Here is a 57,671-nt window from a genome sequence, read left to right on the forward strand (position 1 = left end):
GGTGAGCCCGGCGCCGCGAAGCGCCCTGGCCCTCTCCACCATTCTCCTACTGTATGCCATGCGGACTCCGTTCCGGACCTCAACGGTCCAACTTTTTGTCCGCAGTCCCGCTTCCATTCTGGGATGTGACTTCCCGATGGGGGCCGATGCGGAAACTGCGTCCCGTTTCGGGTCTTTAAAGCGGGACGCGGCTTCCCCTAGGGAAGCATCTCGTTATTTGCCGTCGTCGTCCTGGGCTTCATCGCGCGCGTAGAGCTCCAGCATGCGGCGGCGGTATTCGCGCACGGCGAGCTTGGCGCGCTCCAGGCGGCGGCGCTCGCGTGGAGTCAGCTTGGACGGGTCGATCTCGTCGCCATAGGTCTTCTCAGCCAGCAAATGAGCGGCGTCCACGATACGGGCATCGATGTGGCCGCTTGCCGCCTCGGTCGAGAGGCGGTCAGCAATGGAATCAAGGGTAGGTATGCCGTCGAGCGAACGCCCATGGCCATGCGAGGTCAAAAGCTCATGCTCGCGCGCGAGCAGGCTCGCTAGGTCGTGGTGAGCGCGCAGGATATCGAGTGCGTCGGCAGGGTGCTCGGCGACCTCTGCCACGGCAGTGGCCGGCGCGGCATCGACCACGCGATAGAAGAGCTGCGCGAGCAGCGGCATCAAGAACACCGTGATGGCACCGGCGGCTACCATAACCGAGGCGACGTCTTGCGACAGCGCGCCTGCGTTGACGGCCACACTCGTCACGGCAACGATGATCGGCAGGGCCGTAGTGCAGTACAGGGCCACGGTAATGCGGCCATACGCCGAAACGTCACGTGTCGCGGGACAAATGCTCATAGAGACAAGGATCGGCACGGCGCGAATGATCAGCAACGCCGCGATAAAGCCCACGAGCAGACCCGGGCGCGACGCCACGGCCGTCAGGTCAATCTTTGCGCCTGACACGGTAAAGAACACCGGAATCAAAAAGCCATAGGCCAGGCCATCGAGCTTGGTCTCGAGCGTATGGTTGCCCTCGGGGATGATATAGCGCAGGACAAAGCCAGCGGCAAAAGAGCCCAACACGATGTCGAGGTCAAAGATGGCGGAAAATGCCACGAGTGTGACCAGGATGAGCACCGTCAGGCGCACGAACGTCTGCGACGTCGTGTCGGCCCGTTCCTCGACAAACGCAAAGAAGCGGCTGCCGACGCGCTTGGAGCGGCTCGGAACCACGGCCAACAGCACACAGACCAGTGCAAACAAGCCAAGGATCACGAGCGTCTGGATACCAGTACGAGCGGAGAGCAGCACCGACATGGCGAGCACGGGACCGAGCTCTCCCCACGTGCCATAGGCAAGGATGGAGTCACCCACACGCGTGCCGGTCAGCGAACGCTCACGCATGATGGGCACGAGCGTGCCGAGCGCCGTCGAAGTGAGCGCCAGCGTCACAGCGATACCGTCGAAATGGCTGACCGAGAACCACGGGGTAAAGCGCACGGCAAGCCAGGCGATGCCAAACGTGACGACCCACGTCGCCATACCGTAGCGTCCCTCGACGCCCGTGATGTTCTTGGGGTCGATCTCAAAGCCGGCAAGCAGGAACAAAAAGGCCAGACCGAGCTCGGACACAAGCGAGACCTCGGCATCTACATGGATGACGCCGAGCATGTGAGGTCCCAGCACCGCGCCGAACACGAGCAAAAAAACCGTCTCGGGAACGGGCTTTCCGGGAATCGCCGATGCGATAAAGGGGCTTGCGAAAGCCACAAGCGCGATGATGGCGAGCGAAACGAATGCCATGTGATGCCTTTCTCTTGTTTGCGCTTCACTGTAGCACCCTCGCCGTCCTCAATACGCCATGAGCTGTCGTATCATAGTGACGTTTACAAACATGTGGCTCAAGGCGACCGCGAGGCTTGTCCCGCAAACCGACCGCTGCCGCATACCGCACCGTACGCCCAACCGATCAGGAAGGCAGGAACCAATGGTCTCTCGTATTTACGTGGAGAAGAAACCCGGGTTCGACGTCGAGGCTCAGCAGCTCAAGGGCGAGCTGACCGAAATTCTCGGCATCAAGGGCATCGAGGCCCTGAGGATCATCAACCGCTACGACGTCGAGGGCATCGACGAGGAGCTTTTCCGCTCCTGCGTTCCGACCGTCTTTAGCGAGCCCCAGGTCGATGTGACCTACGACGAACTCCCCGCAAGCGATGGCGCCGTCTTTGCCGTCGAATTCCTGCCTGGCCAGTTTGACCAGCGCGCCGACTCCGCCAGCGAGTGCGTGCAGCTCATCAGCCAGGGCGAGCGCCCCGCCGTGCGCTCCGCCAAAGTCTATATGATCTCGGGCACTCTGGACGAAGCCGCCATCGAGGCCATCAAGCACTACGTGGTGAATCCCGTCGAGGCCCGCATCGCCTCGCTCGACCTACCCGAGACGCTGTACATGGAGACCCCCGAGCCCCAGCCCGTCGAGGTGCTCGACGGCTTCCGCGAACTCGACGAGGCCGGCCTTGCCGCCTTTATCTCCGAGCGCGGCCTTGCCATGGACGAGGCGGACATCGCCTTCTGCCAGCAGTACTTCCGCGATGAGGACCGCGACCCCACCATCACCGAGATCCGCGTGATCGACACCTATTGGTCCGACCACTGCCGCCACACCACCTTCGGTACCGTCCTGGACGACGTGACAATCGATGACGCCGTGGTACAGCAGGCCTTCGACCGCTATATGGAGATGCGCCACGAGCTCGGTCGCGACGCCAAGCCCGTCTGCCTTATGGACATGGGCACCATCGGTGCCAAGTACCTTAAGAAGACCGGCGTCATGACCGATGTCGACGAGTCCGAGGAGATCAACGCCTGCACCGTCAAGGTGAAGGTCGATGTCGACGGCGAGGACCAGGACTGGCTGTTCCTGTTTAAGAACGAGACCCACAACCACCCGACCGAGATCGAGCCCTTCGGCGGTGCCGCCACCTGCGTGGGCGGCGCCATCCGTGACCCGCTCTCTGGCCGCAGCTATGTGTACCAGGCCATGCGCGTCACCGGCGCCGGCGACCCCACCGTCCCGGTCTCCGAGACGCTCGAGGGCAAGCTGCCGCAGCGCAAGCTCGTGACCACCGCTGCCGCCGGCTACTCCAGCTACGGCAACCAGATCGGCCTTGCCACCGGTCAGGTCAACGAACTCTATCACCCCGGCTACGTGGCCAAGCGCATGGAGGTCGGCGCCGTCGTGGGCGCCACCCCGGCAAACCACGTGCGTCGCGAGTGCCCCGCCCCCACCGACAAGATCATCCTGCTGGGCGGCCGCACCGGCCGTGACGGCATCGGCGGCGCCACCGGCTCCTCCAAGACCCAGAACACCGATTCCATCGAAACCTCGGGTGCCGAGGTCCAGAAGGGCAACGCCCCGGTCGAGCGCAAGCTGCAGCGTCTGTTCCGCCGCGGCGACGCCTGCCGCCTGATCAAGCGCTGCAACGACTTTGGCGCCGGCGGCGTCTCGGTCGCCGTGGGCGAGCTTGCCGACGGCCTGTATGTCGACCTGGACACCGTGACCAAGAAGTACGACGGCCTGGACGGAACCGAGCTCGCTATCTCCGAGTCCCAGGAGCGCATGGCCTGCGCCGTCGCCGACGGTGACGTCGAGGAGTTCATGGGTTATGCCGCCGAGGAGAACCTGGAGGCGACCGTCATCGCCGAGGTTACCGCCGAGCCGCGCATGCGTATGGCCTGGAACGGCGTCGCCATCGTCGATCTGTCCCGCGAGTTCCTCAACTCCAACGGCGCACCCAAGCACCAGGTCGCCCACGTGTGTGCCCGCAGCGTGTGGCAACCCAGCTGGGCCGGCACCACGCTTGCCGAGCGCATGACCTCGCTTGTCACCGATCTCAACGTCGCCTCCAACAAGGGCCTTTCCGAGCGCTTCGACTCCACCATCGGTGCCGCTACCGTGCTCATGCCCTTTGGCGGCAAGACGCAGCTCACCCCGAGCTCTGCCATGGTCGCCAAGTTCCCCGTGGACGGCGAGACCACCACGGCGAGCGCTATGGCATGGGGCTTCAACCCCTACCTGATGGAGGCCGACCAGTTTGCAGGCGCCTACCTGTCCGTGGTCGAGTCCATCGCCAAGCTCGTTGCCGCCGGCTTTGAGCACAAGCGCGCCTACCTCTCCTTCCAGGAGTACTTTGAGCGCCTGCGCACCGAGCCCGAACGTTGGGGCAAGCCCATGGCAGCCGTCCTGGGCGCCCTTATGGCCCAGGTCGACCTGGGTGCCGGCGCCATCGGCGGCAAGGATTCCATGAGCGGCTCGTTTGAGGACGAGGCCGGCGAGCTCAACGTTCCGCCGACCCTGATCAGCTTCGCTGTCGCCGTGGGCCGTGCCGCCCGCGCCGTCTCCCCCGAGTTTAAGGGCCTCACGCACCGCGTCGTTCGCATCGCCCCCGCCACCTACGGCGAGGACTACCGCCCCGATGCCCAGCAGCTGCTCGCCGCGTTTGACGCCGTCGAGGCGCTCACCGCTACCGGCGACGCCCTGGCCGTCTCCACGCCCGGCTACGGCTGCGGCGCCGAGAGCCTCTTTAAGATGTGCGTCGGCAACCAGATCGGTATCGAGCTTGCCGAAGATGTGGACGTGGAGAGCCTCTTCACCCCGCTCTACGGCAGCTTTATCGTCGAGCTCGCCGAGGACGCCGAGCTGCCCGAGGTCGCCGACGGCGTTGTCGTCGAGCCCCTGGGTACCACCGTCGAGGGCTATGTCATCGACACCGGCTCCGAAGTCATCGAGCTCGCCGAGCTCCAGGAGGCCTGGGAGAGCGGTATCGAGGGCGTCTTCGCCTACCGCAGCGCCGGCGAGACCCCCGAGGTCGAGGCCATCGACTTCCGCGCCAAGGATATCCACGTGTACGGCGGCGCCAAGATCGCCCGCCCGCGCGTGATCATCCCTGTGTTCCCCGGCAACAACTGCGAGTACGATAGCGCCCGCGCCTTCCGCGCCGCCGGCGCCGAGGCCGACACCTTCGTGATCAACAACCTCACGCCCGAGGCCGTCGCCGAGAGCACCCACGAGCTCGCCCGCCGCATCCGTGCAAGCCAGATCGTCATGATTCCCGGCGGCTTCTCGGGCGGCGACGAGCCCGACGGCTCCGCCAAGTTCATCACGGCGTTCTTCCGCGCTCCCGAGGTCATCGAGGCAGTCCGCGACCTGCTCAAGGCCCGCGACGGCCTGATGCTGGGCATCTGCAACGGCTTCCAGGCCCTGATCAAGCTCGGCCTGGTGCCCTACGGCGACATCGTCGATGCCACGCCCGATGCGCCCACGCTGACGTTCAACACCATCGGTCGCCATCAGAGCCGTCTGGTGCGCACCCGCATCTCGTCCAACCTGTCCCCGTGGCTGTCGCAGTGCAGTCTGGACGACCCCTACACCGTCGCCATCAGCCACGGCGAGGGCCGCTTTGTCGCCAACGATGAAGTGCTCGCCCAGCTGATCGCCAACGGCCAGGTCGCCACGCAGTACGTGGGCGAGGATGGCAAGCCCAGCATGGATCTCTCCGTCAACCCCAACGGCTCCGCGCTCGCCATCGAGGGCATCACGAGCCCCGACGGCCGCGTCCTGGGCAAGATGGGCCATGCCGAGCGTCGCGGCGACAACCTGTACCGCAACGTGCCCGAGCATGTCCCCGGCGATAAGTTCATGCCGATCTTTGAGAGCGGCGTAGCCTACTTCGCTTAAATACGTTCCCATCGGGTACAATCCCCTCGGGTAACAACACCCGCCACCGGCACACCCGGTGGCGGGTTCTTTTTTTACTTCGCGCATACAGGAAGGACATCATGGAAAGCCGTAAGCCGTATCTCGCCACCCTGCCCGGACTCATCCTGGGCTGCCTCGTCTGCTGCGCACTCTGGGGGTCGGCTTTCCCCTGCATCAAGATCGGCTACGAGCTCTTTGGCATCCCCGCGCACGATAGCGCCTCGCAGCTGCTCTTTGCGGGCTTGCGCTTCACGCTTGCCGGCGCCCTGGTTATCGTTGGGATGAGTGCGGCCCAGCGCTGCCCACTCGTTCCACAGGCTCGCGACATTAAGCCCATCTGCATCCTGTCGCTCTTCCAGACTATCGGGCAGTACTTCTTTTTCTACCTGGGACTCTCGCGCGCCAGCGCCATGTCGAGTTCCATCATCGAGGCCAGCGCCAACTTCCTCGCCATCCTCTTTGCCGCTCTGGCGTTTCGCACCGAAAAGCTCGATGCGACCAAGGTGCTCGGCTGCGTACTGGGCTTTGCCGGCGTCGCATTCGTCAACCTTTCGAGTGCGGACGGCACCTTTGGCTTTACACTCGACGGCGAGGGATTTATCTTGGCTTCCACTATTGCGGGCGCCCTGTCGACCTGCCTCATTGGCATCTTCTCGCGCGAGCATGACGGCGTCTTGCTCGCCGGCTGGCAGTTTTTGGTCGGCGGTTTGGTCCTTACCGCCATCGGGTTTTTGATGGGCGGCGCGCTATTCCCCACCGAAATCGCCCCCGCCATCGCGCTCATCATTTATATGGCGCTCATTTCCGCCGTCGCGTACTCGCTGTGGTCCCGCCTACTCGCCGTCAACCCCGTTAGCCGCGTTTCGGTCTTTGGCTTTATGAACCCGGTCTTTGGCGTGCTGTTGAGCGCGTTGTTGCTCGGAGAGGGCGCTGGCACGAGCCCTGTTACCGTAATTGTGGCCCTGCTCTTGGTCTGCAGTGGCATCATCATTGTCAACAAACCTAAAAAGGCCTAACAAACCACCCCGTTTTGAAAAGGGCAGCTCTCACTTTAGCTTAATGGAGTACACTGTATCTCGTTGATTTCGTACCGAGTCGCGGCGGCAGACGCCGTCTTGCCGTAACGCGCCGGCGACATCGAGGGGATACAGATGCATAAGAAACTGGTTATGGGAAACCAGGCCTTTGCGTATGCCGCGCTTGCGGCGGGCGTTCGCGTGGTCGCCGGTTACCCGGGCACGCCGTCGACGGAACTTGTCGAGACAGTTGCCAAACTCAAGGCCTAAGGTAGTGCCGAGGGTGTCCACGTCGAGTGGTCGACCAACGAAAAAGCCGCGCTCGAGGTGCTGGCAGGTGCATCGTATGCAGGAGCGCGCTGCCTTTTTACCTGCAAACAAGTCGGACTAAACGTTGCCTCCGACCCGCTCATGAGCCTCAACTACGTGGGCATCAAGGGCGGTCTGGTGCTGTTTGTTGCCGATGATCCCGGCCCCATCTCCTCTCAAACCGAGCAGGATACGCGCCGCTTTGCCGCATTTGCGAAGATCCCCGTGCTCGATCCGCAAAATCTGGAGCAGGGTTACGCGATGATGCAAGAGGCATTTGAAATCTCGGAGCGCTACCATACGCCCGTTATCGTGCGCCCCACCACCCGCGTATGTCACGCCTCAACCTATTTGGAGGTACCCGAGCATACCGTCGCACATCCCGCTGGCACCTTTGAGAAGGATCCCAAATGGGTTATCTTCCCGCGCCGTTCGTTTGCCGCCCATGGCGAGGTTAACGAGCGCCTGCCGCAGATTGCAGACGCCTACTCCAGCGGCAAGACTGCAGACGCGTTTAACCCCATCGAAAACCATGGCAATGCCACGCCGCGCCTGGTGAGCTGCCGCGCTCCGAGAAAAAGACGAGGCGCATCTTCGACAGCCGATACTAGTCCCCGAAAGCGCAGAAGGGTCGCACGACCATCGCAACGGTCGTGCGCCCCCTTTTTTAGCGTATCTGGACGCCGACTTTCTTCTTCTCGCGCTTTACGCGGTAGAGCTCCGCGTCGGCAGCACGGAGCAAGTCTTGCCAGGTATCGACGCCATCACCAACCCGTGCGTAGCCGATGGACATCCGCAACAGATACGGAACCTCGGCGCGCGCGAGCTCGTCGTTGATTGCCGCGCACAGATGCAAGATATCCTGCTCCACCATCGCCTTTTGAAGCACCACGAACTCATCGCCGCCATAACGCGCGATAAAGCTACCAGACGCCGAGCAGACTTCTTTGAGCGCAGCAGATATGACCTGAAGAGCATGGTCGCCCTCCACATGTCCATAGCGGTCGTTAATCTGCTTAAAGCCGTCGGCATCCATCACAAGCAGATACACGTCTTCGGCCTGATCCACATTTGAGAAGAGCGACAGTATATAGGTCTCAAAACGGTTGCGATTGTTGAGGCCAGTCAACGGGTCGGTCGAGATGAGCTGCTCCTGGAAGACAATGTAGAGCAGCAATATGCTAATCATTATGCCGACACAAAGGCCGGGCAACGAGTATACAACCTGAAAGGTACCGCCCACCAGGGCCGGAATGGCGAAAAATGCCAAGGTTCGATAGATGGTCTTCGTCTGCAGGCTCTCGACCCTGCGAGATTGCACAAACGCATGTAGGGACGTATGTAGAACGTAACAGTAGCTGACAATGGGCTGGATCATATAAGCAGAGCCGCGACTATACACGCCCTGCGAATCGATATAGAACAGGGCGTGCGTCCAGTAACTGGTAAACGCCAGCACGACCACCAGAATCGTAGGCGACGCTACAAGCACCACCCTATAGCGCGAGGCCAAAAGGCGAGAACCCTGCACCGTCTCGGAATAGATAAACCAAGTGAGACACACGATGGCAAAGAGCGAAAACGAAACCGCGTTGGAAATCCAGTTGACAGCAATGCCCAACGTGCCGTCCACACCATCCAATAGCACCCAGATCATATCGAATAATATGTACGCGGCAGAGGTGTAGCCAAGCATGCTAAACAATAGCTGCTGGGTGCTCGAGAACAAGGAGCGACGACTCCGCACAGCAAGCCCGATAAGAACAATCATGCTTAGCAGGAATATCTCAATCTTGAGCGCCTTAACCACCAGGCCCATCTCCCCATCATCAAACCGACAGCGCTTCTCCGAGCCGCACGCATCACCATAACTCCCCCAATACAGAGGGGAATGAGGGAATAATACCAGAGCGCCCGGGCGCTCTCACGGCGCGAGTTGCACGCCAGCATCATTGATGGGCGCCGATGGCTACTCGCCATCGATGTCGGCCGCGACGGCTTCCTCGATGGCCTCGACACCGGCGGGCGACAGGTCTTCCTTGCCCTGGTAGAACTTCTTATCGACCCAACCGGTCAGAATCGGAGCCATGATTGCCGTGATGATGACGGCGGTGGCGATCTGAGCGTATGCGGCGGGCGCAAGCTCGGCATAGCGCGGCGCGACCTCGGCAAGAGCAACCGGCGTGGTCATAGCCGTGCCGGCGATGGTGGAACAAGCCACGGCGGCTTTGCCGTTACCGCCGCACAGGCGCTCGAACGCAAAGGTGATGGGGCCGACGACAAACAACGTGACAAGGCCCAGCAAGATGCCGGAAATGCCGCCGGTGATAAAGCTCGACAGGCTCATAGACGCACCGAGCTGAAATCCGATGACGGCGATCGCAGGATTGGTGCCGGGAACCAGCAGGTTCTTGATGAACGGGAAGAGGTTGCCCAAAACCATGCCAATCACGAGCGGCAGGATGGAACCGATGATGGTGCCAACGGGAATGTTGGCAAGACCAGAGACACCAAGAATGATCATGGTAACCGCAGGGCCCGCCGTGAAGAACAGGATGCCCACGGCGCCCTGCTCGGACTCGTCGCCAAACTCGCCCATGATGCCCGTGTAGAGCGCCATGTTGCAAAACGTAATGCCGCCGATGATGGAAACCGAGCTCAGGCCCAAAAAGTTGTCGTTAAAGAAATACGCAACGCTCAAGCCCAGCACGGCTGCCACCACAAGCTTAGGAATCAGTACGACGATGCCGGTCTTGATGGCACCCGGCGTGGACTTAAAGCTGATGCCGGCACCCACGAACAACAGGATCGCGGCGACGATGGTATTGGAACCGCCGCGGCAGGCGGCGGTAAAGAAGCCGCCGATCTCGAAGACCTGCGGGCAGAAGGTATTGAGCAAAAGGCCGACGATCATCGGGTAGATCATGATGTCACCCGGAATGCGCGGTACTTTGAATTTCTTTTGCTCGTTGGCGATCGCTTCCTGTGCCATGAAACCCCCATTTCCGCCGACGCAGAACAAAAGCCCACGTCATGCTTTGCTACAGTAAAGTTTGACCATGGTACCAGAAGAAGCAGACCGGCTCGGTGAGAAATCCGATTCGTGGGGCCCGGACGGTAAACGCACCCCACTCCTATACGAGGCTCAAAACGATATAGAGCCCGATACCCGAGACGTAGCACCACAACATCGACTTTGTCTTGATTGCCACCGCAACGACGCCGACAGCCGCTGCGAAAAGAGCAGGCAAATAAAGAGCGATGTGCAGACGAAACCCGCAATAGCGGTGGGAACATCGACAACGGCGCACCTATCGCAACATTGGTAAGCATCACCGGCCAGACGGTTTTAACGATTTTGAGCACCATAGCGTTCCTCGTCCCGACAAGCTTTCCGAGCCGCATTCGACGACATGGCAGAATCATCGCCCGGCGGCAACCGAGTTCACCTACAATTGCCACCGGATCGAAAGACACAGAAAGACACAGCTTTTTAGGAAGTCGTTATGACAGCTATCGATCGAACGGGGGCAATCGCGGCCTTCAGGACCTACACCGATGCCTACGATGCCGCCAATCCGCGTATCGCGCTCAAAATCGAGCATACGTACCACGTTGCCGAGGCATGCGATGCCGTGGCACGCAAGCAGGACTGGTCACCGCAGGACATTGACCTGGCGTGGCTTTGTGGGCTGTTGCACGATATGGGCCGCTTTGAGCAGCTGCGACGCTGGGACACGTTTAAGGATGCCGAGAGCATGAGCCATGCGAAGTTGGGCCTCGAGGTCCTTTTTGGCAAAAACCCTGCAGACGCGCCCGCGGCAACAAGTATCCGCGGCTTTATCGACAGCCCGGCAGAAGACGAGCTCATCCGCGCGAGCATCGCCTATCACAGTGACTTTCGCCTGCCGGCACAACTCGACGAGCGTACACGGTACTTCTGCGATATCGTGCGCGATGGCGACAAAATCGACATTATGCGCACCATCGCCGACAGCACCGTCGACACCATCCTCAAGGTGGATGAGGACGCATTTCTCGCCAGCCACTTCTCGGCGCCGACGTTGGCCGCCTTTGACGAGCACCGCTGCGTCGCACGTGATGAACGCGACGAGCCCGCGGACTACCTGGTAGGACTCATCTGCTTTATGTTTGAGCTCGTCTATCCGGCGAGCCGCGCGCTGGCGCGCGAGCAGGGCGATATCTACCGCCTGCTCGACGCGCCCTTTGGTATTACGCAGCCCTTTACCGACCCCGCCACACAGGCAACCTGGAGCCGTCTTAGGGAAGAGATGCGCGACTGGCTGGTGCGCGCCTAGCGCTCAAGCTGGGCTAGCAGCTCCTCGACGACCTCGACGGCATCACCGACAACCTTGTACTGGGCAGCACCAAAGATGGGGGCATCCGGGTCCTCGTTGATGGCGATAATGCATTCCGCCCCACCGATGCCGGCAAGATGCTGGATGGCGCCCGAAACACCGATACTCACAAGCATCTTGGGCGAAACCGATACGCCCGTCTGGCCAATCTGATGGCGATACTCCAACCAGCCGGCCTCCACGACGGGTCGCGTGCAGCCAAGCTCGGCTCCCAGAGTCTCGGCGAGCCTTCGCATCATCGGCAGGTTTTTCTTGGAACCAATGCCGCGACCCACCACGACCAGGCGCTCGGCATCGGCGATTGAAGCCTGCTGTCCCCACTCCTCGGCGGGAATCGAGATCTCGACACGAGCCTTAGCATCATCCGCAAGTGCTATCTGGGTGATCGTGCCGGAGCGGCCGTAGTCAAAGTCGGGCGCCTTAAAGATGCCGGGGCGCACCGTTGCCATCTGGGGACGATGATTGGGGCAGACGATGGTGGCCATCAGGTTGCCGCCAAACGCCGGACGCGTCTGTTGCAGCAGCCCCGTCTCCGTATCCATCGAAAGCACGGTGCAGTCAGCCGTAAGGCCCGTCTGCAAACGCACGGCAACGCCGGGTGCCAGTTCGCGGCCAAAGGCGGTCGCTCCGTACAGAATGGCCTCGGGCTTGCGCTCTACCACCAAATCGCAGATGAGGCGAGCGTAGACCTCCACATCGTTCTGGCGCAGACGCTCGTCGCGACAGATCAGGACCTCGTCCGCACCGGCGCAAACCAGATGCTCCAGGTCACCGAGAGAACCCTCGGGGCCCATGCCGACCAGCGCCACCAGGCGACAGCCGCGTGCATCGACAAGCTCGCGGCCCTTGCCCATGAGCTCGAAGGCAACGGGAGCCACCGTATCGTGCTCGTCGGTCTGCGCGAATACCCAAATGTCTCGATATGCATCGAGGTCAACCGCGCCGGCGGCCTCGTCGCGCTCGATCGAAATGGCATTGACGGGGCAAGCGTCGACGCACCCGCCGCATAGGATGCAGCCGTCGGTTACGCGGGCGCAACGGTTGGGCCGCTCGCCTTCCACTACGATGCCGCCCGAGGCACAGGCGCGAACGCAGCGACCACAGCCGATACAGGCTTCGCTATCGATAATCAGTCCGCTCATCTATGCCATCCCCTCGATAATCTTGGCAAGTTTCGCCGCCTGCTCGGACGCCGTTCCGTCAACGGCCTCGCACGTTTGGTCGCGGTCGGGCACAAACGATCGCACGACCTGTGTCGGCGAGCCGGCAAGACCGCAGCGCGCGGGGTCGGCGTTCACGTCGGCAGCGTTGACCACGCGCACGTCCGCCTCCTCGGCCGCACGAATACCGGCGATACTCGGCATACGCAGTTGGCCAATCTCCTTGGCAGTCGTCATCGCGCACGGCATCTCAAGATAGACCGTCTCCTCGCCGGCATCGCAGCCGTGAACAAGCGCCAGTGAACCACAGGTCGTAAAGCCCGCACTCTGCACGCAGCTCACGTCGGTCACGCAGGGAATCTCGAAGGCACCGGCAAGCTCGGGACCAATCTGGGCCGTATCGCCGTCCACCGCCATCTTGCCGCAGATGAGCAGGTCGAAGTCCTCGTCGAGTGCCTCGATGCCGCACTTGAGGGCATAGGTGGTTGCCAGGGTATCGGCACCTGCAAAGGCGCGATCGGTTAGCAGCAGTGCGTCATCGGCGCCTCGGGCGATGCAGTCGCGCAATAGCGATTCAGTCGCGGGGATGCCCATCGACACCACCGTTACGCGCACGTCCATGCCAAAGCCGATAAAGTCGTCCTTCAGCGCCAGCGCGCATTCCAAAGCGCTCGCGTCAAAGGGATTAATGACCGCCTGCTTGCCATCGCGCACGATGGTATTGGTCTTGGGGTCCATCTTGACCTCGGTGCTGCCCGGCACCGCCTTGACGCACACCACCATATGGAAATCGCTCATCTTCACGCGCCCCCTTTCTGGACGAGCTCATCCAAGAGCTTCTCCGAAAACAGGTTACCGCGGCCCAACTGCCCGGCAGGATCGAGCTGGAGCTTGAGCCGCGCCGACTCGACCATGGCCTCGTGACCGTACATCGTCTCCAAGAAGCCCGCCTTGATCTTGCCGACGCCGTGTTCGGCGGAGACGGCGCCGCCCATGGCCGTGACCTCGGAAGCCCACTGGGCAAAGAGCTCTCCGCCGCGGCGGTAATCCTGCGCATCGCGCGGCAGAATGTTCACATGCAGATGGTTGTTACCGATGTGCCCCCAGGCGGCAGATTCAAGCCCACTTTCGGCCAACGTGCGGCGATAAAGGGCGATGACATCGGCCAAACGTGCGTTGGGCACCGACATATCCGACCCCAGCTTGGTAATGGTGGGGTCCGTGCGGCGACGCTCGTCGATGAGCATGTTGACGCTCTCGGGCACCGCATGGCGGAAGAATCGCTGACACTCGCGATCGACCTCGGTGCGCGCGACCCATGTCGCATCGTCGCTGCCGCCCGCAAGCTCCAGTACCCACCCCAAGTGATACAGCTCCTCAGTCGCCTGGGCTTCGTCGTCGCAGTCGAGCTCCACGTAGACACAGACCTTGGCGTCTTTGTCGAGCGCCGGCAGCGAGGCGAACGCACTCGACTGCTCGCGCTGACGACGCAGGATATCCAGGGCGCCCGCATCGAAATATTCGATGGCAGCCGCGTGGGACAGGACGGGACGTACAGAATCGGTGAAGGACACGGCCTTGTCTTCGCTGTCAAAGAAGCAGCTCACGCCCCAAACGACCGTAGGCGCCGCCTGCAGGGCAATCTCGAGCTCGGTGATGACGCCGAGTGTTCCACACGCACCGATAAACAGATCGATGGCATCCATATCGTCAGCAACGAAATAGCCCGAAGCATTTTTGGTCTTGGGCATGGTGTAGTCGGGAAGGTCGAGCTCGAGCGTGCGGCCCTGCACCGTAACGAGCGAAAGGCGACGACCCTGTGCAAAAACCTCGCCACGGTGAAGCTCGAGCAGGTCGCCATCGGTCAGCACGACATGAAGGCCCGTGACGTGAGGGCGCATGGGGCCGTAAGCGTAGCTACGGGCGCCGGAAGCGTTGCATGCCGCCATACCGCCCAGGCAGGCAGATGCCTCGGTGGGATCGGTAGGAAAGAATTGCTCGGGAGCTTCCTGGAACTCCTCGTAGGCCTCAAGCGATGCCTGGTCCCAGCCGGCAGTCGGCAGCACTTTCTTGCCCAGTTGCTTGCGCAGCTCAGACAGCACGACGCCGGGCGCCACGCGCAAAAGAAAGCGGCCCTGCTCATCGCGGCGAATGCCTAGGTAGCGATTCATGCGGGAAGTATTGAGAATGTGACCGCCATGAGGCACGGCGCCGGCGGCAAGACCGGTCCGGGCGCCCTGAACCGTCACCGGGACACGCTCGGCATGGAGCTTTTCCATAATGGCGCGGACCTCGTCCTCCGTTGTCGGAAACGAGATGCTCGAGGCCTCGCCCGATGTGCGAGACTCATCGCGACCATACTCTTCGAACTCGTCGGTGAAGGGTTTGATGGTTGCAGACACGCGAACTCCCCCTTTAGCTAACTACAGTGTTTGCAGGGAAATGTTACCGCATCGTTTCACCGACATGTTCGAGACCGTCTCCATAATTGACGTTTTTAACGTTCGCGCAATTCGGCGAACGGCGGAATTTTCGAGACAAGCGATGCTTTTGCCACACGTTGCCGCGCAGCCACAACATGTGCATTTATCAGTCAAAAATAGTTGAGATTTTTTTCACATGCTTTTACCTGCGGGGATATCGGCTCGTCAAGCAATTGGTTAGTTATTGGGCAAGTTGCGGCTGATACGGTCGGCATCGACAGCCAAACCAATAGGAGTTTTGGCCCCAGAGCAGGGAGGTTTCCATGGCATATTACTGGCCCCAATACGGTTTCGCCATCGAAGTCGATGACGACCCCTATCTCTTGCCTTTCGACGAAGATGCATTTCCAGGTACGGAGGTCTACCACGTCACCACCGATGTGATCTGCGACCCCGAGTCGTTCTCGGCGCTCGCCCACCACATCGCGCGTATCCACAACATCGAGCTCCCTCACGACTTCGACGAGCTCATCTACTCGCGCCGCCTGATGCTTCACATGCTCTTTGGAGCGGACCCGTCCACGTTCGCACGTGTCTACACCACCAAGGACGCCGCATGAGTGCGAAGAAGCCGCCCCGCCTTGCAGGACTGGGGCGTCGCAAGAAACTCGTCGTTGTCTGCCTGGCTGTCGTCTGCGCCCTCATCGCCGTAGGGCTATACGCCTGGCAGTCGCAGCCCGTGCCCGAAGCGGGCGCCTCAGTCACGACGGCAGAAGGTAAATCGCGCCAAGAAATCCAGGATGAGCTCGACGCCATCGTCCGCGACAACATGATGACGATCTCGGTCGCGCCGGTCGCACAGTTGCAGGAAGGCGGCAAGTTGCGCGTCAACGTGCAAAACGTCCAAGACAACAAGTTTCCCCAGCGCTTCCGCGTGATTCAAAACGACGAGACCATCTATGAGTCCGGTGTGGTCGAAGCCGGCAAGACGGTTGAGACCTGCCCCGCCGGCGATATCCAAGAAGGCGAGGCATATATCGAGATTCAGGCACTCGATGCCAAGACCTACGACACCCACGGCAATCCGACGCGCGTCAAAGTGCGGGTGGCACAGGCAGAAGGCTAGTGGCCGACGCGCTCGCAGGGGCAGCACCCTGTCCCCATTCGTCCAACCATCACGGAAACAGTCCGTGACGAGCAGAAAGGATCGATTATGAACACACCCATGAACCTGAGCGGAGCCAGGGCACTCGCCGTGGGCGCAGGGCTTACGCTCGCACTTGCGATGGGCGCCGCGCCAACGGCGGCCATGGCAGAGGTGCGCGTTGGAACCACCGATGTGACGGTGAAGGCCGACATTAGCAATGTTTCGTTTAAGGCGCCAACGGTCATCCCCTTTGCCGCCAAAGCCGACGGAACGCTTGTAGGACCCTCCGACAATACGATTACCATCGACAACCTCTCGGCATATGGCATCCACGTCACCAACATGAAGGTCACGGCCAAGAACGACTGGACAATCGTTGCAGACGCAAAGACGGGCTCGGCCCAGAACTCCATCGATTTTAAGGTTGGCCCCGATACGGCAGAAAAGGATGCCAGCTCGGCGACTCAGACTACGGGCCTCGATCTTTCCCAAGACGCAAGCTTCGACATGAAGTACAAGGACATTGCCGACGGAACGGACAAAATTAGGCTCAATGTGAGTGGCCACGTCGCCCGCGTCACGCGTGACATCTACCACGCCACCGGTACGGGAGATCAAGTGGCAAGCATCACCTGGACGGTCGAGCCCGGTGCGCACGCCACGTCCTAAGGCGATTGCACTGGCCGCCATCGTCGGCATCTTGGCGTCCGCACCCGCAATGGCCTTTGCTCAACAAGAGCAAGCGCAAGCGGCCACAGAAGTGACCGTCGATCTTTCGGGCCTTAATCGCGGCAGCCGTCACGAGCCGCTCGTCCAGACGAGCGACACCCGGCAACTCATTGCGGTAGGCGTCGCCACGGTGGGAGCAGGACTGACGTGCCTTGGCCTGCACATCAAACGCAACCAATAGCCAAGCACGACCGGAGTACGCGGAATAGATAGGAGAACCATGGCACCCAAAAACCTTTTGCCCGTTGCCGCGCTCTGCAGCGCACTGGCGAGCGGTACGCCTCTCGCCGCTTGGGCGACGCCCGCCACGGCAAGCTCCTTACCGCAAGCTCTGAACCCCGCGTCGAATTCGTCGGGTATCATCGCCTGCCAACGTTTTTCGCTCGCACATGCCACGGTCCGAACCTCGGGATGCCTTCACCGCAATACGGTCGACTCGATAGTCGTGGATATCAATCGACCGGACAAGGAGAACGGCCCCCAGACAGGTTGCGCCATCTGCACATGGAAATCGGCTGCAGTCGACGCCGATGGCGACCCATGCGACTTAGAGCTGCGCATCGATATTGCCTCGGTCGATGACTCGGCGAACGGGGCAAAGGTCGTCTTCGACAGCGCGGCCCATGAAGAAGAAGGGGGTGTATGCCTGGGCTGCGTTCCCTCGAATGCCGATGGCGCGCAGCCCATCATCTCCTTTACGGCGTCGCTGCGACTGACCAAGGCGGACACCGAAGCCATCGCAACGGGAGATGCACCTTTGCTGTTCTACGCTGGCGACGCGGACGACCAAAAGGCTCAAAGCACCAGGCAGAAGGGCTCGCTTAACCTCGCGCGCGGATCAGAACCCGCCCCCATCAATATCGATGCCCAGGAGCCGGGCGTGCAGCGCATTCTCGCCGATCCGGCGCTGCTCCAAATGACATGGCACGGAGTGGGATCCGTCGAGATTGCCGCTCCTATGTCGAGCGATAATGACAAATCCCCCAAAGACGAGGTCGCAGACGTACCGGCACATGTTGACGATGCATCATCAGAAGACAACGCTGCGGTTCCTCTCGAGAAGCCAAGCGGCAGCGCCACCGAACTAGGCGATTCCCAACCGAAAGACGGCCTGGACTTTGCCGCTCCCCCAAGTGTCGACGAAGGCAACTGTTGCATGATGGTCGCGCTCGACCACACGGAAACCGTCGATGCTGCAAGCATTGAGCCAGTCGCTGCCAATGCGCCCCGCCGCAAAAATATCCTCATCGCATTCCCCAACACCGTCGAGCTCGTCTTTTTGCCTTCGGGCGAAGTCGTCGCGCCTACGGCACTTACAGCAGTGGGAGCAAAGAGCGCATCGAACGATATCCAAGCTATCTCGGCACTTGACGCCACAACGACCGCCAAGTTACACCTTTATTCCGTTGCAGCAGACGGAACGCGAACCGAAGAATTCGACGGAACCAAGCTTTTGGTTCCTCGTCGCATCGGTATCCAAGAAGACGTCCCCTATCAAATGGAACTTGAAGGGTTCGATCGCGCACGAGATGCCGACATCATTGCCGCAGCCATCGAATCCCCACAGCACCTCATGACGCTGCGCTTCGACTTTAGCCCCATCCTGTCCTAGACCGCTAACCGCCGCTTGGCTCGGATACTGAGCGCCCCCTCCCCGTTCTGCTACGATTGCCGCGTTGGCATCAATTACAGGAGGGTTCATGCCGGGTTTAGGAACGATCATCAACGTCGCGCTTTTGATCGCGGGCGGTCTGCTTGGCCTTATGGGTGGGCGCTTCATTACGCCTCGCATCCAAGACACGCTCATGAAGGCGTCGGGGTTGTGTGTTCTGTTTATCGGCCTGGGCGGCACCATGCAAAAGATGCTCGTTATCGATGGAGAGGCGTTGGCGACCACCGGCACCACCATGCTTATCGTCTCATTTGCCCTCGGTTCGCTCATCGGCGAGGCCATCAACCTGGAGGCCGCCATCGAGAACCTCGGCGAATGGCTCAAGCGCAAAACCGGCAGCGAAGGCGACAACGAGTTCACCAACGCCTTTGTCTCGGCATCGCTCACCGTGTGTATCGGTGCCATGGCCATCGTAGGATCGATTCAGGACGGTCTGCTCGGCGACTGGTCCACGCTTGCCCTGAAGGGCGCGCTGGACTGCATCATCGTCTGCACCATGACGGCCTCGCTTGGCCGCGGCTGCATCTTCTCGGCCCTGCCCGTTGCCGTATTCCAGGGCACGATCACGCTTTTTGCCGGCTCACTCTCCCCCATCATGACCACCGCAGCCCTCGACAGCCTTTCGCTTGTGGGCTCTATGCTCATCTTCTGTGTTGGGGTTAACCTTATTCGACCTCAGACCTTCCGCACGGCCAACATGCTCCCCTCCGTCGTCGTGGCGGTCATCTACGCCCTCTTGTTCTAAATCTATCTACGTAGCGGTTTCTCGAACACCTGTTTGATGCTGTGCTATGATATGAGGTCACCGAAGCTGCGTTAGGAGAGGAGAAGCGGTGGCCGACCAGGACGTCAAGATGCTCATCGAGCGCATTATGGCCGAGGCCCGGACCCATCAGTCCGCCCGCTTCTCAAACGAAATCTATGCTGACGAGCCGATTCTCAAGACCGGTCGACAGATGCAGAACTTCCTCCCCGACCAGTACCGCAAGATGCGCGAGATATCACGCTGGCAAGATGATCCCAAAGGCGGCGCGGGACGTTGGCTATCGGAGGCGGAGCTCTTTTACCGCCAAGGCCTGCTGATGGCCGACTTCGAGGACGATTGTCCCTACAACGGCACCTTTAAGTCGTACTTTCCCACCTACAATGCCATGAGCGATCGACAGTTGCGCGGCTACTTTACCTGGCGTGCCCAAGTGCGCCGCGGAACTGTCGAGGAAACGTCTACGTCCTTTGCCTTCCTGTATCTCTATGAGCTGATCTGCGGCATTGGCGTAGATGACCCACTCGATGGCTTTAGCAAGATCAAGGCCTTTTGGAACGCCTATCGTGCCTTCGAGCCCGGCATCGACCGGTTTGCACGCGTGTGGTTGCAAGATTACGCCGTTTTCCACGGGCTCGACCCCAAACTGCTTCGCGACTCTAAAACCGTCATGTTCGATAACGCCCTTATCGAGCTGCGGCGCGCGGCTCGAGACCTTGCACCTGCACCGACGCCGTCGGACCTGGCGCCTGCGCGTCGCAAGACCTCCGAGCCTACGCTCCCCCTCCCGCCCGACGAGGCGGGCGAGGAGCGACTCATGGCCGCTATCAACGCCCTCTCCACGTATAACCTCGATAACTCTAGACTCGATCGCAGCCACCATCGCGACCTACGCCACGTGGCATGTGCCGTGTACGTCCGCATGGCGCGCTACTATGACACGCACCGAAAGACCGGTATCGTGGCGAGCTTGTTTGGGGAGGAGACGGCCATGCCCTATACCATGTTTGCCTCGGCCGTGTTCTTTGCGCCCGAGCGCCACGAGGACTGCGAATACCGTCTTGACCCCATCCATATCTACCGCTGCCAAAACGGTTTTTGGGAATGCATGCGAATTCACGGCAGCAGGCAAAAGAGCAGCAAGCTTGGTGAGATGATGCGCGCCTGCGACCAACGTCTGCGCCTGGCCCTAGCCCCCGCCCACCCCCTGAAGGAGGAGAAGGTCCCCAAATATCTGGCCAAAATCATCGATGACGAGATCGTGGCATGGCTTTCGTGGGATGCCGCACACCAGCCCGTCAAGATCGATATCGATTTGAGCCAGCTGGGGCACATTCGGAGCGCCGCCGCGCAAACGCGTGAAGCGCTTTTGATTGATGAGGAGCGCGAGGACGGCACGCCCGTGGAAGCCGAGGCAACGCTTATCGAGCAGCCGGGCCGCGAGCCTGCGCCCGGCATGACTGCCGAACCTGGCGAGATGACCATTCAGCAAGACGAACCCGACGAGCCGACTGTCTCCGCCGAAGAGTTTGGCGTCATGGCACCGCTCCTCGTGTCTGCGCCCGCACCCGTAACGCCCGCGTCTGCCGAAGCTACGAACAAACTCGCGCCCGCCGAGGATGCCTTTCTTCGCGCGCTCCTCGAGCAAAACACAGCGCAAGCGACATCGGCAGTGGAGAGGTCGGGCCAGAGCGAGGATATGCTCGTCGACAGCATCAACGAGACGCTCTTTGACCTGGTGGGAGACACCGTTATCGAGTTCGGCGCGGCAGGACCGCAAATTATCGAGGATTACGAAGCAGACGTGAGAGGATACCTAGACCATGAGTGATACCGCATCCGCAGCACCCCGCGTGCCCAAGCGCGTCGCTGCCGTCATTCTCAACTCACTCAAGGGCGGTGTGGTCCCGCGCATCGGCCTTCCCTATATCACCGTAGGGCGCGAGGTCGAGATCCGCGCCCTGCTCACCGATTTGAGTCTCATCGCCGACGGTGGCGCGAGCTTCCGGTTTCTGGTCGGTCGCTACGGCGCAGGCAAGAGCTTTTTGCTCCAGACCATCCGCACGCACGCCATGGGCGAGGGGTTTGTCGTCGCCGATGCCGACCTGTCGCCCGAGCGCCGCCTGCAGGGCGGTCAGGGGCAGGGCCTTGCCACCTACCGTGAGCTCATCCGCAACATATCGACCAAGACGCGCCCCGAGGGCGGTGCACTCAACCTTATTCTGGATCGCTGGGTCGCCTCGTGTGCCGACGTCGACGAGTCGGTCGTCAATGCCCAACTGGCCCCGCTCGAGGAGATGGTCCACGGCTTCGACTTCGCCCGCATGCTCCGCCGCTACCGCACGGCCGTATCCGAGGGCGATGAAGAGGCCATGAGCCGCGTAACCAAATGGATCCGCGGCGAATACCGCACCAAGAGCGAGGCTCGCGCCGAACTGGGTTCCTCAACCATCATCAGCGATGACGACTGGTACGACTACGTTAAGCTCATTGCGCGCTTTTTGGTCTGCAGCGGCTACAAGGGCATGCTGGTGCTCATCGACGAACTCGTGAATCTGTATAAGATTCCCAACGCGATCACGCGCCAATACAACTACGAGAAGATCCTGACCATGTACAACGACACGCTCCAGGGCAAGGCGCAGTACCTGGGCATGATCATGGGCGGCACGCCAACCTCCATCGAAGACCGCCGCCGCGGCGTGTTCTCCTACGAGGCCCTGCGCAGCCGACTCGCTCAGGGCCGCTTTGCACGCGAGGACCTTAAGGACATGCTCGCGCCCATCATCCGTCTGCAGCCACTCACCTACGAAGAGTTGCTGGTGCTGATCGAAAAACTCATGCAAATTCACGCCGGCTACTTTGGCTGGACGCCCACGCTTACCGAGAGCGACCTGGTGGACTTCCTCAAGATTGAGTTCGGTCGCGTGGGAGCCGACACGCATCTGACGCCGCGCGAAGTCATTCGTGACTTTATCGAGCTGCTCGACATCCTATGCCAAAACCCCGACGCCAACGTGGCCGAGCTGCTGCAAAGCGTCGGCGGTGACGCGCCAGCAGCCGCAACAGACGACACCGGCACCGCAGGCGCCGACCGCAACTTCGCCGAATTCGCCATCTAACCTGCCAAAAAGGGACAGGTTTATTTTGGCAGGTTTTATCTGGGCAAACATTGAAGCAGTCATGCAGCACGCCATTGCCCGCCGCGTTGAGAGATTCGCTTTTGAAAGGAGGCCCCGTGAACGCCTTTGACCGCTACGCCCCGTTTATCCAAGACTTCATCTACTCCCACGATTGGGAGAGTCTCCGCTCCATTCAGGTTGCGGCGGCAGATGCCATCTTTAACACACAAGACAATGTGCTCCTGACGGCATCCACGGCTTCCGGCAAAACCGAGGCGGCCTTCTTTCCCATCCTGACCGAGTTTTGGGAGAGGCCGCCCGCGAGCGTGGGCGCCCTCTACATCGGCCCCCTCAAGGCGCTCATCAATGATCAGTTCGTCCGCCTTAACGACCTTTGCGAAGAGGCCGATATCCCTGTCTGGCACTGGCATGGCGATGTCTCGCAGTCGCACAAGGCCAAGCTCATCAAAAAGCCGAGCGGCATCTTGCAGATTACGCCCGAGTCACTCGAGGCGCTCCTGATCCATAAGCACATGGCGATCCCGCGCATGTTTTGCGACCTGCGCTATGTGGTCATCGACGAGGTCCACTCGCTCATGCGCGGCGACCGTGGCGGGCAGACGCTCTGCCTTATCGAGCGACTCTCGCGCATGGCCGGCGTGCAGCCTCGACGCATTGGCCTTTCGGCCACCATCGGCGACCCCGAGCGCACGGGCGCTTTTCTCTCACAGGGAACGGGACGTGACTGCGTTATCCCCCGTTTTGAGGAACCGCGCCGCGTGTGGCGCATCTCCATGGAGCACTTCTACAACTCGGGTCCCCAGGCACAGCAGCGGGGATTCGAGAGCATGGGTCCTCAAGAGGCCGAAGTGCTTGCCTCCGAGCGCATTGAGGCAGCGGCACCCACGGCGCTGCCGGCCGACACCCAAGGCACGAGCCACAGCGGACAGCCCACACAGGACAAGCGCCGTCAACGTCGCGAACGGGCACAGGGTAAGGCTAGCTCCGGGAACCGCTGCACTTCTTCGGCCCCCGAGGGCGAAGTCAACATCCCCCGGGCCGCCGAGCAAGCGCTCCTCAACCCCACCGACACCGCACCCGACAACGCCGATCCCGGCATGGGCTATATCTTCGAACACACCCGCGGGCGCAAGTGTCTGGTCTTTGCCAACTCGCGCGAGGAGGCAGAGGCCGTATGTTCCATGCTGCGCAGCTACTGCGAGAGCCGACACGAGCCTGACCGTTTCCTCATCCATCACGGCAATCTTTCGGCATCGTTGCGTGAGACGGCAGAAGAGCTCATGCGCGATGAGGAGCAGGCACAGACGACCGTCACCACCTCTACGCTTGAGCTTGGCATCGATATCGGCCGTCTGGAGCGTGCGTTTCAGATCGATGCGCCATTTACCGTCAGTTCCTTTTTGCAGCGAATGGGCCGCACGGGACGCCGCGACCTTCCGCCCGAGATGTGGTTTGTCATGCGCGAGGAAGAGCCCGAGCCGCGTACGATGATGCCCGAAACCATTCCGTGGAAGCTCCTGCAGGGCATCGCACTCGTACAACTCTATCGCGAGGAAAAGTGGGTCGAGCCGCCCGAGCTCGATCGACTCCCCTACAGTCTGCTCTATCACCAGACTATGTCGACGCTTGCCAGCACCGGAGAGCTCACGCCGGCAGAACTTGCCCAGCGCGTGCTCACGCTCAGTTATTTCCACCGCGTCTCAGCCGATGACTATCGCGTGCTCCTGCGTCACCTCATTAAGATCGACCATATCCAGGTCACCGAGGGCGGCGGACTCATCGTGGGCCTCGCGGGCGAGCGCATCATCAACAATTTTAAGTTCTACGCCGTGTTCCAGGAAAACGAGGAGTTCACCGTCCGCAGCGAGTCGGCCGAGCTGGGCACGATCGTCAATCCCCCACCGCCCGGTGAACGCATCGCCATCGCCGGGCACTGCTGGATTGTCGAGGAAGTGGACTGGAAGCGCCATACCGTCTTTGCCACGCAGGTCAAGGGCCGTGTACCGGCTTACTTTGGCGACTGCCCCGGCGACATCAACACGCATGTACTCGAGCGCATGCGTAAAGCGCTCAACGAACATGCCGCGTATCCGTACCTTATGGGCAACGCGCGAGCCCGTCTGGCGCAGGCTCGCCATACGGCCGAGATTTCGGGTGCGGACACTAGGCCACTCATTAACCTGGGCGGCGACACCTGGGTGCTCTTCCCCTGGCTGGGCAGCTATGCCTTTTTGGCGCTCGAGCGCATGCTCAAGATTAAATGTGCCGCGGAGCTGGGCCTTCGCGGACTCGACCCGTCGCGCCCGTACTTTATGCAGTTTAAGATGAAGGCCGACGAAGAGACGTTCTTTGAGGTACTCGCCGCCGAGGCCGAGAAGGACTTCGATCCCATCGAGCTCGTCTATCCCGGCGAGGTGCCTTACTTTGATCGTTACGATGAGTTCGTTCCCGAAGAGCTCGTGCGTAAGGGCTTTGCCGAAGGCGTGCTCGACATAGAGGGTATGAAGCAGCGTGTCCGCAGCTGGCGCGACCACGCATAAAACGGGGCTGACTATATGAGCAGTCAATTTGGGACGGGGCTATTTTAGCTGCCCTTGCAGGTAAGGCGAAAGGTTTGGCCGATTAGTGGCAGGGATAGCTAAAATAGCCCCGTCCCAAATTGACTGCTCCCGATGTGGAGCGAGCCGGCATCCGAACGCAGCTAAAAAGCCCCGTCCCAGAAAGACTGGTCGCAGAAAGACGCGCTAGTCGTGAAGGACGGCGCCGAGGAAGTCGGCGTCAAAGGGCACGGCTTCGGCAAAGGCATAGTTCCCGTCGCTGGCGATGAGCAGGTAGTTTTCCTCGCCGCCGAACTCTGTATCGCCACAGGGGACCACCCAGGCGTGGGCGAATACCTCGAGTGCCGTGGCAGCGCAGTCGCGCAGGAACGTTACATCGCTCCCCTCGTTTGCGCTCACGATATTGGCGACGTAGATACCCCCGGGGTTCAGGCTGCCCCGCACTAAGCGCAACGCCTCAACCGTCGCCAGCTCGCGTACGGGCTCGGCACCGCCAAAGCAATCGCTCACGACCACGTCGTAGCGACGATGGCCCACACTCGTCACACCCAGATACGAGCGAGCCTCAGCGGTTATCACCCGCAGGCGATCGCCCGCCGCGCGCTCTAGCTCGTCTAGGTAGAACCAGCGGCGCGCCAGGCGCGTAATCTCTCCGTCATACTCGATAACGTCCATGCGCAGGCCCTCGTGCGACATCAGCGCAAATTTGGGATAGGCAAACCCGCCGCCACCTAGCATAAGCATACGGCTGATACCGTGACCATAAACGTCACGCATCGCATCCTCGGCCTCAAACACGTCGTCAAACGCGCGATAATACGCAAAGACGGGCTCCGCCCAGCGCTCGCCGACGTAACTCGCGCTTTGGTAGACACCGCCTTGCACCAATACGCGGACTTCATCGCCGCCCTCATCGTGCACGCGTTTCACACGCGCCAATCCATTGCGGGTTCGCGCGACCTGCAGGCAGGCAGCGCGAACAGCGACGGCAGCCGCGCCCAGCGCCGCGGCTCCCAGAGCAACGCCGGCAACAACGCCGGCAGAAACACTCGGCTTGTTCATCTAGAGCTCCTTTTGCAGATAAAGGCCATGGTCATAAAATCCAAGATGGCGATAGTACTCGCGCGTGCCAATCGCGCTGATCACGTTGATGCGCGCATAACCCGCATCCCGGGCAATCTCGCACGCACGCTCTACGAGCAAACGCCCCAACCCGTGATGCTGCGCCGCCTGGCCCTGGTCGCCCACGCGCGCCGCCATGCCGTACACGTGCACCTCGCGAATCATCGCCTCGTCCGGCGTCGTCGGCAACTCGTCCGCATGCGCGGCAACAAACGAATGGTCGGGCAGCGACAGGCGCAAAAAGCCCGCAATCTTGCCCTGCGGCGTCACCCACTGCAAAAAGCGCTCGTGCGTCACCGGCGTCTCGTACGCCACATCCTCGTCAAGGGTCAGCTCATCCAAGTCGGCACCCGCCGTGCTGATCTCGCGATAGCGAATCTCACGCACCGTCGCACCGTCACCCCGAGCAGCCAGGCGGTTCTCGACGAGCTGACGCAGGTTGGGCTTCTTGTTGCCCACCATAATGTCGTCGGAGCTAAAATCGCGGATCATGCGGCTGATGCGGCAGAACGGCGGCGTCACCACGATATCGTCGGCCAGCACGTCGAGCAGCTCCTCCTCGGTATAGGGGCGCCACTCGCCGCGCTCGTAACAGCCCACCAGACGCGAGCCCTCGATGAGCGCGCACGGGTAGACCTTGACCTCGTCGGGCATAAAGGCCCCCTCGGTCATAAAGCGCTCGTAGTCGCGCTTGTCCCCCTCGGGTGTGGCACCCAGCAAGTTAAGCATAAAATGCGCGTGGATCTTAAAGCCAAACAGGCGCGCAAGCGAAAACGCCCGCTCGATTTGCCCCACCGAAATGCGACGCTCGTTGATATCGAGCAGGTACTGGTCGAGGCTCTGGATGCCCATCTGGATCTTGGTGCAGCCCAGGCGGCGGATGAGCGTAAGCGCCTGCGGCGTTACGGCATCGGGGCGCGTCTCGATAACGAGTCCCACCACGCGATGCTTCGCCGTCTCGTTGATGTGCTGCTGACGCTCGAGCTCCTCCATCGTTGCCGTCTGCCACTCGGTGACCTCGCCCCACGGCGTACCGGGGCCGTACAGACGACGCACCGCACGGTTATAGCCGCCCACGGCAGCATCCACACGCTCCTGCTCGTCGGCAACGCCGGCAGCGAGCTCGGCCTCGTCTGTCGCAATGCCGGCAGCCCGATAGCGCTCGCGGCGCTCCGCTACCACCGGCGGCAGCGCATCGGCGGGTGCACCGTCGAGCAGACGCCCCGCCTCAGCACGGCTGATGCCCGGACGCGCCAACATGGGGTTGGCCGCCACGCCGGCGACGGCATCGTCATTGAGCGCACGGAAAAGCTCCGACATAAACCATGTCTGATAGCCTTCCGGATAGTCGCTCCAGGTGCCACCGAGCACAATGAGCTCAATCTTATCGGTCGCATGCCCCATCTGCGAAAGCGCGGTCAGACGAGCGCTCACCTGCAGATACGGATCGAAGCAATTTTGCTCCGCACGGGCGCACGCGGGCTCGGCATGCAAATAGCTTTTGGGCATACGCAGGTCGTTGGGGCAAAACAGGCAATCGCCCGAGCACGGCCACGGCTTGGTGATGACGGTAATGGTCGCCACGCCCGAAGCCGTGCGGCGCGGCTTCATGCGTAGCACCTGCAGCAGTTGACGTTCCAGATCGGAATCGACATTCCACGCAGCCCAACGAGCCGGATCCTCACGTTTAACCCGCTGGTAGAACGGCAGCAGACGGCGCTTGGCCAGATCGCGCTTGTCGGCACCCTCACGGCGCGCCTCGGCATGTATCAGTTTGACGAGCGCCTTGTCGTCTACGGTCTCGCCGCGACGCAGGGTCTCAAGTATGTTCAAGATAATCTGTTCCATGCCCCCATTGTAAAGGCAAAGGCGCCGGAGCCCGTCACGGCCCCGGCGCCTCCATCAAAGAGCACGCCTATATGTACCGATCTCCGAAAACCGCATGTCACTCCGAATCAAACGACATGTCGCCCGAACCGACCTCAAAACGATACGTGGCAGACTTATCCCCGTTGTCGAATTCAAGATTCAAAATGGTCTCGCCGTCGTAGCCAAGCGGAAGGAAATCGCTCTCGAAGTCGCCGCTGCCCAAGGTGACGCTCGCCTTAAAGCCCGTCGAGTTCGGAACCGTCATCTCCACATCGCCCGAGCCCACACTCACGTCCATCGACTTCGCGGGGGCCTGGTAAAGCTCGAACGTCACATCGCCCGAACCGACCTCAGCGCTGAGCGCATCAGTCACGCTGCCCGAAAACTCTACATCTCCCGCACCCAGGAAAAGGTCGAAACCATCACAGGTGACACCGGCAATCTGCAGATCACCCGAGCCCACGTGCGCGTTGACTCCCTTCAGATGTTCGGCGACACGGCGTGGCAGCTCAACCGTAACTGAGCGATCGATTGCCTTACCGTCATCACTTCCAAACTGGGAAACCTTGAGCGTCGAGTCCTCGACGGATGCGATGTTTTGCGTCGCGGCCTTGGAGGCATCCATACCCTCGGCAACGCGCCCCCGCTCTAATAGGGATCGTAAAGAAGATGAGCGCGGCAAAGGGGCCGGCGCCAAACGGGAACATCAGCAAAAAGAACAGTAGCCAGCACACGGCCCAATACGGGAACGACTGGAACGGGCCCTTCACCGGAGTCGAGCCAACTGTGCCGCCACTCGTCGCCTGCGCCGTAGCAGCATTGGCGGCCTGCGCACTCCAGCTTGCCGCTTGTGCCGCCTTGGCCGCAGCATCACTCGCCTGCGTTGCCGCCTCGGTGGCGCGTGCCGCCGCCTCATGGGTGCGGGCGCGCTCCGCGGCCTCGGCCTCGCGCTGACGGGCGCGGTCCTCGTTCTCAAACTCGATATCGTCCTCGATCTCGTCGCTCGGATTGAGCAGCTCGTCCAGGCTCACGCCATAGAGTTTGGCGAGCGAGATCAGGTTCTCGGTATCGGGCGCGCTCTCCGCGCGCTCCCATTTACTGACCGCCTGGCGCGACAGTCCCAGCTTTCGCGCCAGCCCTTCTTGGCTAAAGCCTTTGCTGCGGCGAAGGTCGGCGAGCCGCTGCGCAGTTTCTACATTCATGGTTCCTCCTATGTGATGCCAGCCGTGCCGCCGGACCGTTTATGTTCTTAAGGCGCCTTGCACAGTTAAAAATCTATCCGCCACCGCCAAAAGCATGCCACCTATTCTAGTGAGATTTTTGACAACCGGCGGTTGCGGGTGCATATGAGCTGCGGAAATGTGTCCAAACAAAGCAATGACACGTAGCTTGGTTGTCCCCGTTGCGGCGTTAACGGTAGTATGGTCGTACTGTTAATTCCGCACCGCCAACGGAGGGAGTCCCGCGCCGTGAACCGCGATTTCGCCTCATCGCTCATCCAGCTCAACAACACGTTCTATCGCGAGCACTCCGCCTCCTTTTCCGATACGCGTCAGGCCCCGTGGCCCGGCTGGGTACGCACCATGGATATCGCGCTCGGGCAGCTCGACGTCGCCACAATCGAGCATCCCGTCCGCGTCTTCGATCTCGCCTGCGGCAATATGCGATTCGAGAACTTTGCCGCCGGCGGCGCACTTGCCGCCAAGGGCGTCGACGGCGCAAACTCCTCGGCAGACGCCAGCTGCCCGTTTGAGTTCTATGGCGTCGACTCGTGCCAAGACCTGGCTATCGATGCGCACGGTCACGCCCTGCGCATTCCCAACCTGCACTTCCAGGAACTCGACGTGCTCGACGCCCTCATGAAGCTCAACCCCGCCGAGACACCCGACGCGCTTTTCGACGCCCCGCTCGCCGACATCTCGGTCTGTTTTGGCTTTATGCACCACGTGCCGTCGTGCGAATACCGCGTGCGCGTGCTCGACGCCCTGGTGCGGCAGACGCGCCCGGGCGGCATCATCGCCATTAGCTTTTGGGAGTTTATGAACGACGAGCGCATGGCGCGCAAGGCCGTTCGTGCCGAGGCCCGCGCCGAGCTCACCCCGCCGTTTGAGGGTTACGATTCAGCGCAGTTTGAAGCCGGCGACCACCTCATTGGCTGGCAAAACGACCGCCACGCCTACCGCTATTGCCACCACTTTGACGATCAGCAGATCACCGACTTGGTGCGCGGCGTGCGCACGTTCTACAAGAGCGGCGAGGTCCCCGTACGCGAGCTTGAGCGCTTCCATGCCGACGGTCGCAGTGGCGAGCTCAACCGCTACGTGATTCTCAAGCGCCTGTAGGCACCGACGAGCCGCCGACGAGCCGCACCGCATCTTTCGGGCAAGCTATGCCTACCCTTTTTTCAACCCATTGACGGAACGCGCAGCTATGCGTTCCATACTTATGACCAAGGAGCCTCATGGGAGCCGTCCACGTTCGCACGCCTAAGAACTTTGTGCTCGAAGAGCGCCTGGAGCGCTACGCCGATGCGATTGAGACGAACCCTGAAATCTATGCCGGAGATTGGCGCGAGGCCTGTGCGCCCGCAGGCAGCAAGTCTTTCGAACACCTTCACCTGGATCTTGGCTGCGGCAAGGGAACGTACCTTGTAGAGCGCGCGGCCCACGAGCCAAACACGCTCTTTATCGGCATGGACCAGGAGCCCATCTGCATCGCCTATGCCGCACAGAAAATCTGCGAGCAGGAACTGACCAACGCACTCGTCCTGCCCCGAGGCGCCGCATCGTTGCCGCAGCTGTTTGCCACAGGCGAGCTCGATGCCATCACCATCAACTTTCCCACGCCGCAGCCTAAGGCCAAGTACGCCAAAAAACGACTCGTCCATGTCGACCATCTGATGCTCTACCGCCCGCTTTTTTCAGCCGGCGCCACCGTCACGCTGCGCACCGACAGCAAGCCATTGCGCGACTACGCCCTGGGGCAGTTTGCCGCGGCCGGCTACGACACACTATGGGTAAGTGACGACGTTCGCCGCGACCATCCCGAGCATCCCGAGACCGAATACGAGCGCCGCACGCGCGAGATGGGTGCCGCCGTCTATGGCATTTGCGCCACTCCCGACGCGCTGCCCAGCGATGAACAGCTCACGGCGGGGCGCGCGCAGGAGCAAAGCCTTGCGTGCTACCTGCCCGACAATCTCGATGAGCTCACCTACGTGCCCCTCGGCATGGAAGAGGCCGTCGAGAACTTTAAAAACCGCGCCCGCAAGGGCAAGAAGCGCTTACCGCAGGAGTCCCAGGGGCCCCTGATGGTCGCGGCTTCGGCAAACAAGCGCAAATAGGCGCCAGCAAACGACCCTCAAATCTAAGTGAGTAGACTTTTTTGCAATAGCCAAGCACAACCCGCGTAACCAATAGTAAAACCGCAGGTAGAGCCTTTGCGCAAAAGCCATGTGCTCGCGATATTGCAAAAAGTCTACTCACTTAGCTGGCAACTGCACCAAACAGCTGGGCAGAACGCCCATTTCCTGCATTTTCTTGCCTGCGAACGCATCGATGCGACGCTACGCCATAATAGTTGGCGGACAATCGCGAGAGAAAGCAAACACATGGCACAGACCACGACAGATACCGCCGCCAGCACCGTCTCCGGTGCCGGCGCCGCCAGCTCGTTCTCGGGCGGCACGGGAACCGAAGCCGAGTTTGGCTCGCTCGGCGCTCTCTCTCCCACCTGGTGGGAGCCCGAGGACGGCAGCGAGCCCGAACCATGGCTCACGCCCGATCAAGCCTTCGAACGCTTCTTTGAATGGACGAGCGACCGTGGCATTGAACTGTGGGATCACCAAGAAGAGGCCCTCATGGACCTGGCCGCCGGCGATCACGTCATTTTAGGCACACCGACCGGATCGGGTAAATCGCTCGTCGCGCTGGGCATGCTCTTTATGGGCATGGCTCAGGGCAAGCGCTGCTATTACACGGCCCCCATCAAAGCCCTGGTCAGCGAAAAGTTCTTCGACCTGGTACAGGTACTCGGCCGCGATAACGTCGGTATGATCACCGGCGATACGCATATCAATACCAAGGCGCCCGTCATCTGCTGCACGGCCGAAATCCTTGCCAACGATGCGCTGCGCGAGGGCGAGGGCGCCGACGTGGGCTGCGTGGCCATGGACGAGTTCCACTACTTTGCCGACCCCGATCGCGGTTGGGCCTGGCAGGTGCCGCTGCTCACCCTGCCTCACACGCAATTCATGCTCATGAGCGCCACGCTCGGCGATGTCACCGCGATCGCCGCCTCGCTCGAGGAGCACACCGGCGCTGCTTGCGACTTGGTTGACGATGCCCCGCGTCCTGTTCCGCTGAGCTACGACTATGTGACGACCTCCCTCGAGGGCACGGTCGAGCTCGCCATGCGCCGTGGCGAGGCCCCGCTCTATATCGTGCACTTTAGCCAGGATGCCGCCCTTGCGACGGCACAGTCGCTCGCCAATTTTGGCATCGCCAGCAAGGAGCAGCGCGAAGCCATCAAAGAAGCGGCAAAGGGAACGAGCTTCTCCACGGCCTTTGGCAAGATTCTCAAGCGCCTGCTTGGATGCGGCGTCGGCGTGCACCATGCTGGCATGTTGCCGCGCTATCGCCTGCTGGTCGAGCGCTTGGCGCAGCAGGGCCTGCTGCCCGTCATCTGCGGCACCGATACGCTCGGCGTCGGCATCAACGTACCCATCCATACCGTGGTGCTCACCGCGCTCACCAAGTTCGATGGTTACAAAATGCGTCGTCTGCGCGCCCGAGAGTTCCATCAAATTGCCGGTCGCGCCGGTCGCTCGGGCTTCGATACCGAGGGCGTGGTAATCGCCGAGGCACCCGAGCACGAGATCGAGAATGCCAAGCTTATGGCCAAGGCGGGCGACGACCCCAAAAAACTCCGTAAGATTAAAAAGAAAAAGGCCCCCGAGGGCTTTGTCTCATGGAACAAGCAAACTTTTGAGCACCTGATCGAGACGCAACCCGAAACACTCAAGCCACGCCTGCGCATCACGCACTCTATGGTGATTAGTGTGGTCGAGCAGGGCGGCAATGCCCGAGCCCGCGTACATGACCTCATCGAGACAAGCCTGCAGACCCCCGAAGAAAAGGCCAAGCTCGAGGTTCGCGCCGACGAGATCTTCGCCACGCTCATCGACTCCGGCGTCGTCGTGCGCACCGAGGTGCCGCCCGCACCCGACGCTCCGGCTGACGCCGCGCCGGACATCGACTACGCGCTGACGGTCGACCTGCCGGAGGACTTTGCGCTCGACCAGCCGCTCTCGCCGTTTTTACTTGCCGCGCTGGAGCTGCTCGACCCCGAAAGTGAGACCTATACCATGGACCTCATCTCGATGGTCGAGGCCACGCTCGAGGACCCCAAGCAGGTATTGCGTGCACAGGAGCGCGCCGCACGCGATCGCGCTATGGCCGAGATGAAGGCCGACGGCATCGAGTATGAGGAACGCTTGGAGCGCATTCAAGACGTCACGTACGAAAAGCCGCTCGAGGATTTGCTCGACGCCGCTTTTGACAAGTACTGCCAGGAAGTGCCCTGGGCAAACGACTACCAGCTCTCTCCCAAGAGTGTCCTGCGCGATATGCTGGAAAGCGCGAGCGATTTTAAGGGTTACATTCAAAAGCTCGGCATCGCCCGCTCCGAGGGCATTTTGCTTCGCTACCTGGCAGAGGCCTACCGTTCGCTCGACCGCACCGTACCCATCGAGAAGCGCGACGAGCGCCTGCGCGACATTATCTCGTGGCTGGGCTTTGTGGTGCGCTCGGTGGACTCGAGCCTGGTGGACGAGTGGGAGAACGCTGGCAACCCGGCAGCCCTCGATGCCGCGCCGCCACAGGGCATCGACGAGGTCGTGGCGGACCGCCGCGGCTGCACGCTGCTGGTGCGCAATGCGCTCTTCCGCCGCGTGACCCTTGCCGCCCGTGAGCACGTTCGCGACCTGGGCGAGCTCGACGACGACTGGGGCATGAGCGAGATCCGCTGGCAAAAGGCCCTCGATGCCTACCATGAGCAGCACGAGGAAATCCTCACCGACGGAGATGCCCGCAGCGCCGCGATGTTTTCCATCGATGAGTCCGACGAGAAGACCACGCACGTATGGCACGTGCACCAGATCTTTGCCGACGAGGACGGCGACCACGACTTTGGCATCATGGGCGATGTCGATCTGGACGCCACGCAAGACGGCGGTGAAGTCATCTTCAAAAACTACCGCGTCGGCTTTATCGAAGACCTGCTCGAGGACTAGTCGAACATACTGGAACGAAACGAAGCGGGGCCATTGGCAATATCGCCAGCGGCCCCGTTTTTGCACTATACGCTATGCATTACTCGGTATCCTCGACCTCATACGAATCCGCCTCGGCTGGCTCATCGTTTGTCTCTGGCGCAGCCCCGCGCGCCTCGTCAAACGCCGCCTTCATGGTCTTGTTGCCCCACGTGAGCTTGCGAATGGTAAGATCGTCGGCCTTCTTGTTGGCTAGGCGCAGATTGTTCTCGGAGGACAGCAATGCCTCCTTGGTTTTCTGCAGATGGCTAATCGTCTTGTCGATCTCATCGATTGCCGTTTGGAACTTGCGGCTCGCGATCTCGTAGTTGCGACCGAAATCATTCTTGAACTTCTCCATCTTGGCTTCGAAGTTCGTGACGTCGATATTCTGCTGTTTGTACTCCGCTAGCTCCTGCTTATAGCGCAGTGAGCCCATGGCGGCGTTGCGAAGGAGCGTGATCATGGGAATGAAAAACTGCGGGCGAATCACGTACATCTTCTCGTAGCGATAGCTCACGTCGACTATCCCTACGTTATAGAGCTCACTCTCGGGCTCGAGCAGCGTGCAGAGCACCGCGTACTCACAGCCTTTCTGGCGACGATCGTGATCGAGTTTCTTAAAGAAGTCCTCGTTTTTATGCTTGGTCGCGGTCTCGTCGTTTTCGTTTTTCATCTCGAACATAATCGAAATGACCTCGTTGCCGCTCGCGTCGCACTCGCGGAAGATAAAGTCGCCCTTGGTACCCTCGGACGCATCGTTATCCTTCTCGAAGTACGCGTTGGGAAATGCCGTCATGCGCAGACGGTTAAACTCGGTTTCGCAGTGCTGCTCGAGCGACTCGCCCACCATCTTGGTGGACAGACGGACCTTCATGTCCTTAAGGCGCTCGATCTCTTCATCCTTGTAGCGAATCAGGTCATCGCTCGCGCGCTTGGCCTGCGCAAGCTCGAGCTCGTGTGCCGCCTTGGCCTGTTCCTCGCGAGAATCGCGCACCGCCAGCTCGCTCGTCAGTTTGGCACGCGCCTCATCGCGCTCTCGCTCCGCCGCGGCGACCGCCTTCGACAGCTCCATTTTTGCAGAAAGTTCTTGCTCACGAAGCTGTGCACGAAGGCCCTCGGCCTCGCGCTCAGACTGAGCCTTTGCGGCGGAAAACTTCTCTTGTACCTTCGCGCGATAGTCAGCAAGCGCGCGCTCGGCCTCGCTGCGAGCGGCATCGAGCTCACGCTGCGACTCTGCCGCGGCAGCGGCAAGCGCCATCTCCTGGGCCTTGTCCGCCGCGGCAAGCCTGGCCTGCAGCTCGGCAATCTGAGCATCACGTGCAGCTAAATCGTTTTGAGCGGCATTGCGCGCCGCCGACTCGACGAGCTTGGCTTCGTCATCTTTGCGCTCCAGCTGCGCACGCAAATTGTCGATCTCGCGCTGGAGTTCGGCATTCTCCTTTTGAGCGTTGGCTCGTGCCTCTACCGCCGCGCGCTGGCTTGCACTCTCGCGCTCTGCGGCAGCGCCCTCGAGCTTGGCGCGCAGCTCGGCGAGCTCGGCATCGCGCTTGGCAACCTCTTGTGCCAGCTGTTGAGCTGCAGCGTTCTTCTGCTCGGTAAGCTGAGCGTTGCGCTGGGACTCTGCCTCTTGCAAGGCAGCCATCGAACGCGAGCGCTCAAGCTCCAGCGCTTGCTCGCCCTCGCGCTGGACCGCCTTCACACGCTCATCCAGGTCGCGCGAAAACTCGGCATCGCGCACTTGCTTGACGATATCCGCATAGCCGGACGCGTCGACCTTAAATACTTCGCCACAATGCGGGCACTTGATCTCGTTCATAGCAGCTCCTCGATAGACGCAAATTTCAACCGCCTACACTCTACCGCGCTGCGCGGACAAAAAAGGCGCCGCCGCCATAATGGCAACGGCGCCAGAACCGCCACAAAGGTGCCCGTCCCCTTTGTGGCGTTTTGTGTGACGGTTCGAGAATTACAATCCAAAGAAGCCTAGGATTTGGTCACGGCTTACGGGCTTGTACTCGTTGGCATCGAGGCCGACATCGTAGCGAAAGATAGGACGTTCGCGATCGCGGTTGCGCGTATTGGTGCGGTCTCCCCTGCTGTGGATATGCCCGTGCAGCATGATGGCGCCACGTGCCTTGCCATTCCAGCTGAGCATGGGGTAGTGGCTCATAACCAGACGATGACCCTTGGCATAGCCGGGGGCAATCTCCAGGTAATCACGCACGTCTTCCCAAATCTGCGGCACGTCGGGATCTTCCCAGTCGCCGTCATGGTTACCACGGATGAGCGTCACGTTCTGGCATTCGATGCGCTCGCGCAGGCGCACGGCATCCGCTAGGGGCAGACGATAGGTAAAGTCGCCCAGAATATAGAGGCGGTCGTCCGCAGCCACGCACTCATTGATGACATCGATGACCTTGCGGTTCATCTCCTCAACCGAGCCAAACGGTCGGTCCATGTCGTGCAAGATATTCGTGTCGCCCAGGTGCAGGTCGGCGGTAAACCACATCATCGTCTCAGTCCTCATTTCGCAACGCGTCCAACTCGTGCTAAGTATACAGACGCAGCGATGCGGCAGTTACCCAAAGAGCCCGCCAAACAGTCCGCGACGGCGCTTGTCTTTCTTTTTCGACGCATCACCCTGAGTTTTCTTGTCCTGTCGCATCTTACGGTCCTGCTCCAGCTCATCGTCGTCGAGTAGCATATCCCACTCAAACGAATCGTCCGTCAAATCGAACAGGTCATCGTCATCAAACATGGCAGCCTCCCTTACCGATTAGCGGGCATCCACCACATAGAGGCCAACGCGCACCTGGTGCCACGGGCTACGCTCGGGGGCAACCTGCTGCACGCGGGCCTCAAATACGTCCTCATGGCCGTAATACATCATCAAGGACAGCGGACCGACCTCGTTTCCCGGAACATAGCCAAGCTTGGTGTTGCCGTAGTAGATCGCAACCGCCTCGGGATCATGGGGATTATCGCGCTCGGCGCACAGCTTCAGTTTATCGCCCACTTTAAGATCGCCCAGGACCAAAGCGCCGTCGGCATACTGAAATCCCGCAATGTGAAACGACAGAAGAACACGTGAAGGCTCGTACATGGCAACTCCCCTAACGGCCGGATAAACCGGCGCTTAACCTTACCGAGAAGTCTACGGGTCCGTACGGACACAAATTCATCCTGCCTGCGTCTTTTCGACCGTTTGTCCCTACGCCATCTGATTCTAATGCACAAACATGCGCACGAATTTGTGCTTCCAGTTTGCGTAAGGGGCATAGCGGAATGGCACGTCCAGCCACGTTGCCTTGTTCACGATGCTTTTCTTGTGGCTAAACGTATCGAAGCTCTCGCGTCCATGGTACTGCCCCATACCGCTCGCTCCCATGCCGCCAAAGCCCATATGGCTCGTAGCCAGGTGCATGATCGTGTCGTTGACGCAACCGCCACCAAAGGGCACGTAACGCACAAAGCGCTGCTGAACCTCACGGTCCTGGCTAAAGATATACAGGGCCAGCGGCGTCGGACGATCCGTAATAAACGTCTCGGCCTCCTCTAGGCTCTCAAACGTCAGCACCGGCAAGATGGGACCGAAAATCTCCTCCTGCATCACGGCGTCATCGGGGGCCACGCCGTCCAAAATTGTCGGCTCAATCTTGAGCGAAGCCTCGCGCGCAGCACCTCCAAGCACGACCTTATCGGAATCGATTAGCCCATGCACGCGCGCAAAATGCTTGGCATTGACGATATGCCCGTAATCCTCGTTGTCGAGCGGATGCTCGCCAAACATACGGCGCGCCTCTTCCTTGATGAGGCCTAGCAACTCGTCGTGCACACGCGTATCGACCAGCAGGTAGTCGGGCGCCACACAGGTCTGCCCCACGTTGAGCCATTTACCAAAGGCGATACGCCGTGCCGCAACCTTCAAGTTTGCCGTCGCATCCACGATGCAGGGACTCTTTCCACCCAGCTCAAGCGTCACGGGCGTAAGGTTTTTACTTGCGCGCTCCATGACGAGCTTGCCGACCGGAACGCTACCGGTAAAGAAGATCTTGTCCCAGCACTCATCGAGCAGCGCTTCGTTCTCGGCGCGCCCGCCCTCGACAACTGTCACCAGGCACGGATCAAATGCTTCTTCGCAGATCTGCTTGAGCACCGCACTCGATGCTGGAGCATAGGCGCTCGGCTTGATGACCACAGTATTGCCCGCGGCAAGGGCGCCGGCGAGCGGCTCGAGCGTTAGCAAAAACGGGTAGTTCCACGGGGCCATGATGAGCGTGACGCCATAGGGCACGGCTTGCGTCTTGCACACACTCACGGCGTTGGCAAGGTCGCACGGACGCAGGCGCGGACGACTCCATCGAGCCACATGCGCGATCTGATGACGAATCTCGGAAAGCGACGTGCCGATCTCGCACATATACGCCTCGTCATGCGACTTTCCCAAATCGGTCTTGAGTGCATGGGCAATATCGGCCTCGTGGGCCCGCACCGCATCGCGTAAACTCACGAGCGCACGACGTCGAGCATCGACATCAAACGTGGCGTGCGTCTTAAAGTAGACGCGCTGGTCTCCGACAATGCGCGCAATTTCCTCGGTATTCATGGACCCTCCTAGTTCTCGCCCTCAAACATACCACCCGCGTCAACCTCGTACATGCGCATCAGCTCCAAACGGTCCAACAAAAGTGGAACGGGGTACAGCGGATTGGCCTCGGCATCGGCATGCGCCGCCATCTCGGGAATGTCGGAGCGGCGAATGCCCGTCACATATTTGGGAATGTCCAAGGCGGCGTTCATTCGATCGACCCAATCGATAAAGGCCTCGACGGCATGCGTCAGGGCGCCCATGCCCGTCTGCCCCGTAATGGAGGCGGGCAGACCGCGCGAACTCGGGGTCATGCACCGCAAAGCGCGGGATAAGCACAAAGTCGTTAATGGGGTACTTGTAGTGCGTCTCGTCATCGGTGATAACCGCCGCGAGCGTAACTTCGCTTCCCGTACCGGCGGTAGTGGGAACCGCAATAAGCAGCGGCAGGAGACGGTGGACGCGCAGCAGGCCGCGCATCTTGTTGATGGGCTTGTTTGGCTGCGCGATTCGTGCTCCCACGCCCTTGGCACAGTCCATGGCCGAGCCACCGCCAAAGCCGATAATGGCCTGGCAGGCGCTCTCTCAGCATGCTCCAGAATGCGTGGCTCGGTATAGGGCAGCACCGGCGATGCGATGCGAAAAACCGTTTGATACGTTCGGCACCAGGCGCAGCGGGCTAGATGCATAAAGGAAACTCCCTCATTTGTTGATTGGTCAACATTTGTTCGACTGATTGTACTCATCAGAGGTCGCAGGCGGCCTGCCAATCGTTAATCAATCAACATCTTCATCTCTCAAAATTGTTTTATCAAAAATCATTCCTAATAGGCTTCACATTTTGTTGCATTTATGGATAATAGAACTCGTCAAGACGCACGTCCGGAGAGGGCCCTTACGGGATCGGACAAGCGCCCCATCGCCATCCATCGAAAGGATCGAATCATGAAATTTGTTTGCCCCGTTTGCGGTTATGTGGAAGAGTTCGACGGCGACCAGCTGCCCGAGGATTTTAAGTGCCCCCAGTGCGGCGTTCCCGGTTCTCGTTTCCTGAAGCAGGAGGAGGGCAAGCTCGAGTGGGCTGCCGAGCACGTCGTGGGCGTCGCCAAGATGGAGGGCGTCTCCGAGGACATCGTTGCCGACCTGCGCGCCAACTTTGAGGGCGAGTGCTCTGAGGTCGGTATGTACCTGGCCATGGCTCGCGTCGCCCATCGCGAGGGCTATCCCGAGATCGGCCTATACTGGGAGAAGGCTGCCCACGAGGAGGCCGAGCACGCCGCCAAGTTCGCCGAGCTCCTGGGCGAGGTCGTGACCGACTCCACCAAGAAGAACCTCGAGATGCGCGTTGAGGCCGAGAACGGCGCCACCGCCGGCAAGACCGATCTTGCCAAGCGCGCCAAGGCCGCTGGCCTCGATGCCATCCACGATACCGTGCACGAGATGGCTCGCGACGAGGCCCGCCACGGCAAGGCTTTCGCCGGCCTGCTCAAGCGCTACTTTGGCTAAGCCAACCGCCTGAGAGATAATCTCTAACTTTAAAGGGCCCGAACCGCATGGTTCGGGCCTTTTTTCGTGTCTCATGAACTCGTTAACGCCCTGAAATAGGGCCACCTTCGGCATCGACTTCTCGTCAAAAACTAAGTGAGTAGACTTTTTGGAACTTGCCGAGCAGACCATCCATATTGCTCTATAAAGCCGCAGGTAAATGACTTGTTGCAAAACGGCCTGGTCGCCATCACGCCAAAAGTCTACTCACTTAGATCCGCGCTGTCCACGATCGAGCTGTTTTGTGTCCAATGGACATCTTTCCGCCGATTACTCCCAATTTTGTCCAGTCAACGAATAGTTCAGACCGGAGTAATGCCTCAGCCCTTTGCTCATCCGAGCTTTTTTCGCGATATTCAACATCGAGCATCCTGCATACGGCCTTAACGATCGCACGGAATCTATCCTCATCGGATATCTGTCCGTGTGTCAGGAGAAGCACGTCGTAGCCCATGGCTTGAAGCGCCGTCATGCGATCAGCGTCACGCAAGCCATCCCCCGCGCGCCCGTGCGAGGCCTTTCCCTGGCATTCAATAGCCACCTGTCGCCTCCCGTCCGGCGAGGAAAGAAGTAGATCGATATATACGCGGGTCTTTCCTACAATCGCTCGAGCACTTGTGCTTAACATCACTTTGACATTGAGCTCTATGCCGCAAAAACCTTCACCTCCCAGGGCTCGCGGCAGTCCAAGCAACAAATACGCCTCGACCTCAAAAGGCGAAGCGGCACCCAATGGAACGAGTTGCGACACCGCCATAAATCGATTGCCGTAACGCATCCCGCAAACATCTGAACAAAAACGGTCAAGGTCCCCATCCAAAACCAAAGCGTCGCGACGCCACAAATTTGAGGCGGCGCCGCCCTCGGACGGGCAGCGCACCCAACCCAACGTTGTCGAAATCGTACCCGAATCAATTGCACGCGAAAGCTCCACCTCAAGTGCCGCCGGCAGGGCGCATACCGCAAACAAGCCGCACATCTCCGCCAATACCAGAAGAAGTTGGAGATCCGTCAGATGTCGAGACATGATAAATGCCGTCAGCAGAGGAGACGTGACCAAAAATCCATGCTCCGTTTCCAGCACGGATTCCCTGGGGAGTTCACCAAGAAACAGCCGCTGCCTAATGTTGGCAGGGCAAGTCCGTTTGTTTCTCGTCCGAACCAATGTATACAACGGAAAACCGAGCGCGACCGCAGCCGTCGGGTTGCGGACGAGGTCATATCGCTGCCGGTCTTCATCCGGCCGCGGAAGCGGAGGACACAAAGCGCGGACTTGAGGGGGCAAACGCCAGTACCTAAAAGCCGATATGTCACAAAGTAGATCCTTCATAGGCACAGGAAAGCACGAATTTCAACCCAGTCGGTCTCTCATTGGCGCGAACGCACCAAAAATGACGCCGAACGAACTGCAAAGTTTTCAACAGCCCTCCCCAACTGGCCAAAAGCTTACCGAGAACTGGACGAAGCCCTGTTGAAAACCCCTTTTTTCTCATGCGGAAGCTTTGCGCGGCAAGTGAGTAGACTTTTTGGAACATCCCGAGCAGACCGATGATCCCACTTCTCAAAACCACAGGTAGATAGCTTGTTACAAAACTGTCTGGTCGCCAAAGTGCCAAAAGTCTACTCACTTAGGTTACAGAGTGCCCCATTAGCTGCGATTCCAGGGTATTAAGCACCTCCGGACTCAGGTCGTCATACTGGACAAGAATTTGAGTTGAGTTTTCAGGGACAGATGCGCCATCGGCACACCAATAACAGTTGCTGATATCGATAAAAGGGATGCTCGAGCGCGTGAGGGCCTGCGCAAAAGAGCTTCCGCCCGTTCCCCGCTCCGCAACCACGGTGCAGTAAAGACCTGCGTCTGCATGCTCGATCGAAACCTCTCCTGCTGGAAACGCATCCCGTACAAGCGCCACCAGGCCATCACGCGCCTCACGAGCACGAACGCGCACGCGGTTCACATGTCGCTCGTAATCACCCGATTCCAGCAAACGAGCCAAAGCGACCTGGTCGACAGAGCTCACCGACGAGGCGTAGAAACCAAGGTTGCACCTAAACCGCTTCATCAGCTCATCGGGCAACACCATGTACGCTAGACGCAACGCCGATGAAAGGCTCTTCGAAAACGTGTTGGTGTAGATGACCGATTGAGCGGCATCGATCGAAGCAAGCGCGGGAATCGGCTTGCCGGTCAGACGAAACTCGCAATCAAAGTCATCTTCGATGAGATATCGACCTGGTCGCTCAGCGGCCCAGCTCAGCAGCGCATAGCGACGCGCAATGCTCGTCACAAGGCCGGTCGGATACTGATGGGACGGCATCAGGTGAAGGACATCGGTCCCCGTTTTCTGCAGAGCGCTCAAGTCTACGCCCTCATCATCCAACGGGATATGTCGAACTTTGCAACCCATAGCCTGATAGATGCGCGTCAGGCGCAAATAGCCCGGGTCCTCAACGGCATACACCTTGTCGGCTCCAAGCAACTGAACCAACATGGTATCGAGCAGCTGGGCGCCTGCGCCGATAACAACGTTGTTGGGGTCGACATTCATGCCCCTTGTCCCGCGCAGATGGTGGGCAATTGCGCGTCGTAGCCGAGTGGTGCCCTGTGCCGGCGCGGTCGAAAAGATTTCGCGCTCGTCTTCGGATGCCAGCGTCGCCCGCAGCGCGCTTTGCCAAAGCCGCGCCGCCTCCAAAGCAGAAGGAGAAAGTGCATCGAATCGCTCGACCTGTCCGTTGACATCATGTGCGCCGGAACCCGCAGAGACGGCATCCCGGTCGATGCCCTCTGCAGCCGAAGCCAAAACCGGTGCATCCGGAAGCTTGCAAGCGTAGTAGCCACGACGCGGCATTGAGCAAATATAGCCCTCGGCAAGTAACTGGCTATATGCATTCTCGATGGTAATGACACTGATTCCCAGATGATTGGCAAAGGCGCGCTTAGACGGAAGATGCTCCCCCGCCGCAATGCGTCCAGCAACGATATCATCTCGAATTTGCTGGTAAATATACTCATAGAGCGATGCGTCGCCGCGTTTTTCCAAATTGTAGTCAAGCATGAGTTTATCACCTGACCTTATTGAGTCATTCAATCTGGTATTAGTCTGGCCTTATTATTATCTCTAAAACTGAGTATTTCGCCATACCCAGCTCCCCGATAGGATGTTCCGTCAAGCAATGCACATGCCAACCAAGGGAGCAACCATGGCAGAACAGACCAGCAAGGCCGATCGCGTCAAACTCAATCGCGAGCTCGCGCAGATGCTCAAGGGCGGCGTCATCATGGACGTCACCACGCCCGAGCAGGCACGCATCGCCGAAGAGGCGGGCGCCTGCGCCGTCATGGCACTCGAGCGCATCCCGGCCGACATCCGTGCCGCAGGCGGCGTCTCACGCATGAGCGACCCTAAGATGATCAAGGGCATCCAAGAGGCCGTCTCCATCCCCGTTATGGCCAAGTGCCGCATCGGCCACATTGTCGAGGCGCAGGTCCTGCAGGCCATCGAGATCGATTACATCGACGAGTCCGAGGTTCTCTCCCCTGCCGACGACGTCTATCACATCGACAAGACCCAGTTTGACGTGCCGTTTGTCTGCGGCGCCCGCGATCTGGGCGAGGCGCTGCGCCGTGTTGCCGAGGGCGCCACGATGATTCGCACCAAGGGTGAGCCGGGTACGGGCGATGTCGTCCAGGCCGTGCGTCACATGCGCAAGATCCAAAAGCAGATCCGCGACGTTGTTGCCCTGAACGATGACGAGCTCTTTGAGACAGCCAAGCAACTGCAGGTTCCGGTCGAGCTGGTGCGCGAGGTCCACGCCACGGGCAAGCTTCCCGTCGTGAACTTTGCCGCCGGCGGCGTAGCGACCCCCGCCGACGCCGCGCTGATGATGCAGCTGGGCGCCGAGGGCGTCTTTGTGGGATCGGGCATCTTTAAGAGCGGCAACCCGGCCAAGCGCGCCGCCGCCATCGTCAAGGCCGTGGCAAACTTCACCGATGCCAAACTCATTGCCGAGCTTTCGGAGGACCTGGGCGAGGCCATGGTGGGCATCAACGCCGACGAGATCGAGATTATCATGGAGGAGCGCGGGCGCTAGTCCGGCAGAAAGGATCGCCCATGAGCGATTATGCAGACCAAACGGTCGCCGTGCTGGCGGTCCAAGGCGCTTTTGCCGAGCACGAAGCAAGACTATCCGAGCTGGGCGCACACTGTATTGAGCTGAGGCAGGCGGCCGATTTGCAGCAGAACTTTGACCGTCTGGTACTTCCCGGCGGCGAGTCCACCGTTCAGGGCAAGCTACTTGCCGAACTCGATATGCTCGAGGATCTTCGTACCCGCATTGTTGAAGGCATGCCTGTACTGGGAACTTGTGCCGGTCTGATTCTGTTGGCGCGCGACCTTGCCGCCCACGATGACAAGGGGACACCGCGCTTGGCAACCATGGATATACTCGTTGAGCGCAATGCCTATGGCAGGCAGCTCGGCAGTTTTCGCACCAAGGGGCAGGTAGGCGGTATCGACGGTGAAGTGCCGTTAACGTTTATCCGTGCACCCCGCATCGTCGAGGTGCACGGCAATGCCAAGGCCCTAGCCGAAGTCGATGGCCGCATCGTCGCCGCCCGTCAAGACAATCAGCTCGGCGTTACCTTCCACCCCGAGCTCGACGACGACACCCGCCTCCACGAGCTCTTCCTCCAAATGTAGGCAGAAAACAAACGAATGTGGATTTTCGGACGCATAGCAAATGAGAGTGGAAATCTCCCACTTTGAGCTCGGATGCAGGCTCAAACCGGGAGATTATCCACTCTCATGCCATGTAGTCGTTGGGGACGTTTTCAACGACTACATTGCGATAGACGGCCACGTTTGCCCAGATAATACCGACCAAAATAAACCTGTCCCTTTTTGGCAGGTTTGGATCAAGGCAACGCCGATGTTTTGGCAACGACAGCGAAAACCCGTACACGCGAGCAGGGTGCCTTGAAACGAGGCGGCATTGACCTTCTGGTCATGCCGCGAAGTTGAAAGGCAGATTGCCGCTCTGGCGGGCTTGCAGCGTCGGCCCGTTACGGCGTTTGGTAAAACGCCGTAACTAAAAGCGGTTGCCGCGGAAGCCGCCACCGTTGCGGCCGCCACGGTCGCCGCCTCGACCGCCGCGGTCGCCGCCACGGTTGCCGCCGAAGCCGCCACGGTTGCCACCGCGGTCGCCATAGCCACCACGGTTGCCGCCAAAGCCGCCGCGACCGCCACGGTCGCCGCCACGGTCACCAAAGCCGCCACGGCCACCGCGGCCACCACGGTCGCCGCCACGGCCACCGCGGTCGCCAAAGCCGCCGCGACCGCCACGGTCGCTGCCACGGCCACCACGGTCGTCACGGCCGCCGCGAGGACCGCGATCCTCGTCCAGACCCATGGCGACGAGCGGAGCGATAACCTTATCGAGCGCGGCCATCAGCTCGGTGGCCTCCTCGTAAGAAAGCTCGGGCAGGAGCTTCTCCTTCTTGTTGGCAAGCTCGACCAGGCCCTCAGCGGCATCCTCGGCAGCGAAGACGACAATCTTGCGCATATCGCCCTCGGCGTTGTCGATGCGGCCGACCAGATCGGCAGCCTCGGCCTCGGCCATCAGGCCATCGAGCTCACGAAGGCGCATGCCCAGCAGGTCGGACATTTCCTTCTGCTCCATCTTGGGCTTGAGGTCAAGGAGCTTGATGGCGCGCTCGATGTTCGCCATACGCTCGGCCTTAGCCTCCTCCTCCTTGGAAATAGCAAAGCGACGGCTACGCAGCAGGCGGGCGGCCTTCTGCATCTTGTCCATCAGCTCTTCGTCATCGTAATCAACGGCGGCCTCGACAACCTCGGCCTCCTCCTCGGCGGAAACCTCGTCAGCAGCCTCAACCTCGGTAGCTTCGGTCTCCACGGTCTCGACTGCCTCGACCTCGGCAGCCATGGTCTCGTTCTCGGTCTCGTTCATGATCTCTTCGTTCTCGGACATGAGACTCCTTCTTGGCCCTCTCGGGCATCATCGCCCCATTCGCGGGGCCCGTCGCGCACTCTTTGCGCTTTAAACATTCATGCCTCTCGGCAAAACGTCCCTTAGTTTATGGTGTCGCCATCCAATCTAGCTGCAGAATCTATATGCACACATTAATGCGACATGTCGCGGTATCATGGCCTGAACCAAACGTGTCCACCTTAAGGAGCCCGCCATGATTAAGCCCATCATGAAATCCGAGTTCTTTTTGCGCCTGCCTTCCGAAGACGCAGGGCCCGACGATGCCGTGATCGGGCAGGACCTCCTGGATACGCTCCACGAGCATGAGCACGAGTGCGTGGGGCTCGCCGCCAACATGATCGGCGTGCGCAAACGCATCATCTGCGTAAAGGACGGCAACAGGACGCTCCTGATGTACAACCCTCAAATTCTTGAGCAGGTCAATGCCTATCAGACCAGCGAAGGATGCCTCTCGCTGATCGGCGAGCGTCCCTGCACCCGCTATCGTCGCATTAAGGTGGAGTATTTGGACGAGAACTTCGTCCACCGCATCAAAAACTTCTCGGGCTACACCGCCGAGATCATCCAGCACGAAATCGACCACTGTAACGGCGTCGTTATATAGTTCCGCGAGTCAAGAAAAATGATCTGTTTTCCTCCGTCCCCTTTGGATCATGGTAACGACGCAGGCTGAGCACACGACAGCGAGCGAGCCGCATTTGCGCCAAGGTGACGTGAAATGAGAGGGCGCTGACCTTCTGGTCGCGCCCTCGAAATTGAACGTCAGATTGGCGTGAATGCGGCTCGCGTAGCGTCAAGCGGTCCGCCGTTCGGTAGAACGGCGGAACCAATTAGGACTGGCGGTAATGGTCAAAGAAATCGGCGAGGTCTTCGAGCGACTCTTTGAGCACTTCCATGCGCGGCAGGTACACGATGCGGAAGTGATCGGGCTCAGCCCAGTTGAAGCCGCCGCCACGCGTGATGAGGATCTTCTTCTCGTGCAGCAGGTCGAGGGCAAACTGCTCGTCATCGGTGATGTTGAACTTTTTAACATCCATCTTGGGGAAGATATAAAACGCCGCACGCGGCTTGACCACCGAGATGCCGTCGATCTTGCTGAGCGCCTCATACACAAAGTTGCGCTGCTCGTAGACACGACCGCCGGGGCGGATGTAGTCGTTGACCGACTGATGGCCGCCAAGCGCCGTCTGGACGATCGACTGGGCCGGCACGTTGGAGCACAGGCGCATGTTGGAGAGCATGTTGATGCCCATGATGAAGTCGCTCATGCAGCGCTGGTTGCCCGAAAGCACCATCCAGCCAATGCGATAGCCCGCGATCATATGCGACTTGGACAGGCCGCTAAACGTAATGCAGGGCAGGTCGGGGGCGAGCGATGCAATGGAGACGTGCTCGTAGCCGTCCATGCACAGGCGGTCATAGATCTCGTCGGCAAAAATCATGAGCTGGTGCCTGCGCGCGATCTCAACGATGCCCTCGAGCACCTCGCGCGGATAGACCGAGCCCGTGGGGTTGTTGGGGTTGATGATGACGAGGGCCTTGGTCGCGCTCGTGATCTTGGACTCCATATCCTGCAGATCGGGATACCAATCGGCCTGCTCATCACACAGATAGTGCACGGGATGTCCACCGGCAAGAGTTGCGCACGCCGTCCACAGCGGATAATCGGGGCTGGGAATCAGAATCTCGTCGCCATTGTCGAGCAGCGCGTTCATCGAAAGCTGAATGAGCTCGGACACGCCGTTGCCCGTGTAAATATGTTCCATCTGAACATTGGGCAGGCCCTTGATCTGCGAATACTGCATGATCGCCTTGCGCGCAGAGAACAGACCGCGCGAGTTGGAATAGCCTTCGCAGTCGGGCAGCTGCTGGCGCATGTCCTTAATGACCTCATCGGGCGTGCGGAAACCAAAGGGCGCCGGATTACCGATGTTGAGCTTGAGGATGCACTCGCCTTCGTCCTCCATACGGGCTGCCTCGTCGACAACGGGGCCGCGCACGTCATACAGAACGTTCTCGAGTTTGGTGGATTTAGAAAAAGTACGCATGGTGGTGCTCCTTGCAATTTGAGCTGAGGGATGGGGTTCGGGCTTGGAAACGTTGTGGGTCGATGATGTCTCGCCTTGATCGGCGTCACCGGCGAGCAGCCAGGTAACATCGACCTCCAAAATGCGGGCGAGTAGCTCTGCCACATCGCGCCGCGGAATCGTCTTGCCGCTCACATATTGGCTCATCTGACTCTTGCCGAGTTTTTTGCCGAGCATCTCCGATGCGCGGATTACGTCCGACTGGCGAACGTCGCGATCGGACATAGCCTGTCGCAGGCGATCGCTAAACGTCTCTTGGGTCACAGGAACCTCCTTACTGGCAAAGTTCAATTTATAGAACACGAATTGAACCAAGGTTCAATTTAGCAAGCAGTATAGCGCCGTGCTATTTCTAAAAGTTCAATTTCAAAAATAACATGACCCAAACCTCAAGATTTACCCCAAGGCGGTAACGACGTGCGCCCATTTAGAGGTATTCAAGAAAACGGGCGGCGGCAAGCGAAACATCGGCCGTTCGATATATGGCGTTGATCTGCCGATGGGGATGCCCTTCGAGCGGACGCACGGCAACATCGAACTGACAGCGGCGCATGATGAGCGCGGGAAGAATGCTCACACCCAGGCCGTCCTCGACCATAGCCATAATCGCATAGTCATCCCAGGTCGACAGTTTTGAGTGCACTGCCAGTCCCGCCCGACGAAACAGCGGCGTAATCTCGTCATCGGTGCCGCGTTCTAGCAGAATAAACTGCTCGTTGGCCAAGTCGGCAAGAGAGACGACCTCCGCCGTGGCAAACAACGAGCCTGACGGCACTACCGCCATTAACTCGTCACGCACCAAAGGCAGCGATGTCATGCCGTTTTCTCGGGGCTCACGAGGGATAAAGCCCAGATCGCAGCGACCCTCTGCCACCCATTGTTCAATCTCTGAATAGTCGCCCATCAGCAACTCGTAATCGACGTCTGGATGATCAGCACGAAAACGCGCAATCACCGGCGGCAGCACGTGGGTCGCCACGCTCGAAAACGTACCGATGCAGATTTTGCCGCGCATGAGCCCGCGCATCTCATCCACCCGTCGCTGCAAGCGAACGAATTCCTCGCAGAGCGCCTCGACAGCCGGCATGACCTGCCGCCCGTCGGCAGAAAGAGCAACACCTTCACGACTGCGGTCGAGTACCTTAAAGCCCCAATCGGCCTCAAGATCGGCCACCATGCGGCTCACGCCCGATTGCGAGTAGCTCAGGCGCTCGGCAGCACGCGTAAAGCTTCCAGCGCGCACGGTCTCCAGCAGTACCTGCATTTTTTGAATATTCGTTTCCACGACATGCCTCCACCCTTGCATGAGTTTTTGTCATGTTTTCCATGCATTATATTCGCTTTTCTTCTAAAGCCAGTTCACCCATAGTGAGCATGCACAGATATAGAGGGGACGGCAGCGCATGAACAACGGATTGATTACGTATTTAGCAGCATTGTTGTTGTTTGGCTCCAACGGCATCATCGCTGCGGCCATCGCACTCCCGAGCTCCGATATCGTGCTGCTACGCACTTTTCTGGGAGCCCTTTCGCTTGTCGCCATCCTCGCCATTACCCAGCGCCATAAGCTGCAGGCGCCTTCTCGCCCCCGCGAAGCCGCAGCCCTCCTCCTCTCGGGAGCCGCGCTGGGCGCCAGCTGGATTTTTCTGTTCCGCGCTTATCAGACGATCGGCGTCGGCGTTTCTTCGCTGCTGTACTACTGCGGCCCCATCATCGTCATGGCCCTCTCGCCGTTTATCTTTGGCGAAAAACTAACCGGTGGCAAAATCGCCGGGTTTATCGCAGTCGCCTGCGGCGCTTTTCTCATTGCAGCGCAAGGTCTAGGCGGCAATATGCCCATTGCGGGCATCGTCTGCGGAATCGCCTCGGCCTTCTGTTATGCATTGATGGTCATCGCCAGCAAGGGCGCGCCGCACATCGAAGGCCTCGAGAACTCCGCGCTCCAGGTGAGCGCCGCCTTTGTGACCGCGCTGGTCCTTACACTCGTCACCCAAGGCACCCCCTCATTCCTGTCCGCCAGCATCGCCGCAACCATCGATTGGCGCGCCGTCGCTATGCTCGGCGTCGTCAACACCGGCATCGGTTGTCTGCTCTACTTTAGCGCCGTCGCCAAACTGCCCGTGCAGACCGTCGCTGTCGTCGGCTACCTCGAGCCGCTTTCGGCCGTCGTGTTCTCGTCCGCCCTTTTGGGCGAAGTCATAACACCAGTCCGCCTGATGGGCGCCGTGCTTATCATCGGCGGCGCGATCTTTTGCGAACTCGCCGGTAAACGCTCAGGCGCCAAGACCGGTATCGCTCAGGCAGCACGCGTCTAAAAGTTCCCTCTTCGGTTTCAAAGCAGGAGCGCGTCCGCGGTTATTACATTGCAGCAAAGCCATACAGCGGATGCGCCCCTGTTTTGAAATGCTACCTGCGTACATAAATAATCCCCAGCTGGGGATTATTGTCTAAAATTACCCGATGTGCCAAACAGCTCTTGTATGTATAAAGACGGCATAAAAGTTATCTGTCCAAGACAGATAACCGGATGTCCAAGGGAGTCCACGTGGCGCACGCCAAACTGGAGGCAAACCTCCAAGACCAGCACGGTCAAGTACGTGGTAATCGCCATGAAGGCCGACAACCACAACGAGAGCGGCATCTTCGCCCTGTTTAGCCTGGTGCGCAAAGTGGCGCCGTGGCTGATTCTACCTGCCATGATCGGCGGCGCGGCGCTGCTCGCCAATAACTCCAGCTCGAAGTTCAGATCGAGGAAGCCGAGGAAATGGATGTCGATATCTTCTCGAACGACCTTGTCAACAGCAACGAAGCCGGTAGGGACATGAACGTCGACCCCACCGAGCTGCTCGGGAGCGTCGCCGATACGCCCGAACAGCAACAGTTCGACGGCCTCGAGAGCGAACAACTCAGCGACGCCAACTTCTAACGACGTCGCGCGTCGACGACAGCGGCCCTGCGCCTCACAGGAGGCGCAGGGCCGCTTTGCATTGCAGTAAAACCGCCGGCTACGAACGACGCGGCTCGGGAACCACGAGCCTATCGGGGCTCGCGCCCTCGGCATCCATCAGGCTCACGTAGCGAATCGACGGATCCTCATACGTTGAGTAATAGTAATTGCCCGTGCGCGCGCTAAAGCATCCGGTGTAGATAGTCTTCTCGAACTTGCCGTCACCCATCTTGGACGCGCCCTCGATCATCGCCACCCCCTCGAGCGAGCGGAACATGCGAATGACGTTCTCGGCCTCGTTGTCTTTTTGCGGGTAATTGGCATTGAGGTACGCCGCCTTTACAAAACGGCTCGGCGAATAGCAGTCACCCGGAATACCGCGCATGCCGGCACCCGCGCCATAGGGCTTGAGCTCGGCGCCACGCCATGTCGCCGTCTGAGGAAAATCGCTTGTGGCGGTGATATAGGTGCGCAGGTTTTCCATGTGCCACGGGAAGGTCGGCTGATTGGCAAGGGTGTCGACCGGATCGTCGTATACATGCAGACCGTCAGCCATCATCTCGACCACGATGCTGCGCCGGCTGTCGCCGATAATCCAATGGAGCAGCGACACACCCAGCCCCTCTCCGGCAGATTTGGCAACAATCACCGTGTCGCGCAGCGCAGCCTCGACCTCGTCGACCGTCGAGAACGTCGCTGCCACCCACAGGGGAAACTCATAGGCCGCGATATTGGTCTTGCCATCAACCGGGTCCTCGGCATACTCGGCATAACCGGGAAAGTTGAGCCCTGCCACAGCCAGACCCGCATCGTTACCACAGTCGAAAAACATAGGATAGTTCTTGTAATCGATGCACATGCCGATTACCGCGTGTGCCGCCGACGCATCGTCGATAAACGAATACGGGATATGGAACCCGCGGGGCATCACGCGAACCTGTTGGCCGTAGCTAAAGCTCCAGTCGAGGTTGCGACCCAGATACATGTTGCCGGAATTATCGGTAAATCGAATGCTCGTGCACATGGCGCCTCCTAGCCATACGTCCTTGTTAAGCTCATTGTTACCAAACAAATAGGCGCTAAACACAAAGGTCCGGACATGACAATAACGTCACGTCCGGACCACACAAGCAAGATAAACTCAACCAAGTCAACCTCGCAGGTCGTCTAAGGGGTCAAAATACCGCAGATTGTCACGAAAGAGGAGCGAAGCGTACTTAAGGTACGCGAGCGACGCTTGAGCGGCAAGGTGCGGGCTTTGGTCCCCTTAGACCAACTTTCCAAGACAGTGATCGATCATATGCTGGATCATTTGTGCCTCAAAGCCCGTGTAGTCGCGGCGGCACTCCTTCATCTTGCCGTCGACGATCTGGTCAAAGGCAACCTTGCACTTGATATAGCGCGTGGACTTGGTGATTTCGTCGTGCGTCAGGCAGCTCTCCTCCATCTTGCTGGCGCCCAGGCCAAACACCAGACGGGGGTTGTAGAGCACGTGGGGCTCGCCGGCGTCGTCCAGATAGACGCAGACCTTCTTGGTGACGCCAATCTGGTTGGCGGCAAGGCAGCCGGCGTCCTCGAGCGACTTGATGGTGTCGATCAGGTCCTGTGCGACCGACTCGTCCTCAACAGTCGCAACCTCGCAACGCTGGGACAGGATAGCCTCGTCGCGGCAGAGCTCTTTAATCATACGTTCCTCCAAAGAGTTCAATGTAACTGCTTAAGTATACGGTACCTACACATTTTCATGCGAAAAATACCGTCCGCCTGTTACAAAGCGCCGAACTTCAACATGCGAGGAACATCGACCTTCCAAAGGCGATATAGTATGTAAGTTCGTGTCAATCGGCCTAAACTCGGGGCCGAACAAGGAAAGGGTATGCATGGACGAACTTTTTCACGTCAGCGAGCGCAAGTCCACAATCGGGACCGAACTTCGCGCTGGACTGACAACATTCCTGGCGATGGCCTACATCATCGCCGTCAACCCTGCGGTGCTCTCGGGCGCTGGCATCGATGCGGGAGCGCTCGCCTGCGCCACCTGTCTGGGCGCCGGCATCATGACCATCTGCATGGGCATCTTCGCCAACCGCCCGCTCGCCTGTGCGTCGGGCCTGGGCATCAACGCCATGATTGCGGGCATCACCGCCACCATGTGCGGCGGTGACTGGCACGTTGCCATGAGTGTTATCTTCCTCGAAGGTATCATCATCTTGCTGCTCGTCCTTTGCGGCCTGCGCGAGGCCATCATGGACGCCATCCCCGTGGTCCTGCGCCACGCAATCTCGGTGGGTCTGGGCCTGTTTATCGCCATGATCGGCCTGTGCGACGCCGGCATCATCACCGCTGGCACCGGTACGCTCGTCGGCCTGGGCGACATCGCCTCCCCCACCTTTATCGTCGGCATCATCTCCATCGTCGTGACGGTTGCCCTTGCTTCCCGCAACGTGCCGGGCTCGCTGCTCATCGGCATCATCGTCGCCGTTATCGCCGGTATCCCGCTGGGCGTCACCCATGCGCCCGAGGGTCTCATCGCACCGCTCGACTTCTCGACCTTTGGCGCCCCGTTTGCCAGCACTGCTGATGGCAACATGGCCATCGTGAAGGTCCTGACCGACCCGATGCTGCTCGTCGTTGCCTTCTCGCTGCTCATGAGTGACTTCTTCGACACCATGGGCACCGCGATGGCCGTCGCCAAGCAGGGCGAGTTCTTGACCGAGGACGGCAATGTCGAGGACATCCGTCCCATCCTGGTCGTCGACTCCGTGGCCGCCGCTGCCGGTGGCTTTATGGGCGTCTCCTCCATCACCACCTTCGTCGAGTCTACCTCTGGCGCTGCCGACGGTGGCCGCACGGGCCTCACCTCCGTCACCACCGGCGTGCTGTTCATTCTCGCCGCGTTCTTCTCCCCCATCGTCACCATCGTTTCCAGCGCCGCCACCTGCGGTGCTCTGGTCTACGTCGGCTACCTCATGATGAGCGAGGCCTCCGAGATCGACTGGTCCGACGTGTCGCAGGGTTTCCCAGCGTTCATGATTGTCGCCGGCGTGCCCTTCACCTACTCCATCTCTGCCGGCATCGGTCTGGGCTTTATCGCCTACGTGGTCGTCGCGCTCTTTAAGGGCGAGGCCTCCAAGGTCAAGCCGCTCATGTGGATCGCATCACTCGCCTTCCTCGTCTACTTCTTTGTAGCGTAAGGGCAAAGCTGCCAAAGCAAAACCTCAAGGCGCAGAGTCGCATCAAGCGGCTCTGCGCCTTTCTTTTAGCGACGGTCCCTACGCCGACGTGCGACAATCGTATTTGTAGATGTCGAAATGCAGAGAGAAGCTTGTCATGGAAGCGCGTCAAAAGCAGATAACCATTCATTCAAAGCATGTCGAAAGCGCGCCCGTCATTTACCTTCCCGCGGTCATGGGTGACGGCACCGAGGTCTATAGCCGTTGTCTTGAGCTTGATTGCCCGCCATTCACCCTGGTCGCCATTGGCGAACTCGATTGGAATCGCGAGCTGAGTCCTTGGGAATGCGACGGAACCGTGCGCGATGCCGAGCCCTTTGGTGGACAGGCGTCCGAGTTTCTCGATGAACTGCTGAATCGGATAATCCCAGAGGTCGAGCCATCACTTCCCTGCCCGCCTACCTGGCGCGGCATTGCCGGTTACTCATTGGCGGGCCTCTTTTCGCTTTGGTCGCTCTGGCAGACCGATGCCTTTGACCGCGCCGCAAGCGCATCGGGGTCCCTATGGTTTCCCGGATTTCTCGATTACGCACACGGGCACACGATGTCAGCCGCGCCCAACGCCGTCTATCTATCACTCGGCAAAAAGGAGACCAAGACGCCCAACCGCATGATGCGGCACGTACTCGACGACACGCGCGCAATGGAGAAACTACTCGGCGACCGAGGCATCCCCGCGACCTTCGAGCTCAACCCCGGTAACCACTTTGCCCAAACCGATGTGCGCATGGCCCGCGGCATACACTGGATACTGACGCATTAAAAATGGCGCCCACGCGTACGCACGGGCGCCATTTTTTTGATTTAGCTGAACACAACTACTACTCGACAGTCTCCTCAAGTTCGGAAACGGCGAACTCAAAGTCGTTGCCGGGCAGAATCGCGTTGAGCACGATGCCCACCAGCGAGCCCACGGCAAGGCCCGAAAGCGAAATCGTCACGCCGCCCAGCTCCAGCACGATGGCACCGGCGGCGCTGTAGGCAATGCCGAGTGAAAGCACGAGCACCAGAGCGGCCACCAGCACGTTGCGGTTGTTCTGGAAATCGACCTGGTTCTCGATGAGGTTACGGACGCCCACGGCGCTGATCATGCCATAGAGCACGAGCGACACGCCGCCGATAACGCATGCCGGCATGGCGGCGATCACGGCAGCGAACTTGGGGCAGAACGAAAGCACGATGGCGCAGCACGCGGCAATGCGAATCACGCGCGGGTCAAACACGCGCGTCAGGGCGAGCACGCCGGTGTTCTCGCCATACGTGGTGTTGGCCGGAGCGCCAAAGAGCGAAGCCAGAATCGTGGCGAGACCATCACCGAGCAGCGTGCGATGCAGGCCGGGATCGGCGATGTAGTTGCGCTCGCAGGTGGAGCCAATAGCGGATATATCGCCGATATGCTCAATCATGGTTGCAAAGGCCAGCGGCATGATGGTGATGACGGCCGTCGTGGCAAGGCCGCTATCGAACTGCGGCCCAAAGAGTGCAAACACCGTGTTGTCCCACACGACGGGCAAGCCAAGCCAGGGAGCGGCTGCGACGCCGGAGAAATCGACCTCGCCCAGCGCAGCCGCAACGGCATAGCTCACCACGACGCCCAGTAAAATCGGCACGATCTTGACCATGCCGCGACCCCAAATATTGCAGATGACGATTACGGCGACGGCAACCACGGCAACGAGCCAGTTAGTCTGGCAGTTGGCAATAGCGGAACTCGCCAGGATCAGACCGATCGAAATGACAATGGGGCCAGTCACCACCGGCGGGAAGAAGCGCATGACGCGCTTGGCGCCAAACGCGCGGAAGAGCGCCGCAAGCACCGGGTAGAGCAAACCGGCGCAGGCAACGCCCAGGCAAGCGTAGGGCAATAGCTCGGCCTCGCCGTTGGGCGCGATTGCGGCATAGCCGGCAATAAAGGCAAACGATGAGCCCAAAAATGCGGGGACCTTACCGCGTGACAGGAAGTGGAATAGCAGCGTGCCCAAGCCGGCAAACAAAAGCGTTGCCGATACCGAAAGGCCGGTGAGCACGGGCACCAGCACCGTGGCACCAAACATGGCAAACAGGTGCTGCAGACCGAGCAGGAACATGCGCGGGCGGCCGAGCGACGAAGCGTCGTAGATGGCATCGGTGACGGCGGGCGTCGAGGACTGGGACATGGATGTCCTTTCGAATGGAAGGGCGCTCGGGCATAGCGGATAACCTGCCCGAACGATACGGTCCGAACCATTGTACGCGATACGCCATGTCTCGCACGCGCCGTCACTTGCAAACGGTACCGCTATTTCCAAACACGCTCGGCAATACGCTTGACCAGCGCGATCTTTGCCCACTGCTCGCCTTCGGTCAGCTTGTTGCCAATCTCGCAGCTGGCAAAGCCACACTGCGGAGACAGATACAGATTCTCAAGCGGCACGTACTTTGCCGCCTCATGAATACGCTCGACGGTCGCGTCCTCGTCCTCGAGCTCGGCTGCCTTGGTGGTCACCAGACCCAACACGACCTTCTTACCGGGCGCAACGTACTTGAGCGGCTCAAAACCACCGGCGCGCGGAGTGTCGAACTCAAGATAGAACGCGTCAACGTCCTCATGCGCAAACAGGTACGGGGCGATGGGATCATAGCCGCCCTCAAAGGCATAAGTAGAGTGGTAGTTGCCACGGCATACATGCGTATTGATCACCAAGTCGTCAGGCTTGCCCGCGATGGCGGCATTGTTGAGCGCCACGCCCAGCTCGCTCACCTTTTGCAGGTCAACCGGGCTCATGCCGGTCTTGGACACAAAGTCAGTATCGCAATAGATGCCCCAGGTGCAGTCATCAAATTGGATGTTGCGGCAACCCGCGGCATACAGATCGGCAATCACGGTGCGGTATGCTGCGGCGATGGCATCGGCGAGCTCTTCGTCGGTCTTGTAGACGGCGCGCAGGC

At 60.1% G+C, this 57,671-nt stretch carries 48 protein-coding genes and 3 pseudogenes (1 of these 51 running past the window's edge); 25 read left to right on the forward strand and 26 right to left on the reverse strand.

The window, feature by feature from the left end:
- Positions 1–213: 213 nt before the first annotated feature.
- On the reverse strand, positions 214–1,776 hold the full coding sequence (locus ACTQ1E_RS05170; protein ID WP_427794183.1) for a cation:proton antiporter domain-containing protein: 1,563 nt from the start codon (positions 1,774–1,776) through the stop codon (positions 214–216).
- A gap of 184 nt (positions 1,777–1,960) precedes the next feature.
- Here ACTQ1E_RS05170 and ACTQ1E_RS05175 point away from each other — a divergent pair, with 184 nt between their 5' ends.
- The 4 genes and pseudogenes from ACTQ1E_RS05175 to ACTQ1E_RS05190 all read left to right on the forward strand — a co-directional run.
- Complete coding sequence (locus tag ACTQ1E_RS05175; protein WP_441565120.1) at positions 1,961–5,707, forward strand: phosphoribosylformylglycinamidine synthase; 3,747 nt, start codon at positions 1,961–1,963, stop codon at positions 5,705–5,707.
- Between the two features lie 101 nt (positions 5,708–5,808).
- A complete protein-coding gene (locus ACTQ1E_RS05180) occupies positions 5,809–6,744 on the forward strand; it encodes a DMT family transporter (protein ID WP_441565121.1) in 936 nt (311 codons plus the stop codon).
- 135 nt (positions 6,745–6,879) lie between these two features.
- The gene (locus ACTQ1E_RS05185) at positions 6,880–7,014 is read left to right on the forward strand and encodes a hypothetical protein (protein ID WP_441057172.1); all 135 of its coding nucleotides are present in this window, start codon (positions 6,880–6,882) and stop codon (positions 7,012–7,014) included.
- Positions 7,015–7,056: 42 nt separating this feature from the next.
- Positions 7,057–7,413 (forward strand): annotated as a pseudogene (locus ACTQ1E_RS05190) (hypothetical protein); the annotation flags it as partial.
- Between the two features lie 307 nt (positions 7,414–7,720).
- On the opposite strand, the gene ACTQ1E_RS05195 reads toward ACTQ1E_RS05190, so the two are convergent.
- Both ACTQ1E_RS05195 and ACTQ1E_RS05200 read right to left on the reverse strand, forming a co-directional pair.
- The gene (locus ACTQ1E_RS05195) at positions 7,721–8,863 is read right to left on the reverse strand and encodes a diguanylate cyclase domain-containing protein (RefSeq protein WP_441565123.1); all 1,143 of its coding nucleotides are present in this window, start codon (positions 8,861–8,863) and stop codon (positions 7,721–7,723) included.
- Positions 8,864–9,022: 159 nt separating this feature from the next.
- Entirely contained in the window at positions 9,023–10,045 is a 1,023-nt protein-coding gene (locus ACTQ1E_RS05200) for a 2-keto-3-deoxygluconate permease (protein WP_427719609.1), read from the reverse strand.
- A 514-nt stretch (positions 10,046–10,559) separates the two neighbouring features.
- On the opposite strand from ACTQ1E_RS05200, the gene ACTQ1E_RS05205 reads away from it, so the two are divergent.
- Entirely contained in the window at positions 10,560–11,372 is an 813-nt protein-coding gene (locus ACTQ1E_RS05205; RefSeq protein ID WP_441565125.1) for an HD domain-containing protein, read from the forward strand.
- Here the strand turns inward: ACTQ1E_RS05205 and ACTQ1E_RS05210 are convergent.
- Genes ACTQ1E_RS05210 through ACTQ1E_RS05220 form a run of 3 tightly spaced genes read right to left on the reverse strand, consistent with a single transcriptional unit; the run spans position 11,369 to position 14,994 of the window.
- Positions 11,369–12,574, reverse strand: coding sequence for an FAD-binding protein (locus ACTQ1E_RS05210; protein ID WP_441565127.1), 1,206 nt, complete (start codon positions 12,572–12,574; stop codon positions 11,369–11,371). The genes ACTQ1E_RS05205 and ACTQ1E_RS05210 overlap by 4 nt on opposite strands.
- On the reverse strand, positions 12,575–13,390 hold the full coding sequence (locus ACTQ1E_RS05215; RefSeq protein ID WP_154517150.1) for an electron transfer flavoprotein subunit beta/FixA family protein: 816 nt from the start codon (positions 13,388–13,390) through the stop codon (positions 12,575–12,577).
- A gap of 2 nt (positions 13,391–13,392) precedes the next feature.
- A complete protein-coding gene (locus ACTQ1E_RS05220) occupies positions 13,393–14,994 on the reverse strand; it encodes an FAD-binding oxidoreductase (protein WP_441565129.1) in 1,602 nt (533 codons plus the stop codon).
- A gap of 344 nt (positions 14,995–15,338) precedes the next feature.
- Between ACTQ1E_RS05220 and ACTQ1E_RS05225 the strand changes: the two genes are divergently transcribed.
- From ACTQ1E_RS05225 to ACTQ1E_RS05260, 8 genes are all read left to right on the forward strand, one after another.
- Positions 15,339–15,635, forward strand: a complete 297-nt coding sequence (locus tag ACTQ1E_RS05225; protein ID WP_154517147.1) for a hypothetical protein — start codon at positions 15,339–15,341, stop codon at positions 15,633–15,635.
- Positions 15,632–16,141, forward strand: coding sequence for a hypothetical protein (locus ACTQ1E_RS05230; protein ID WP_427719604.1), 510 nt, complete (start codon positions 15,632–15,634; stop codon positions 16,139–16,141). The genes ACTQ1E_RS05225 and ACTQ1E_RS05230 overlap by 4 nt, the downstream gene beginning before the upstream one ends.
- Before the next feature lie 87 nt (positions 16,142–16,228).
- A complete protein-coding gene (locus ACTQ1E_RS05235) occupies positions 16,229–16,831 on the forward strand; it encodes a hypothetical protein (RefSeq protein ID WP_441048482.1) in 603 nt (200 codons plus the stop codon).
- A 280-nt stretch (positions 16,832–17,111) separates the two neighbouring features.
- Positions 17,112–18,503: a hypothetical protein gene (locus ACTQ1E_RS05240; protein ID WP_441565131.1), complete on the forward strand. Its 1,392-nt coding sequence runs from the start codon at positions 17,112–17,114 to the stop codon at positions 18,501–18,503.
- Positions 18,504–18,591: 88 nt separating this feature from the next.
- Positions 18,592–19,308 carry a DUF554 domain-containing protein gene (locus ACTQ1E_RS05245; protein WP_427747902.1) on the forward strand — a complete coding sequence of 239 codons (717 nt, stop codon included), beginning with the start codon at positions 18,592–18,594 and terminating at the stop codon, positions 19,306–19,308.
- A gap of 88 nt (positions 19,309–19,396) precedes the next feature.
- Positions 19,397–21,157, forward strand: a complete 1,761-nt coding sequence (locus ACTQ1E_RS05250; RefSeq protein WP_441565133.1) for a TerB N-terminal domain-containing protein — start codon at positions 19,397–19,399, stop codon at positions 21,155–21,157.
- Complete coding sequence (locus ACTQ1E_RS05255; protein ID WP_441042131.1) at positions 21,150–22,448, forward strand: ATP-binding protein; 1,299 nt, start codon at positions 21,150–21,152, stop codon at positions 22,446–22,448. Before ACTQ1E_RS05250 ends, ACTQ1E_RS05255 begins: the two co-directional genes overlap by 8 nt.
- Positions 22,449–22,564: 116 nt before the next feature.
- Positions 22,565–25,009: a DEAD/DEAH box helicase gene (locus ACTQ1E_RS05260; RefSeq protein ID WP_441565135.1), complete on the forward strand. Its 2,445-nt coding sequence runs from the start codon at positions 22,565–22,567 to the stop codon at positions 25,007–25,009.
- A gap of 204 nt (positions 25,010–25,213) precedes the next feature.
- Here ACTQ1E_RS05260 and ACTQ1E_RS05265 read toward each other — a convergent pair whose 3' ends face one another.
- The 4 genes from ACTQ1E_RS05265 to ACTQ1E_RS05280 all read right to left on the reverse strand — a co-directional run bounded on the left by ACTQ1E_RS05265 (position 25,214) and on the right by ACTQ1E_RS05280 (position 29,220).
- Entirely contained in the window at positions 25,214–26,089 is an 876-nt protein-coding gene (locus tag ACTQ1E_RS05265) for a spermidine synthase (protein ID WP_441559621.1), read from the reverse strand.
- On the reverse strand, positions 26,090–27,997 hold the full coding sequence (locus ACTQ1E_RS05270) for an elongator complex protein 3 (protein WP_441565137.1): 1,908 nt from the start codon (positions 27,995–27,997) through the stop codon (positions 26,090–26,092).
- Positions 27,998–28,094: 97 nt separating this feature from the next.
- Positions 28,095–28,643: a DUF4097 family beta strand repeat-containing protein gene (locus ACTQ1E_RS05275; protein ID WP_441565139.1), complete on the reverse strand. Its 549-nt coding sequence runs from the start codon at positions 28,641–28,643 to the stop codon at positions 28,095–28,097.
- On the reverse strand, positions 28,564–29,220 hold the full coding sequence (locus tag ACTQ1E_RS05280) for a helix-turn-helix domain-containing protein (protein WP_441565141.1): 657 nt from the start codon (positions 29,218–29,220) through the stop codon (positions 28,564–28,566). Before ACTQ1E_RS05280 ends, ACTQ1E_RS05275 begins: the two co-directional genes overlap by 80 nt.
- Positions 29,221–29,487: 267 nt before the next feature.
- Here ACTQ1E_RS05280 and ACTQ1E_RS05285 point away from each other — a divergent pair, with 267 nt between their 5' ends.
- From ACTQ1E_RS05285 to ACTQ1E_RS05295, 3 genes are all read left to right on the forward strand, one after another.
- On the forward strand, positions 29,488–30,360 hold the full coding sequence (locus ACTQ1E_RS05285) for a class I SAM-dependent methyltransferase (protein WP_441565143.1): 873 nt from the start codon (positions 29,488–29,490) through the stop codon (positions 30,358–30,360).
- Positions 30,361–30,479: 119 nt separating this feature from the next.
- Entirely contained in the window at positions 30,480–31,361 is an 882-nt protein-coding gene (gene trmB / locus ACTQ1E_RS05290; protein WP_154517108.1) for a tRNA (guanine(46)-N(7))-methyltransferase TrmB, read from the forward strand.
- 267 nt (positions 31,362–31,628) lie between these two features.
- Positions 31,629–34,310 carry a DEAD/DEAH box helicase gene (locus tag ACTQ1E_RS05295; protein WP_441565145.1) on the forward strand — a complete coding sequence of 894 codons (2,682 nt, stop codon included), beginning with the start codon at positions 31,629–31,631 and terminating at the stop codon, positions 34,308–34,310.
- 79 nt (positions 34,311–34,389) lie between these two features.
- Here ACTQ1E_RS05295 and ACTQ1E_RS05300 read toward each other — a convergent pair whose 3' ends face one another.
- The 7 genes and pseudogenes from ACTQ1E_RS05300 to ACTQ1E_RS05330 all read right to left on the reverse strand — a co-directional run.
- A complete protein-coding gene (locus ACTQ1E_RS05300) occupies positions 34,390–36,147 on the reverse strand; it encodes a DUF2130 domain-containing protein (protein ID WP_441547892.1) in 1,758 nt (585 codons plus the stop codon).
- A 150-nt stretch (positions 36,148–36,297) separates the two neighbouring features.
- A complete protein-coding gene (locus ACTQ1E_RS05305) occupies positions 36,298–36,843 on the reverse strand; it encodes a metallophosphoesterase (RefSeq protein ID WP_441038956.1) in 546 nt (181 codons plus the stop codon).
- Between the two features lie 66 nt (positions 36,844–36,909).
- Positions 36,910–37,089 carry a hypothetical protein gene (locus tag ACTQ1E_RS05310; RefSeq protein WP_154517096.1) on the reverse strand — a complete coding sequence of 60 codons (180 nt, stop codon included), beginning with the start codon at positions 37,087–37,089 and terminating at the stop codon, positions 36,910–36,912.
- Positions 37,090–37,107: 18 nt separating this feature from the next.
- Entirely contained in the window at positions 37,108–37,434 is a 327-nt protein-coding gene (locus tag ACTQ1E_RS05315) for an HIRAN domain-containing protein (protein WP_441565147.1), read from the reverse strand.
- 123 nt (positions 37,435–37,557) lie between these two features.
- Positions 37,558–38,937, reverse strand: a complete 1,380-nt coding sequence (locus ACTQ1E_RS05320) for an aldehyde dehydrogenase (protein ID WP_441565149.1) — start codon at positions 38,935–38,937, stop codon at positions 37,558–37,560.
- Between the two features lie 8 nt (positions 38,938–38,945).
- Positions 38,946–39,233, reverse strand: coding sequence for a hypothetical protein (locus ACTQ1E_RS05325; RefSeq protein WP_441565174.1), 288 nt, complete (start codon positions 39,231–39,233; stop codon positions 38,946–38,948).
- A 52-nt stretch (positions 39,234–39,285) separates the two neighbouring features.
- Positions 39,286–39,459: pseudogene (locus tag ACTQ1E_RS05330) on the reverse strand (iron-containing alcohol dehydrogenase); the annotation flags it as partial.
- A 405-nt stretch (positions 39,460–39,864) separates the two neighbouring features.
- Between ACTQ1E_RS05330 and ACTQ1E_RS05335 the strand changes: the two are divergent.
- Positions 39,865–40,425, forward strand: coding sequence for a ferritin family protein (locus tag ACTQ1E_RS05335; protein ID WP_154517090.1), 561 nt, complete (start codon positions 39,865–39,867; stop codon positions 40,423–40,425).
- Between the two features lie 250 nt (positions 40,426–40,675).
- On the opposite strand, the gene ACTQ1E_RS05340 is transcribed toward ACTQ1E_RS05335, so the two are convergent.
- Both ACTQ1E_RS05340 and pdxR read right to left on the reverse strand, forming a co-directional pair.
- Positions 40,676–41,548 (reverse strand): hypothetical protein, encoded by an 873-nt coding sequence (locus ACTQ1E_RS05340; RefSeq protein WP_441565151.1) that lies wholly within the window; start codon positions 41,546–41,548, stop codon positions 40,676–40,678.
- A gap of 544 nt (positions 41,549–42,092) precedes the next feature.
- A complete protein-coding gene (gene pdxR, locus ACTQ1E_RS05345) occupies positions 42,093–43,523 on the reverse strand; it encodes a MocR-like pyridoxine biosynthesis transcription factor PdxR (RefSeq protein WP_441565153.1) in 1,431 nt (476 codons plus the stop codon).
- A gap of 145 nt (positions 43,524–43,668) precedes the next feature.
- On the opposite strand from pdxR, the gene pdxS reads away from it, so the two are divergent.
- Both pdxS and pdxT read left to right on the forward strand, forming a co-directional pair.
- Positions 43,669–44,559 carry a pyridoxal 5'-phosphate synthase lyase subunit PdxS gene (pdxS, locus tag ACTQ1E_RS05350; RefSeq protein WP_441565155.1) on the forward strand — a complete coding sequence of 297 codons (891 nt, stop codon included), beginning with the start codon at positions 43,669–43,671 and terminating at the stop codon, positions 44,557–44,559.
- 20 nt (positions 44,560–44,579) lie between these two features.
- Entirely contained in the window at positions 44,580–45,167 is a 588-nt protein-coding gene (gene pdxT / locus ACTQ1E_RS05355; RefSeq protein ID WP_441048504.1) for a pyridoxal 5'-phosphate synthase glutaminase subunit PdxT, read from the forward strand.
- 388 nt (positions 45,168–45,555) lie between these two features.
- Here pdxT and ACTQ1E_RS05360 read toward each other — a convergent pair whose 3' ends face one another.
- Complete coding sequence (locus ACTQ1E_RS05360) at positions 45,556–46,455, reverse strand: hypothetical protein (protein ID WP_441565157.1); 900 nt, start codon at positions 46,453–46,455, stop codon at positions 45,556–45,558.
- Positions 46,456–46,669: 214 nt separating this feature from the next.
- Between ACTQ1E_RS05360 and ACTQ1E_RS05365 the strand changes: the two genes are divergently transcribed.
- Entirely contained in the window at positions 46,670–47,080 is a 411-nt protein-coding gene (locus tag ACTQ1E_RS05365) for a peptide deformylase (protein WP_154517072.1), read from the forward strand.
- A 226-nt stretch (positions 47,081–47,306) separates the two neighbouring features.
- On the opposite strand, the gene ACTQ1E_RS05370 is transcribed toward ACTQ1E_RS05365, so the two are convergent.
- Together ACTQ1E_RS05370 and ACTQ1E_RS05375 are read right to left on the reverse strand one after the other, a co-directional pair.
- Positions 47,307–48,788 (reverse strand): aminotransferase class I/II-fold pyridoxal phosphate-dependent enzyme, encoded by a 1,482-nt coding sequence (locus ACTQ1E_RS05370; protein ID WP_441565172.1) that lies wholly within the window; start codon positions 48,786–48,788, stop codon positions 47,307–47,309.
- Positions 48,789–48,990: 202 nt separating this feature from the next.
- Entirely contained in the window at positions 48,991–49,848 is an 858-nt protein-coding gene (locus ACTQ1E_RS05375) for a LysR family transcriptional regulator (protein ID WP_370450624.1), read from the reverse strand.
- A gap of 118 nt (positions 49,849–49,966) precedes the next feature.
- On the opposite strand from ACTQ1E_RS05375, the gene ACTQ1E_RS05380 reads away from it, so the two are divergent.
- From ACTQ1E_RS05380 to ACTQ1E_RS05390, 3 genes and pseudogenes are all read left to right on the forward strand, one after another.
- Positions 49,967–50,878, forward strand: coding sequence for a DMT family transporter (locus tag ACTQ1E_RS05380; RefSeq protein ID WP_427747886.1), 912 nt, complete (start codon positions 49,967–49,969; stop codon positions 50,876–50,878).
- Positions 50,879–51,145: 267 nt separating this feature from the next.
- Positions 51,146–51,289 (forward strand): annotated as a pseudogene (locus ACTQ1E_RS05385) (KUP/HAK/KT family potassium transporter); the annotation flags it as partial.
- Between the two features lie 38 nt (positions 51,290–51,327).
- On the forward strand, positions 51,328–51,489 hold the full coding sequence (locus ACTQ1E_RS05390; protein ID WP_427728294.1) for a hypothetical protein: 162 nt from the start codon (positions 51,328–51,330) through the stop codon (positions 51,487–51,489).
- A gap of 79 nt (positions 51,490–51,568) precedes the next feature.
- Here the strand turns inward: ACTQ1E_RS05390 and bsh are convergent, their stop codons facing one another.
- Both bsh and ACTQ1E_RS05400 read right to left on the reverse strand, forming a co-directional pair.
- A complete protein-coding gene (gene bsh / locus ACTQ1E_RS05395; protein WP_427728209.1) occupies positions 51,569–52,534 on the reverse strand; it encodes a choloylglycine hydrolase in 966 nt (321 codons plus the stop codon).
- 243 nt (positions 52,535–52,777) lie between these two features.
- Positions 52,778–53,197 (reverse strand): peptide deformylase, encoded by a 420-nt coding sequence (locus ACTQ1E_RS05400; protein WP_154517060.1) that lies wholly within the window; start codon positions 53,195–53,197, stop codon positions 52,778–52,780.
- A gap of 193 nt (positions 53,198–53,390) precedes the next feature.
- Here ACTQ1E_RS05400 and ACTQ1E_RS05405 point away from each other — a divergent pair, with 193 nt between their 5' ends.
- Both ACTQ1E_RS05405 and ACTQ1E_RS05410 read left to right on the forward strand, forming a co-directional pair.
- Positions 53,391–54,704 carry an NCS2 family permease gene (locus ACTQ1E_RS05405; protein WP_441565160.1) on the forward strand — a complete coding sequence of 438 codons (1,314 nt, stop codon included), beginning with the start codon at positions 53,391–53,393 and terminating at the stop codon, positions 54,702–54,704.
- A gap of 136 nt (positions 54,705–54,840) precedes the next feature.
- Positions 54,841–55,506 (forward strand): alpha/beta hydrolase, encoded by a 666-nt coding sequence (locus ACTQ1E_RS05410; RefSeq protein ID WP_441565162.1) that lies wholly within the window; start codon positions 54,841–54,843, stop codon positions 55,504–55,506.
- A 58-nt stretch (positions 55,507–55,564) separates the two neighbouring features.
- Here ACTQ1E_RS05410 and ACTQ1E_RS05415 read toward each other — a convergent pair whose 3' ends face one another.
- On the reverse strand, positions 55,565–56,899 hold the full coding sequence (locus ACTQ1E_RS05415) for a uracil-xanthine permease family protein (RefSeq protein WP_441565164.1): 1,335 nt from the start codon (positions 56,897–56,899) through the stop codon (positions 55,565–55,567).
- 122 nt (positions 56,900–57,021) lie between these two features.
- Positions 57,022–57,671 carry the 3' portion of a 5-methyltetrahydropteroyltriglutamate--homocysteine S-methyltransferase gene (locus ACTQ1E_RS05420; RefSeq protein WP_441017185.1) on the reverse strand. It continues 484 nt past the right edge of the window, so only the last 650 of its 1,134 coding nucleotides appear in the window; the start codon falls outside the window, past its right edge; it ends in the stop codon at positions 57,022–57,024.

The organism is Collinsella sp. LCP21S3_C7, assembly GCF_052118485.1.
Lineage (GTDB): Bacteria > Actinomycetota > Coriobacteriia > Coriobacteriales > Coriobacteriaceae > Collinsella.

Excerpts from the sequence above, each read along its gene's own strand:
- ACTQ1E_RS05275 (WP_441565139.1), bottom strand. The coding sequence starts at position 28,643 with ATGGATGCCTCCAAGGCCGCGACGCAAAACATCGCATCCGTCGAGGAC.
- ACTQ1E_RS05265 (WP_441559621.1), bottom strand. The coding sequence starts at position 26,089 with ATGAACAAGCCGAGTGTTTCTGCCGGCGTTGTTGCCGGCGTTGCTCTG.
- trmB (WP_154517108.1), top strand. The coding sequence starts at position 30,480 with ATGGGAGCCGTCCACGTTCGCACGCCTAAGAACTTTGTGCTCGAAGAG.
- ACTQ1E_RS05235 (WP_441048482.1), top strand. The coding sequence starts at position 16,229 with ATGAACACACCCATGAACCTGAGCGGAGCCAGGGCACTCGCCGTGGGC.
- ACTQ1E_RS05415 (WP_441565164.1), bottom strand. The coding sequence starts at position 56,899 with ATGTCCCAGTCCTCGACGCCCGCCGTCACCGATGCCATCTACGACGCT.
- ACTQ1E_RS05170 (WP_427794183.1), bottom strand. The coding sequence starts at position 1,776 with ATGGCATTCGTTTCGCTCGCCATCATCGCGCTTGTGGCTTTCGCAAGC.
- ACTQ1E_RS05240 (WP_441565131.1), top strand. The coding sequence starts at position 17,112 with ATGGCACCCAAAAACCTTTTGCCCGTTGCCGCGCTCTGCAGCGCACTG.
- ACTQ1E_RS05205 (WP_441565125.1), top strand. The coding sequence starts at position 10,560 with ATGACAGCTATCGATCGAACGGGGGCAATCGCGGCCTTCAGGACCTAC.
- ACTQ1E_RS05200 (WP_427719609.1), bottom strand. The coding sequence starts at position 10,045 with ATGGCACAGGAAGCGATCGCCAACGAGCAAAAGAAATTCAAAGTACCG.
- ACTQ1E_RS05225 (WP_154517147.1), top strand. The coding sequence starts at position 15,339 with ATGGCATATTACTGGCCCCAATACGGTTTCGCCATCGAAGTCGATGAC.
- pdxT (WP_441048504.1), top strand. The coding sequence starts at position 44,580 with ATGAGCGATTATGCAGACCAAACGGTCGCCGTGCTGGCGGTCCAAGGC.
- ACTQ1E_RS05410 (WP_441565162.1), top strand. The coding sequence starts at position 54,841 with ATGGAAGCGCGTCAAAAGCAGATAACCATTCATTCAAAGCATGTCGAA.
- ACTQ1E_RS05370 (WP_441565172.1), bottom strand. The coding sequence starts at position 48,788 with ATGTCCGATCGCGACGTTCGCCAGTCGGACGTAATCCGCGCATCGGAG.
- ACTQ1E_RS05380 (WP_427747886.1), top strand. The coding sequence starts at position 49,967 with ATGAACAACGGATTGATTACGTATTTAGCAGCATTGTTGTTGTTTGGC.
- ACTQ1E_RS05310 (WP_154517096.1), bottom strand. The coding sequence starts at position 37,089 with ATGTTTGATGACGATGACCTGTTCGATTTGACGGACGATTCGTTTGAG.
- ACTQ1E_RS05405 (WP_441565160.1), top strand. The coding sequence starts at position 53,391 with ATGGACGAACTTTTTCACGTCAGCGAGCGCAAGTCCACAATCGGGACC.
- ACTQ1E_RS05305 (WP_441038956.1), bottom strand. The coding sequence starts at position 36,843 with ATGATGTGGTTTACCGCCGACCTGCACCTGGGCGACACGAATATCTTG.
- ACTQ1E_RS05295 (WP_441565145.1), top strand. The coding sequence starts at position 31,629 with ATGGCACAGACCACGACAGATACCGCCGCCAGCACCGTCTCCGGTGCC.
- ACTQ1E_RS05315 (WP_441565147.1), bottom strand. The coding sequence starts at position 37,434 with ATGTACGAGCCTTCACGTGTTCTTCTGTCGTTTCACATTGCGGGATTT.
- ACTQ1E_RS05215 (WP_154517150.1), bottom strand. The coding sequence starts at position 13,390 with ATGAGCGATTTCCATATGGTGGTGTGCGTCAAGGCGGTGCCGGGCAGC.
- ACTQ1E_RS05400 (WP_154517060.1), bottom strand. The coding sequence starts at position 53,197 with ATGATTAAAGAGCTCTGCCGCGACGAGGCTATCCTGTCCCAGCGTTGC.
- ACTQ1E_RS05335 (WP_154517090.1), top strand. The coding sequence starts at position 39,865 with ATGAAATTTGTTTGCCCCGTTTGCGGTTATGTGGAAGAGTTCGACGGC.
- pdxR (WP_441565153.1), bottom strand. The coding sequence starts at position 43,523 with ATGCTTGACTACAATTTGGAAAAACGCGGCGACGCATCGCTCTATGAG.
- ACTQ1E_RS05245 (WP_427747902.1), top strand. The coding sequence starts at position 18,592 with ATGCCGGGTTTAGGAACGATCATCAACGTCGCGCTTTTGATCGCGGGC.
- ACTQ1E_RS05175 (WP_441565120.1), top strand. The coding sequence starts at position 1,961 with ATGGTCTCTCGTATTTACGTGGAGAAGAAACCCGGGTTCGACGTCGAG.
- ACTQ1E_RS05255 (WP_441042131.1), top strand. The coding sequence starts at position 21,150 with ATGAGTGATACCGCATCCGCAGCACCCCGCGTGCCCAAGCGCGTCGCT.
- ACTQ1E_RS05180 (WP_441565121.1), top strand. The coding sequence starts at position 5,809 with ATGGAAAGCCGTAAGCCGTATCTCGCCACCCTGCCCGGACTCATCCTG.
- ACTQ1E_RS05325 (WP_441565174.1), bottom strand. The coding sequence starts at position 39,233 with ATGACCCCGAGTTCGCGCGGTCTGCCCGCCTCCATTACGGGGCAGACG.
- ACTQ1E_RS05320 (WP_441565149.1), bottom strand. The coding sequence starts at position 38,937 with ATGAATACCGAGGAAATTGCGCGCATTGTCGGAGACCAGCGCGTCTAC.
- ACTQ1E_RS05360 (WP_441565157.1), bottom strand. The coding sequence starts at position 46,455 with ATGTCCGAGAACGAAGAGATCATGAACGAGACCGAGAACGAGACCATG.
- ACTQ1E_RS05280 (WP_441565141.1), bottom strand. The coding sequence starts at position 29,220 with ATGAATGTAGAAACTGCGCAGCGGCTCGCCGACCTTCGCCGCAGCAAA.
- ACTQ1E_RS05300 (WP_441547892.1), bottom strand. The coding sequence starts at position 36,147 with ATGAACGAGATCAAGTGCCCGCATTGTGGCGAAGTATTTAAGGTCGAC.
- ACTQ1E_RS05390 (WP_427728294.1), top strand. The coding sequence starts at position 51,328 with ATGGATGTCGATATCTTCTCGAACGACCTTGTCAACAGCAACGAAGCC.
- ACTQ1E_RS05185 (WP_441057172.1), top strand. The coding sequence starts at position 6,880 with ATGCATAAGAAACTGGTTATGGGAAACCAGGCCTTTGCGTATGCCGCG.
- ACTQ1E_RS05365 (WP_154517072.1), top strand. The coding sequence starts at position 46,670 with ATGATTAAGCCCATCATGAAATCCGAGTTCTTTTTGCGCCTGCCTTCC.
- pdxS (WP_441565155.1), top strand. The coding sequence starts at position 43,669 with ATGGCAGAACAGACCAGCAAGGCCGATCGCGTCAAACTCAATCGCGAG.
- ACTQ1E_RS05230 (WP_427719604.1), top strand. The coding sequence starts at position 15,632 with ATGAGTGCGAAGAAGCCGCCCCGCCTTGCAGGACTGGGGCGTCGCAAG.
- bsh (WP_427728209.1), bottom strand. The coding sequence starts at position 52,534 with ATGTGCACGAGCATTCGATTTACCGATAATTCCGGCAACATGTATCTG.
- ACTQ1E_RS05270 (WP_441565137.1), bottom strand. The coding sequence starts at position 27,997 with ATGGAACAGATTATCTTGAACATACTTGAGACCCTGCGTCGCGGCGAG.
- ACTQ1E_RS05210 (WP_441565127.1), bottom strand. The coding sequence starts at position 12,574 with ATGAGCGGACTGATTATCGATAGCGAAGCCTGTATCGGCTGTGGTCGC.